The following is a 54,620-nucleotide window of genomic DNA, read 5'->3' on the forward strand; positions in this document are numbered from 1 at the left end:
GAACCAGTCGCGGCCGAACCACCAGGCCGGGGCGAGGTTGGCGGCGGCGTAGGCGAGGATGAGCGTCCCGACGAGCCGGGGGGCGGAGCGGTGCGGCGCGACCAGTTCCAGCCATACGAACCCGGTGAGCCACGCGGCGGCCGGCCAGTAGCCGAGGCACGCCGGGAGGGGGCGGCGGCCGTCGGGCGGGGTGCGGGTGGCGCGGCAGAGGGCGGCGTGCAGGGTCCGCAGCGGGGTGACGCGCCGCCATACGGGCCCGAGCAGGACGCTGGCGGGGGCGGGGGCGCGATCCGCGGCGGCGGGGCGTCCGCGGCGAACGGATCGGCAGGCGGCGCCGCGGGAGCCGGGGCCGGAGGGACCGGGGCGAAGGCTGGGGCGGGGGGTTCCGGCGCCCCGGACGCGGAGGGAGGGGGCTCGGGCGCGGCCGGCGGCGGGGCGGGCGCGGCCGGCGGCGGGGCGGGCGCCACCGCGGGCGGCGGGCCCGGCGCGTCCTGCGCCGGCTCGGGCACCGGCGCGACCGGCTGGTCGGCGCCCGGCCCCCCGCGTTCGGCGGCCATGTGGGCGCGGGCGGCCTTGATGATGTCCCACGCCGACAGCTCGTCGGTGGACGGCGGGCTGTGCATCGCCGGGGACGTCAGCTCCGCGGCGACCGCCTGCGGCACCGCGAACCCGCTCGCCGGCGGCGCGACCTGCGCCAGCCGGCACCACGTCAGCCCGAGGGTGTAGGTGGTGGACAGCAGCGCGGCGAGCGCGTCGGCGTCGTCGCTGCGCAGCGCGTCGGGGAGCCGCCCGTCGCGCGGCCACAGCGTCCGCAGCGGGTTGGCCGGGTCGGCCAGGACCGCCTGCAGGGTGCGGGCGCTGTCGGGATCGAGCCAGCGCTGCAGGGCCGGCAGCGCGCCGGGCGCGGCCTGCAGGTCGGCGGCCAGCACCGCGATCCCGGCGCGGCGGACCTCGTCGTGGCCGCGGCCGGGCGCCGACGGGCGCGGCCCGGTCAGCCCGGCGACGATCTGCTGCAGGTCGTACAGGGCCAGGCGCAGGTACTCGCCGGGCGCGGTGTCGCGGACCATCGGGGTGGCGTACTCGGCGGGGCAGCGGCGCCGCCACTCCTGCAGGACGGCGTCGGGCCCGTACCGGACGGTGGCCATGTCCTGGTTGACCATCCGCAGCGACGCGGCCGTCACGGCGGCGAGGGCGTCGGCGCCGGGCCGGAACCGGGGGTCGGCCTGCAGTCCGGCGGCGACCTCGTACATGACACGGGCGATGTGGGCGGCACCGCCGCCGTCGCCCGCGCCGAGCCGGTGGACGTAGTAGCCGGCCAGGGTGGCGAAGTCGGGCGGCATCATCCAGTGCAGCCGGTCGGCGGAGGTGGTCAGGAACGGGATGAACGACTCGATCAGCGGGTGCTCGGTCAGCGCGACCGGGGACCCGGCGCACCACAGCAGCGCGCCCCACGCGGCCGCGACGGTGCTGGGCGTGCCCGGCTGGAACATGGGGTCGCGCTGGGCGAACTGCTGCGGGTCGACGGCCAGCGCGGTGGTGAGGGCCTGGGAGATGCGCGCCACCACGGCGGTGTCGGGGACGGGCCCGAGGAACCCCAGCGGCGCCACCCGCCCGGCCGCCAGGTCGGGGCCGGTGGGGAACAGCTGCGGCGGGACGGGCGGGGTCCCGGCGCCGCGCGGCGCGGGGACGGCGACGCGGCGGTCCTCGAACGCCGCGGGCGGCGGGCAGGGATGCCAGGCGCCGTCCAGTCCGCACCGGTACCAGCGGCCCCACGCGCCGTAGAGCCACCATTCGCCGGCGCCCCACAGCATCCGCGCGGCGACCTGCGCCGCGCGGGCGGCGGGCTGGGCGGTCTGCCACCATGGGGAGGCCACCAGCTCGCGCACGTTGCCCTCGACCGAGGCGAACAGGTCGCCGCTCGGGCCGCCTCCGGTTCCGCCGGGCCCCGCCCCGGCCGCCTGCCAGCTCATCCGGCGAATAGTAGTCGCCCGGTGCCCCGTTTCCGGCATCGCTCGGCCGAACCGGGCGGGTACCGGGCGGTATCTCCCCCTCGGCGCGTAAGGACTGTTATGACAGGATGATCATTAGCTCGCCGCGGGGGCGGGCGAACCGTGCGGCGGGGGTGGGGATGGGCGGCGCGGCGCGCACCACGGGGACGGGCCGGGCCGCCGGTGTCGGCCTGGCGGTGGTGTCCTCGGTGTGCTTCGGCACCTCCGGGCCCTTCGGCAAGGCCCTCATCGAGGCCGGGCTCGGCCCGCTGCAGGCGGTGTGGCTGCGGATCACCGTCGCCGCGCTGGTCCTGGCGGCGATCGCCGCGGTGCTGCGCGGCCGCGCGGCGCTGCGCGGGCTGCGGCCCCACGCCGGCCCCCTGGTCGCCTACGGGCTGACCGCCATCGCGGGCTGCCAGGCGCTGTTCTTCGTCGCCGCGTCCCGGCTGCCGGTGGGCGTGGCGAGCCTGCTGGAGTTCGGCGGGCCCGTCGTGGTGCTGGGGTGGCTGCGGCTGGTGCGCCGCGTCCCCGTGCACCGCTCCGCCGCCGCCGGCGTCGCGGTCGCCATGACCGGGCTGGCGCTGGTCGTGCGGGTGTGGACGGGCCTGTCGCTGGACCCGCTCGGCCTGGCCGCCGGGCTCGGCGCCGCCGCCTGCCAGGCCGGGTACTTCCTGATCGCCGACCGGCTCGCCGGGCGCGCCGACCCCCTGGTGATCACCTCCGCCGGCAGCGTCGTCGCCGCGGCCGCGCTCGCCCCCCTCGCCGCCCCCTGGGCGCTGCCGTGGGACGTGCTGCCCGCCCAGGTCCCCGTCGCCGGCCACACCGCGCCCGGCTGGACCCTCGTCGCCTGGATCGCGATCGTCAGCACCGTCATCGCCTACCTCACCGGCGTCGCGGGCCTGCAGCGGCTCTCGGCCCAGGTCGGCGGCGCGATCTGCTACACCGAGGCCGTCGCCGCCGCCCTCGTCGCCTGGGCCGTGCTCGGCGAGCGCCTCACCCCGCTGCAGATGACCGGCGGCGCGATCGTGCTGGCCGGCGCCTACATCGCCCAGCGCGCCGCCGTCGCCCGCCCCGGCGTCCCCCCGCCCCCGGCCGGCGGGACACGGCCGGTTCCGGACGCCGATCCCGGCGCCGTCCCCCTGACACCCTGACAGGGGAACGGGGGCGGGACGGTCAGGCGTTGCCGGCGCGGAAGCGGCGGGCCTCCAGCGTGACCGACACCGCCAGCAGCACCAGCGCGACCGCGGCGCCCTCGGCGACCGCGGCAGAACAGGGCGCCGAGTAAGGCGGAGGGCCGGTCAGGCGGAGGGCGCCGCGCCCGTCCCGTCCAGGTAGGGCCGCAGGGCCGACCTGACCCGCGCGGGCATCTCCCGCTTGGCCTTGGACGCCGGGTCGATGAACACGTGCCGCACCTCACCGTCGGCGATCAGCCGCTCGCCCACCCGGAACACCGGCCGCACGGTCATGCTCGTCGTCCCCAGATGCGCCACCGGCATCGACACGTCCAGCAGCTCGTCGAACCGCGCGCCCTCCCGGTAGCGGATCCGCGCCTCGGCCACCACCAGGTCGTAGCCGTCCTCCACCATCTCCCCGTACTCGCCGACCAGCGCCCGCCACAGCTCCGTCAGCGCGACGTCGTAGAAGAACAGGTAGTGGCCGTTGAACACCACGCCCTGCTGGTCGCACTCGCTGTACCGCACCCGCAGCCGATGCGTGAAAACCTCGCCCATACCCGGCATCCTGCCGCATGGCGGACGCCCGCCCCCCGCCCAGTTCATAAGCGCTGCTTCTGGGATCAAGAACATCTATCTCTTGGACTTCTGAAGGTGCGGCGACCACGATGGAAGGCGAGCCCAACCGGACACACGGAGACAGCCATGACGCGATACGAGAAGGCCATGCGGCCCGAGGACATCACGCGCCTGTTCGTCGAACGCTCCAACGCCGGCGACGCGGCCGGCGTCGCCGCCCTCTACGAACCCGACGCCGTGCTCGCCTACCCGCCCGGCTCCCAGACCGTCGGACGCGACGCCATCCGGGCGCTCTGGCAGAAGGTGCTGGAGGCCCGGCCCCGCTTCGAACCGGAGGAGCCCCTGCCGACCCTGATCAGCGGCGGCCTCGCGCTCACCTCCACCCCGCCCCGCGACGGCGCCGGCGCCCGCGCCCAGGTCGCCCGCCGCCAGCCCGACGGCAGCTGGCTGCGCGTCCTGGACCAGCCCGAATTCGTCCCGCCGCCCGGGGACGCCCCCGCCTGACCTCACGGCCCGGCGCCCCCAGCGCCCAGCGCCCGGCACCCCGGCGGCCCCGGGGGGGGGCGGTGGCTGAAGGCTCGGCAAAGGTTGCCCCTGCCGCCGGGCTGGACGGCCGGGCCGGGCGGGGCCCGGCCGTTAGCGTGCGGGCATGCCGCAGACGCCCGGCGACACCTCCGCCTACGCGCCCGCCGACGTCCCGCCCGACGCCGCCGATCCCGCGGCGCGGCCCGCCGCGGCGCCCGGGCTCCGGATGCCGCCGTGGCTGCCGAAGGCGTTCGCGCTGGCCGGCGTCGTCGTCCTGGCGTTCATGGCGGGACTGTGGCTGCTGGAGCGGCTGCGCGGCCTGCTGCTGCTCCTGCTGATCTCGCTGTTCCTGGCGTTCGCGATCGAACCGGCCGTCAACTGGCTGGCCCGGCACGGATGGCGGCGCGGCGCCGCGACCGCGCTGATGTTCGTGGCCGTCGCGGTCCTGGCCGCCGGGTTCCTCGGCGGCATCGGGTCGCTGCTGGCCACCCAGGCCACCAACCTCATCGGCGGGTTCCCCGGGTACGTCCGCCAGGTCATCGGATGGGTCAACGCCACCTTCGGGACGCGCCTGTCGCAGGACACCGTGTTCCAGCGGCTCCCCACCGTCACCGGAGCGCTGTCGCGGAACCTGTCCTCCCTCGCGCAGAACGCGTGGGGGATCGGCGCCACCGCGTTCGGCGTCGTGTTCAAGGGCCTCGGCGTCCTGCTGTTCACCTTCTACCTGTCGGCCGAAGGGCCCCGGTTCCGCCGGACGGTCTGCTCCCTGCTGCCCCCGCGGCGCCAGCGGGAGGTACTGCGCGCCTGGGAGATCGCCGTCGACAAGACCGGCGGCTACATCTACTCCCGCGGCCTGCTCGCCCTCATCTCCGGCATCGCCCACTACGCCGCCCTCGCCGGGTTCGGCGTCCCCTACGCGGCGATCCTGGCGGTCTGGGTCGGCGTGGTGTCGCAGTTCATCCCCGCCATCGGCACCTACCTCGCCGGCGCCGTCCCCCTCCTGATCGCGCTGACGGTGTCGCCGGCGACCGCGCTGTGGATCCTGCTGTTCATCCTCGCCTACCAGCAGCTGGAGAACTACCTGCTGCAGCCCCGCATCACCGCCCGCACCCTGGACATGCACCCCGCGGTCGCGTTCGGGCTCATCCTCGCCGGCGCCGCCGTCGCCGGGCCCGTCGGCGTGCTGCTCGGCGTCCCGCTGGGCGCCAGCCTGCAGGCGTTCGCCGGCGCCTACATCCACCGCTACGACGTGCAGGAGCACCCGCTCACCGTGCCCGACCCCGAAGGCGCACGCTGGTGGCGATGGCTGCGCCGCGGCTGACCCCGCCACCGACCGTGCGACCGACCGTGCGGCCCGGCCCGCGCGGGCGGCGGCGACGTCGTCGAGCATTGCCGTGGACGGCGCCGCCCCGCCGGGCTAGCGTGCCGGGAGGAGCATGATCAACAATCGGCTCGGGGGCCGGAGGGAGCCGTCATGAACCGTCCCCGCACGCGCCGCCGCCGCTGGACCGCCGGCCTCACCGCCGCGATCCTCGCCGCGGCCGCGCTGAACACGCCCGCCGCGCCCGCCGCCGGCGCGGCGCACGGCCGCGACCCCGCGCTGCTGCGCCTGCTGGACTCGATGACCCTGGAGGAGAAGGCCGCCCAGCTGTTCGTCCTGCAGATCCACGGCACCAGCGCCGACACCTCCGACCCCGCCGCCGTCGCCGCCAACCGCAAGCTGTACGGGGCCGACAACGCCGCGCAGGTCGTCGCCCGCTACCAGCCCGGCGGGTTCATCTACTACGGCGACAACGTGCGCGACCCGCGCCAGCTCGCCGCGTTCTCCAACGGCATCCAGCGCGCCGCGCTGGCCCGGCCGCACCGCGTCCCCGCGACGATCGCCATCGACCAGGAGGGCGGCATCGTCGCCCGCGTCCAGCCGCCCGCCACCCAGTCGCCCGGCGCGATGGCGCTGGCCGCCGGGCGCCGCACCGGCGACGCCCGCGCCCTGGCCCGCATCACCGGACGGGAACTGCGCGCCATCGGCGTCAACCAGGACTACGCGCCCGACGCCGACGTCAACATCGACCCCGCCAACCCCGTCATCGGCGTCCGGTCCTTCGGCTCCGACCCCGCGCTGGTCTCCTCCATGGTCACCGCGCAGCTGGGCGGGTACCGGTCCGGGGGAGTGACCGCCACCGTCAAGCACTTCCCCGGGCACGGCGACACCAGCACCGACAGCCACACCGGCGTCCCGCAGATCGACCACACCCGCGCCGAATGGGAGCGGCTGGACCTGCCGCCGTTCCGCGCCGCGATCGCCCACGGCGCCGAGGCGATCATGACCGCGCACATCGTCGTCCCGTCGCTGGACCCCTCCGGCGACCCCGCCACCCTGTCGCGGCCCATCCTCACCGGCATCCTGCGCGAGCGGCTGCGCTACCGCGGCGTCATCGTCACCGACGCGCTCGACATGCAGGGCGTCCGCGACAAGTACGGCGACGAGAACATCCCCGTCCTCGCCCTCAAGGCCGGCGCGGACGTGCTGCTCAAACCGCCCGCGGACGCCGACGGCGACGGCGTGTTCCCCCGCCAGCTCGCCGCCGTCGTCGACGCCGTCCGGACCGGGGAGCTGACCGAGAAGCGCATCGACGACTCCGTCTACCGGATCCTGGAGCTCAAGCACAGGCGCGGCCTGTTCCGCGACCCCTACGCCGACGAGTCCCGGGTCGCGCAGACCGTCGGGACGCCCGCGCACCTGGCCGCCGCGCAGCGCGCCGCCGACCGCACCACCACCCTGGTCCGCAACGACGCCGGCGTCCTGCCGCTGCGGCCCGGCCCCCGCGACGCCCTGGTCACCGGATGGGGCGTGTCCACCACCGCCTCCATCGGCACCGAGATCGCCCGCCGCGGCGCCACCGCCACCATCCGGCAGACCGGCATCAACCCCGGGCAGGCGGACATCGACGCGGCCGTCGCCGCCGCCCGCGACCAGGACCTCGTCGTCGCCGTCACCAACCGCGCCTGGGACATCTCCAGCGAACCCGGACACAACGGGCCCGGTCAGATGAACCTCGTCAACGCCCTCATCGCCACCGGGAAACCCGTCGTCGTCATCGCCGTCCGCGACCCCTACGACATCGCCTGGCTCCCCGGCGCCGCCACCTACCTCGCCACCTACTCCTACACCGCCGAGGCGCTGCGCGCGGCCGGCGCGGTCCTGTTCGGGGAACAGGACCCGCGCGGCCGGCTGCCCGTCACCATCCCCGCCCGCGACGAGCCCGGCACCGTCCTCTACCCGTTCGGGCACGGCCTCGGCTACTGACGGCCTCGGCCACTGACGGGCGCGCGTCCCGGCCCGGTCCGGGGTGCGGCAGCCGCTGCCACGCCCCGGACCGGGCCGGTCCGTTCCCCGCGCTCAGGCGCGCGTCACGCCTGCCGGGCGCCGATCGACTTCATCAGCGCCGGCCAGATGAACTTCGACTCCCGCACCCACGCGGGCCAGTTGTGGCGGCCGTCGCCGTAGATGTGGGCGGTGTAGGGGATCTTCAGCTCGTCCAGCCGCTTCTGGAAGTCCTTGTTGTTCGCGCCCACCGCGATCTCGCTCAGCAGGCCGATGTCCCACGGCGCCACGTCCGGGTCGCCCGGCCCCGGCCGCCCCGTCGTCCCGGCGGAGAAGAACACCCCGGTGCCGCGCAGCTTGGACGCCAGCGAGTACGGGTCGTGGGCCTGCCAGTTGGCGTCGTCGGCCCACGGGACGCCCCAGATCGCGAACGGGTCCTGCCCGTTGCTGGCATTGGTGAACATCAGCATCGCCGGCATCCCGATCGAGCGCATCGACAGGATCCCGCTCAGCGACGCCGCGTACTTGAACAGCCCCGGGTGCCGGGCCGCGTACGCCATCGCGCCCGCCCCGCCGGAGGAGTTCCCGATCGCCGCGCGCAGCGCGCCCGCGTGGTAGTTGCGCTCCATCAGCTGGCGCACCTCGGCGGTGTGGAAGGTCTCCCACTTGGGCGACCCGCCCTTGCCGTAGTTGTACCAGTCGGTGTACGAGCCGTTGTCGCCCTCGGGCATGACGACGATGACGTTGTACTTGGCCGCCCACGCCTCGATGTCGCTGTTCTTCGTCCAGGAGGTGTAGTCGTCCTGGCCGCCGTGGAAGGCGTAAAGGACCGGCCACGTCGCCGTCGAGGCCCGCGTCCAGTTCGCCGGCAGCAGGATGCGGGCCTTCACCGACCTGCCCAGCGCGGGCGAGGAGATGGTGATGTCGACCTCGCGGGCGCCGACCTTCTGCTCCGCGGTGATGCGCGCCCCGTCGTCGGCCTTGACCGGCCCCGCCAGCGCCTGCGCGGGCGCCGCGCCCGCCGTGCCGAGCCCGGCGGCCAGGACGACGCCGACCGCGCTCGCGGCCAGTGAACGCCGGCGCGGGATCCGGTGGGGACGGCGGCTGAGGGTAGGTGTCATCTGCTCACCTCGGGGTCAGGCCCGACCCCCGTGGCCGCGCGACTCCGGTGAGTGTCCTCGCCCCCGGCGCAAACGATCTACATGGGGGAGTTACAAGAAACCCGCGCGGCGCTGTGGAGAAGTGAGTCATCCGGCGGCGCCGACCAGCAGCGCGGCCAGTTCGCGGGGCCGGGAGAACATCGGCCAGTGCCCGGTCGGCAGCTCCCGGTAGGTCCAGCCGGGCCCGATCATCGCCGCGAAGACCGGATGCCCGGCCGCGCCCATCTCCCGCACCGCGGCCAGCGGGATCGTCGTCGCGATCAGCGTGCGGGGCGTCTCCGGCAGCGGATCGGGCCTGGTCAGCGCCTGTGTCGCCGTTCCGAACGGCTGCGGGGTGCCGCGCTCGCGCATCGCGGCCAGATGCGCGGCGGACAGCCCGGCCAGGTTCACCGGGTCGGCGTCCGGGTCGAACGGCGGCACCGGGATCACCCGGCCGCCGCCCCGCGCGGCGACGGCCTCCTCCAGTTCCGCGCGCTCGCGCGGTTCGTGGAAGTCGATGGCGGCCATCCCGGACGGCATCGGCCCGCTGTCGACGTACACGACGCGGGCGACCCGGCCGGGCATCCGGTCGGCCGCACCCGTGACGGCCATGTTCGCGCCGCTGTGGGCGACCAGGACGACCCCGTCCAGGCCGCCGTCCTCGACGACCCGCACGATGTCGGCGATCTGCGCCTCGACGTCGACGGGAGCGCCGCCGGGCGCGGCCTCGCCGGCCCGCTCGGCCTGCCCCGCCGGAGTGAGCGCGCGGACGCCGCGGCCCGCCGCCCGCACCGCCTGCGCCACCTCGTCCCACGCCCAGGCGCCGAGCCAGTACCCCGGCACCAGCACGAACGTCGCCTCGCCGGTCTTCATCTCGGCGCCTGCCTTCATCTCAGCCATCTCAGCCGTCCTCCCTCGGTGGGCGTGCCGCCACGCTACGGTGAATACCGGACAGGAACCGCCCGGATTAAGTGAGTGACGCGTGCCACAGCCGACCCACCCCACGACCCGCGTCCTGGCGATGCTGGAGCTGCTGCAGGCCAACCACCGCATGGGCGGCGCCGAACTGGCCCGGCGGCTCGGCGTGGACCCGCGCACCGTCCGCCGCTACGCCGCCCGGCTGGAGGACCTCGGCGTCCCCGTCGTCGCCGAACGCGGCCGGCACGGCGGCTACCGGCTCATGCCCGGCTACCGGCTCCCGCCGCTCATGCTCACCGACGACGAGGCCACCGCCGTCGTGCTGGGATTGCTGGCCGGACGCCGGATGGGCCTGCCCGGCCAGGCCACCGAGGCCGCCCTGGCCAAGGTGCAGCGCGTCCTGCCGGCCGCCCTGCGCGACCGCGTGCAGGCGCTGCGCGACACCCTCGGGTTCACCGCCCCCGACCGCTCCGCCGGCGCGGACGCGGGCCGCGGCGGCGCGGCCGAGCCCGACACCGGCGCCGTCCTCACCCTGGCCGCCGCCGCGCGGGAGCGGCGCCGCGTCCGGCTGCGGTACCGGTCCCGGCGCGAGGAGGAGACCGAGCGGGACCTGGACCCCCACGGGCTGGTGTTCCACTCCGGCCGCTGGTACGTCACCGGCCACGACCACCGCAGCGGCGAGACCCGCACCTTCCGCGTCGACCGGATCGCCTCCGCCGAGACCGGCGCCGCGACCTTCGACGTGCCGGACGGCGTCGACCCCGTCGGGGACGTCACCCGGTCACTGGCGCGCGTCCCCTACGCCCACGAGGTCGAGGTCGTGCTGCGCGCCACCCTCGCCGAGGCCCGACGCCGCGTCCCCGCCTCCGTCGCGACGCTGGCCGAGGACGGCGAGGGCGGCGTGGTGATGACCGCGCGCGCCGAGCGGCTGGACGGCATGGCGCGGATGCTGGCCGGGCTCGGGTTCCCGTTCGCGATCCGCCGGCCCGACGAGCTGCGCGGCCACGTCCGCGACCTGGCCCGGTCGCTGGAGGAGCAGGCCGCCCGCTGACGGCCGGCGCGCCATAATGCCGGGCCGGCCGGCGGGTCAGGAGGCCGCGCGGGCGTCCCACTCGTGGCGCAGCATCGCGTAGACGACCTCGTCGCTCCACTCGCCCTTGACGATCTCGTTCTGCACCAGGTGCGCCTCGCGGCGCATCCCGAGCCGCTCCAGCACCCGCGCGGACGCGGCGTTGCGGCCGTCCAGCCGCCCGCACACCCGGTGCAGGTCCAGGCCCTCGAACCCCAGCCGCAGCACGACCTCGGCGGCCTCGGTGGCGAACCCGCGGCCGTGGAAGGCCGGGTTGAAGATGTAGCCGATCTCGCCCTGCCGGTGCTCGCGGCTGCGCCACTGCAGGTTGACCTCGCCGATCAGGTCGCCGGTCTCGCGCCACACCACCGCCAGGACCAGCCAGTCGCCCTCCCTCTCCACGGTGGAGGCGCCCATCTTCTGCTTCAGGAACGACCGCGACTCCTCCAGCGAGCGCGGCTCCCAGTACAGGAAGCGCGCCACCTCCGGCAGGGACTGGTAGGCGTACAGGCCCTCGAGGTCGTCCTCATGGAACGGCCGCAGGGTGAGCCGCTCGGTCTCGATCGGGTATGCGGGACGGAGCATGCGGAGATCCTATTCACCGCGCCGGGCCCTGTGCGACCCGTGAATCCCCGGCAACCCGCCGCTCGCGCCCGCCCTAGGACCGGCCGCCCGGCAGGTGCCCGCGGGTCGCGCCCGGCCCGGACGCGGCCGAAGGACCGGCGCCACCGGCGTCCCCGTCCCCGCGCCTGTCCCCGTCCTCGTCCTCCAGGCCCGCCTCGCGGCGCTGCTGGTCGTCGAAGGCGCGGGTGTCGCGGAACTCCACGTACGGCTCCTCGTCCGGGGGAGTGCCGGCGGCGATGGCGCGGCCGCGCTCCAGCTCGGAGTTCAGCTCCGACCCCAGCAGGATCGCCAGGTTCGTGATCCACAGCCACACCAGGAAGATGATGATCGCCGCCAGGCTGCCGTAGGTCTTGTTGTAGGAGGAGAAGTTCGCCACGTACACGGCGAACAGCCCGGACGCCGCCAGCCACAGCCCGATCGCCAAGAGCCCGCCCGGCACCAGGCCCCGCAGGCCGCGCCTGGCGTTGGGCGACGCCCAGTACAGCAGCATGAACAGGAACGCCACCACCACCAGCAGCACCGGCCACTTGGCGATGTTCCAGACCGTCACGGCCTGCGAGCCGGCCCCGATCACGTCGCCGACCTTGCGGGCCAGCGGCCCGGTCACCACCACCGCGATCACCGACGCCGACAGCAGCACCAGCGTGACCAGCGTGACGCCGATCCGGATCGGGACGGTCTTCCAGATCGGGCGGCCCTCGGGGATGTCGTAGACGACGTTGGAGGCGGTCATGAACGCCCCCACGTACCCCGACGCCGACCACACCGCGGCCAGCAGGCCGATGGCGGCGACGACCCCGGCGCCGCCGGCGCCGCCCTGCAGCTGCCGCACCGAGCTGACCAGCAGGTCGCGGACCGCGCCCGGCGCCAGGTCGCCGATGTTGGCGATCAGGTCGTCGGTGGTCGACTGGCCGGCCAGCCCGACCAGCGACACCACCACCAGCAGCGCCGGGAAGATCGACAGTACGGAGTAGTAGGTGAGCGCGGCGGCCCACGCGGTGAGGTTGTCGCGCTTGACCTCCCCCGCCGTGCGTTTCAGCGCCGCCGTCCAGGAGGCGGCCGGGGGGTCGGCGATGGCTCTGGGGGCGGGCATGGCGTCCTCTCGGCGGATCGGTGCCGCTCAGCGGCCCTTGTGGCGGCGCACCTGGACGGCGTGCCTCTGACCGGGGCGGACCCGGAACCGCACGGGCCCCATCCGCCTGGTGGACGTCCGGCGGCGGCGCACCCACACCGCGGCCGTCGCGACGGCGCCCGCGGCGACGATCACCGCGCCGCCCTGCCGCGCCCTGGCCATGGCCTGTTCCGAGCCCGCGGCCCGCCACGCCGACGCGGCCGCGTCCCGGGCCCGGTCCTTGGCATGCTCGGCCTTCTCCCGGGCCAGCGCCTTCACATCGGCCTTGGCGGCCAGCTGCTCGACCGTCTCGCCGAGTTCGTGGCGCGCCCGGTCGACCTCCTGGCGCAGCTCCTCGGTGGCGGCGTCGGTGCCGTGCCTGCCCTGCGTGGTCATCGGTGCGTCGCCCTCTCCTTCAGCTCCGCCACGGCCTGGCGGGCCTCGTCCATGGCCTGCTCCGGCTTGGCGGGTGTGGCGCGCCTGGCCTGCGACCGGCCCATCAGCGCCAGCACCCCGGAGACCAGCATCAGGAACCCGCCGATGATGAGCGCCGCCGCCCACACCGGCAGGGCCAGCGCGATCGCGGCGATCGCCGCGGCCAGCAGCGCCGCCACCCCGTACAGCGCCACCAGCGCCGCGCCGCCCAACATGCCGGCGCCGGTGCCGGCGTGCCGGCCCTTGCTCTTCAGCTCCGCGACGGCCAGCCGCAGCTCGGCGCGCATCAGCTCCGACACCTGCTGCGCGGCCTGCCGCACCAGCTCGCCCGTCCCCGCCTCGCCGCGCCCGTTGCGGTGGAACTCCGGGGCGCGGGCCTGGTCCTGCCTGTGCGCGCCCATGCTCTCGGCCGTCGTCTCGCCGTCATGCGTCGGCCGCACGATGCTCATAGCCTTCAGGCCCCCTCCGCGTTTGGTCTCGAAGCCTGGAGGTGGCGTTCCCCGTCGTCAGCGGCTAAACGTGTGCGCGTCCCGACGAAGGGTGAACGGACGCGGCCCGCCGCGCCGCCGCGTCCCGTCGCGTCCCGTCGCGGGCGGCGGCGGCGCGCGGCGGCGGGTCAGCCGCGTCCCACGTGGGACGGCATCGCGGTGGCCAGCACCGTCATCGACTGGACGTTGGCCTCCAGCGGCAGGCCCGCCATGTACAGGACGGCGTCGACGACGTGCCGGACGTCCATCACCGGCTCGGCCCGCACCGAACCGTCCGCCTGCAGGGTGCCCGCGGCGAACCCGCCGGTCATGTCGGTGGCGGCGTTGCCGATGTCGATCTGCCCGCACGCGATCCGGTAGGCGCGGCCCTCCAGCGACAGGGACTTGGTGAGCCCGGTCACGGCGTGCTTGCTGGCGGCGTAGGCGACCGTGCGGGGGCGCGGGGCGTGCGCCGACAGTGACCCGTTGTTGATGATGCGGCCGCCCTGCGGGTCCTGGTCCCGCATCATCAGGAACGCCTGCTGCGCGCACAGGAACGCGCCGGTGAGGTTGGTGTCGACGACGGCGCGCCACTCCTCGTGCGGGTACTCCTCCACGGGCGCGGACGCGCCGAACGTTCCGGCGTTGTTGACCAGCAGGTCCAGCCGTCCCCACCGGGAGGCGACGGCGCCGAACAGGTCCCGCACCGACCCGGGGTCGGTGACGTCGGCGGGGACGGAGAGGGCCTCCCCGCCGCCGGCGGACCGGGCGGTCTCCCGCAGGCGCTCCGCGCGCCGGCCGGCGAGCGCGACCCGCCACCCGGCGTCCAGGAGCGCCGCCGCGACCGCCGCGCCGATGCCCGATCCGGCGCCGGTCACCAGCGCCACGCGCCCGCCCATGAGCAGCCTCCCTCTCTCGGCCCGCCCATTATCCCGCCGCGGGGCAGCGGCGGGGCGGTTAGGCGGTGGTGAGCCAGTCGACCCGGTGCGCCTCGGTCGGGTCGGGGGTCTCCCAGCGGCGCACCAGCCGGTCGACGACCGCGTCCGGGACGGGAGCGCGCCGCGCCCGGTTCCGGTCGCGGATCACGGCGGGGGGCGCCTCCAGCGCGACGACCTCGACCCGTCCCCGGTAGCGGGCCGCCAGGCCGGTGCACGCGTCCCGCTGCCGCCGGGACACGTTGGTGGCGTTCCACACGAACGACCGCCCGGCGCGCAGATGCCCGCGGGCCTCCTCGTGCGCCGCGGCGGCCACCGCGCGCTGGTCGCCGGCCGGGGACACCCCCATCTCGGCGCGGATCCGGTCCAGGCTCACGACCGGCACGCCGGGGCGGTTGGCGGCGGTCCAGTGGTCCTTGCCGGCGCCCGGCAGGCCCGACAGGACGGTGACCGTGCAGCGGGTGTCGTCGTAGGCGGCGTAGCCGGGGTCGCGGCCGGGCGTGCGGAAGTACCAGAACCGGGCGTGGTCGGACGGGAACGCGCGCGGCGCGTCCAGGCAGCCCTGCTCGGCGCAGTACTCCCCGTACAGGGCGACGTTGTCGAGCAGTTCCTCGGTGTCGGGGCAGATCCGGCCGAGGATGTCGGCCGACGCCAGCAGCACCAGGTCGTCGTTGCGGGCCAGCAGGCTGGCGCGGAACGCGATCTGCTGCAGGTCGGGGCGCTCCAGCGCCCAGAACGGCACCTGGTGGTGGCGGATCAGCGCCGCCACATGCTCGCGCCACGCCACGGGCGCGCCCAGCTCCCACAGGATCCGCCGCGCCATCAGGTCGCCGCGCCGCGAATGGCCGCGCGCGGTGATGCGGCCGTCGTCGCCGACGGCGGTGCAGTGCGGCTTGGCGACGTCGTGCAGCAGCACGGCCGCGAACAGCCGCACCCGCTCCCCGGGCGGGCGGGCCCGCCACCGCGGCAGCGCCGCCAGCGCCTCGCACGCCATCCGGGTGTGGACCTCGACGTCGCCCTCGCCGTGGAACACCGCGTCCTGCGGGACGCCCGCCAGGTCGCGGACCCAGCCGAACGCGTCCCGGATCTCCCGCCACGGGACGTCCCAGTGCGGCGGCGCCGGGCACAGCTCATCGAACACCCGCATACAGCACCTCCGGGTCGGCGAGGCCGTTGGCGACGATCGGCCGGTCCTGCCAGTGGGTGCCCGCGTCCAGGGATCGCGGTCAGGAAGCTCGGCCGGACCCACTTGTAGCGGGCGACGGTGCGCCCGTCCTCCTCCACCTTGATGTAGAGGCCCTCCATCTCCTCGCAGGAGTCGGTCTCCTCGGCGACGCGGCCCGGGTCGGCGCCGCCCGCCTCCGCCGCCGCGCGCAGCGCGTCCCGCCAGCGGGGCGTGCGGCAGGTGGACGGGCCCGCGAGCGCCGTCAGCGCCGCCGCGTCGGGCACCGTGCCCTCGTGCAGGACGGGCACCGGCACCACCGGCGCGCCGTCCAGCAGCTCACGGCGCCGCGCCGTCGACAGGAACGTCCCGTCCGACAGGTCGAGCACGTCGAACTCGCAGAAGTAGTGGGGGAGCGCGTCGTAGAAGACGGTGTGCTTGGCGTACAGCCACTCCCCGTACAGCACGTACCGGTCGCCGAGCCGTTCCCGCAGGACGTGCTGGACCGACGCCGCCCACGCCTTGAACGGCCCGAACTGCCGCTCGCGCGGCCCGCTGGCCAGGTAGTGGCCGCGGCTCTGCAGGCGCAGCCGCCCGTCCGGGGCGAAGCTGATCCCGGCGTTGGCGCCGTCGAGCTTCTCCTCCACCACCAGGTGCCGCCCGGCAATCGCCGCGAACGGCGCCGCGGCGAGGTCGTGGTCGCCCGGCTGGAGCCGGGACCCCTCGATGTGCGGGGTCCGGGGGTACTTGCGCAGCATCCGACCGTTGTAGGCGAACACCGCCGATCTCGCCAACCGGTTTTCGGCCCGCGGCTCTGAGGCGGGTGGCTCCGCGGCGGGTGGCGACCCGGTCGGCAGCGGCGCCGGGCCGCAGATGGGCGAACGCGACCGCGAGCGTCTGTGACGGGACGCCCGGTGGCGGATGTCGCGTGACGCGCGGCTCCACCGTGGCGCCGGGACGTTCCACCGCCCCTCGAACCGTGCCCGTTCCCGCCCGCACCGGACGCCGCGGGTGGCCGGGACCCGGGGGTCAGCCGACGGCGATGCGCGCGAGCGCGCCCGACTCCAGCGCCGTCCACAGCGCGCCGTCGGCGCCGAGCGCGATGCCGTGCGGCTCGCAGCCGGGAGTCGGCAGCGGATGCTCGTGGACGCGGCCGTCGGGGGTGATGCGGCCGACGTGGGCGGTGCCCCACTCGGTGAACCACAGGTCCTCGCCGGGGCCGGCGGCGATGGCGTGGGGGCGCGCCGCCGGGTCGGGCAGCGGGAACTCGGTGACCTTCCCGTCGGTGGTGATCTGCCCGATGTGGCCGGTGCCGATCCCGGTGAACCACAGCGCCCCGTCCGGTCCGGCGGCGATGCCGACGGGCGCCGTCCCCTCGGTGGGCAGCGGGTGGACGGCGACGTCGCCGTCCGGGGCGATCCTGCCGATGGCGTTGCCCTGGTTGAGGGTGAACCACAGCGCCCCGTCCGGCCCCGCCGTGATCATCGACGGCATCGTGCCCTCGCCGGGCACCGCGAAGTCGGTGACGTCGCCGCCGGTGGTGACGCGGCCGATGCGGCCGGTGTGCATCTGGGTGAACCACAGGGCGCCGTCGGGCCCGGCCGCGATCCCGCACGGGCCGCAGCCGGCGGGCGCGGCGAACCGGGCGATCTCGCCGCCGGTGGTGATCCGGCCGATCGCGTGGTCGCGGAACGCGGTGAACCACAGCGCGCCGTCCGGGCCCGCCGTGATGATCATCGGCCCGGCGGGGGCGGGGCCGTGCAGGGTCAGCTCGCCGTCCGGCGTCATCCGGCCGATGCGGTCCTCGTGGACGACGGTGAACCACAGCGCCCCGTCCGGACCGGCCGCGATGCCGTACGGGCCCGCCTCCGGGCCGGTGACCGCGTACTCCCTGATCGTGGCGTGCGAACCCTGCGACATGATCGTCCCCCCTCGTCCTCAACTGCTGTTACCGCACCGCGGCGAGGTTAACGCAACCCGCGTTGCGTTACGCTCGGTGCCGTGAGCTCCGACCCGCGCCGGGGACGCCCGCCCATGACCGCGCCCGGGCCCGGCACCGTCCGCCCCGGCGGCCGCACCGCCCGGGTGCGCGACGCCGTCCGGGCGGCCACCCTCGCCGAGCTGTCCGAGCACGGACACCACGGCCTCACCGTCGAGAACGTCGCCGCCCGCTCCGGCGTGCACAAGACCACCGTCTACCGGCGCTGGGGCGGCGCTGACGGCCTCATCGCCGACGCCCTCGACCGCGCCGCCGCGGAACCGTGGCCCGTCCCCGACACCGGGACCCTGGCCGGCGACCTGCGCGACCTCGCCCGGCTCGTCCTGGCCGGCCTCACCGACCCCGCTCAGGAGCCTCTCACCCGCGCGTTCGTGCTGGCCGCCGCGCATAGCGCCGCCGCCGCCCGCGCCCTGCACGCCTTCTACGCGCGCCGCCACGAGCAGTCCGCCGTCATCGTCGAACGCGCCGCCGCCCGCGGCGAGGTCCCCGCCGGGACCGACCCGGCCGAGGTCGTCCGCACCGCCGTCGCGCCCCTCTACCACCGCGCGTTCATCACCGGCGAACCGGTCGACGCGGCCGCCGCCGACCGCGCCGCCGCGGCCGCCTGCGCGGCGGCCCGCGCCGGCGCCCTCGTCGCCCCGGGACCCGAGCCCCCGCCGCGGGGGCGGCCCCGCCCCGCCCACTGAACCCCCGGTTCCCCGGCGGCTCAGGCGAGGCCGGCGTCGTGGGCCAGGAGGGCGATCTGGGTGCGGTTGTCCAGGTCGAGCTTGGTCAGGACGCTGGACACGTGCGCCTTCACCGTTGCCACGCTCATGAACAGCTCCGCCGCGATGTCGGCGTTGGACCGCCCCCGCGCGATCGCCAGGACCACCTCGCTCTCGCGCGGGCTGAGCCGGGCGAGCGCCGCGCGGGCCCGCTGGTGCGCGCCCGCCTCGGTCGCGGCCCGGTCCATGAGCCGGCGCGTGATCCGCGGCGACAGCATCGGCTCCCCGGCCGCGACCCGCCGGACGGCGTGGACGATCCGGTCCGGCGGTGTGTCCTTCAGCAGGAACCCGCTGGCGCCCGCGCGCAGCGCGTGCAGGACGTCCTCGTCGGAGTCGAACGTCGTCAGCACGATCACCTCGGGCGGGTTCGCCCTCGCGCGCAGCCGGCGCGTCGCGGTGATGCCGTCCACCCGCGGCATCCGCAGGTCCATCAGCACGACGTCGGGCGCGTGCGCGTCGGCCGCGGCGGGCACCTCGTCGCCGTCGGCGGCCTCGCCCGCCACCGTGATCCCGCCCGTCCCGTCCAGCATCATCGACAGCCCGGCGCGGACGAGCGCGTCGTCGTCCACGATCAGCACGCGCAGGGGAGGGATCACGCCGGCCATGGTAGCCAGGCCCGCAGCCGGAACTCCCCGCCGGCGACCTCGTGGTCCAGCCGGCCGCCCGCCAGCCGGACCCGCTCGGTCAGCCCGACCAGCCCCGTCCCGCTGCCCGGCGGCGGAGCCTGCCCGCCCTCGGCCGCCAGCGGGTTGCGGACGTCGATGACCAGCCCCGCGCCGGGACGCCCCTCCAGCGCCACCCGGACGGGACGGCCCGCGGCGTGCTTGCGGGCGTTGGTCAGCGCCTCCTGCACCACCCGGTATGCGGTCCGCCCCGCCGCCGGCGGGAGCTCCGCCGCGCCGTCCACCTCCTCGCGCAGGTCGACCCGCCCGCCCGCGTCGCGGGACTCCGCCACCAGCCGGGGCACGTCGGCCAGGACGGGCTGCGGCCGGTCCCCGCCGTCCCCGCCATCCTCGCCGCCGTCGTCGGCGCGCAGCAGCAGGATCACCTCGCGGAGCTCCTCCAGCGCCTGGTGCACCCCGGCCCGGACCACCCCGGCGGCCTGCGCCAGCTTCTCCGGCGGGGCGTCCGGGCGGTACTCCAGCGCCCCCGCGTAGGTGGCCAGCAGCGACAGGCGGTGCGCCAGCACGTCGTGCATCTCCCGCGCGATCCGGGCCCGCTCGGCCATCCGCGCCTCGGCGACCCGGCGGCCCTGCTCGGCCTCCGCGCGGCGCGCCCGCTCGCGCAGCGACATCAGCAGCGCGCGGCGCGCCCGGGCGAGCGCACCCCAGCCGATCACCGCGCCGTACCCGAGCGCGACCAGCAGCAGCCACCAGCCGAAGGAGATCCCGCCGCTCGGCTGCCGCAGCCCCTGCACGACGTGCGCCGCGATCCCCGCCGCGCCGACCCCCGCCGCGACCGGGAACGGGCGCCGCTGCGCGACCTGCAGCGCCCCCATGCTCGCCACCGGCGTCGCCGCCGGGGACAGCGCCGCCAGCGCGCTCAGCGCCAGCGCCGCCGGGACCGGGCGCCACAGCAGCGCAGGCGACAGCAGCCAGCCCGCCGCCCCCACCGCGACGTCCAGCGCCAGGACGCCCCCGCCCGCCCCGGTACGGCCCCACACCGTCAGCGCGACCAGCGCCCCCGACACCGCGAGCATGATCGCAGCGCCGGTGCGCATGCGCAGCGGACCCGCGTCCACCTGGCCGAACGTCGCCTCGTCCACCGGGCAAAGGCTAGCGGCGGCCCCCCGGGGCCGACACCGACCAAAGTCGGTGACCGCCCCGCCCCCGGACGGACCCGCCCCCGCCCCGCGCCCGATGCGGCGCACCCGCCGCCGCCGCGACGCTGACCGGACGTGAACCGAACGAAGGAGACCGACATGTCTGGCGACACCCCCACCCGGCAGGCCCCCACCCGGCAGGCCCCCGCTCCCGGGACGCGCGCCCGGCGGGCGCTGGCGGTCGGCGCCGCCGCCGTCGCGGCCCTCGCGCTGTGGGCGCTGACCGGCCCGGTCCTCGGGCTCGACCCGGCCGCCGGGACCGGCGGGCGGACCGAGCCGGTCGGGGCGGGCATGGTCGCCGCCGCGGCCCTCGCCGCCGGGCTGGCCGGCTGGGCCCTGCTCGCCCTGCTGGAACGCGCCGCCCGCCGCCCCCGGCGCACCTGGACGGCCATCGCGGCCGTGTTCCTGGCCCTGTCGCTGGCCGGGCCGCTCGGCAGCGCCGCCGATGCCGCGTCCCTGGGCGTCCTGGCCGCGATGCACCTGCTGGTGGGCGCCGTGCTGATCCCCGGCCTCGGCCGCTCCGCCCGGACCCGCTGACCCGCCGCCCGAGCGCCCGGCGCCCCGGCGTCCGGCCGAGCCGATCAGGATTCGAGAAGCGCCCGCGGCGGCGCCCGGCTACCGTGGCGAGCGCGGGGGACGGGCGCCCCGGCGGGCGCCGCGGCCGGCGCCGCCGATCCGGCAGGGCGATCAGGTAGACAGTGACCGTTGCCGCGGCCGAGGGCCGCGACCGCGCGGGGTGAAGGAGAACGATGAGCAGGGCCACGAACAGCGACACGGGGGCGCCGCACGCCGCCGACAGCCACGACCTGATCCGGGTGCACGGCGCGCGCGAGAACAACCTCAAGGACGTCAGCATCGAGATCCCCAAACGGCGGCTCACGGTGTTCACCGGCGTCTCCGGCTCGGGCAAGAGCTCGCTGGTGTTCAACACGATCGCCGCCGAGTCCCAGCGGATGATCAACGAGACGTACAGCACGTTCGTGCAGGGGTTCATGCCGACGCTGGCGCGGCCCGAGGTCGACGTCCTTGAAGGGCTGACGACCGCGATCATCGTCGACCAGCAGCGGATGGGCGCCGACCCCCGCTCCACGGTCGGCACCGCCACCGACGCCAACGCGATGCTGCGGATCCTGTTCAGCCGGCTCGGGCGGCCGCACATCGGCTCGGCGCAGGCGTTCTCCTTCAACGTCGCCTCGATCAGCGGCGCCGGCGCCGTCTCCTTCGAGCGCGGCGGCAAGACCGTGAAGGAGCGGCGCAGCTTCAACATCACCGGCGGCATGTGCCCCCGCTGCGAGGGCACCGGGTCGGTCACCGACTTCGACCTGACCGCCCTCTACGACGACGGGCTGTCGCTGAACGAGGGCGCCCTCACCATCCCCGGCTACAGCATGGACGGCTGGTACGGCCGCATCTACCGCGGCTGCGGCCTGTTCGACCCCGACAAGCCCATCCGCAAGTTCACCGACGACGAACTGCACGACCTGCTCTACAAGGAGCCCACCAAGATCAAGGTCGAGGGCATCAACCTGACCTACGAGGGCCTCATCCCCAAGATCCAGAAGTCGTTCCTGTCCAAGGACCGGGCGGCGATGCAGCCGCACATCCGCGCGTTCGTCGACCGGGCCGTGACGTTCACCACCTGCCCCGACTGCGGCGGCACCCGGCTCAGCGAGGCCGCCCGCTCGTCCAAGATCGACGGGATCAGCATCGCCGACGCCTGCGCGATGCAGATCAGCGACCTCGCCGAATGGGTCCGCGGCCTGGACGAGCCGTCCGTCGCGCCGCTGCTGGCCACGCTGCGGCACACCCTCGACTCCTTCACCGAGATCGGGCTCGGCTACCTCAGCCTCGACCGGCCGTCCGGCACGCTGTCGGGCGGCGAGGCGCAGCGCACCAAGATGATCCGCCACCTCGGCTCCTCGCTCACCGACGTCACCTACGTCTTCGACGAGCCGACCATCGGGCTGCACCCCCACGACATCCAGCGCATGAACAACCTGCTGCTGCAACTGCGCGACAAGGGCAACACCGTCCTGGTCGTCGAGCACAAGCCCGAGGCCATCGCGATCGCCGACCACGTCGTCGACCTCGGCCCCCGCGCCGGCACCGCCGGCGGCGAGGTCGTGTTCGAGGGCACCGTCGAGGGGCTGCGCTCCTCCGGCACCCTCACCGGGCAGCACCTGGACGACCGCGCCGCCCTCAAGCCGTCGGTGCGCGAGCCGTCCGGGAAACTGGAGGTCCGCGGCGCCGACACCCACAACCTGCGGGACGTCGACGTCGACATCCCCCTCGGCGTCCTCGTCGTCGTCACCGGCGTCGCCGGCTCCGGCAAGAGCTCGCTGATCCACGGGTCGGTATCGGGACGCGACGGCGTCGTCGCCGTCGACCAGACCCCGATCCGCGGCTCGCGCCGCAGCAACCCCGCCACCTACACCGGGCTCCTGGACCCCATCCGCAAGGCGTTCGCCAAGGCCAACGGCGTGAAACCCGCCCTGTTCAGCGCCAACTCCGAGGGCGCCTGCCCCGTCTGCAAGGGCGCCGGCGTCATCTACACCGACCTGGCCATGATGGCCGGCGTCGCCACCGCCTGCGAGGAATGCGAGGGCCGCCGGTTCCAGGCCGCCGTGCTGGAGCACCGCCTCGGCGGCCGCGACATCAGCGAGGTCCTCGCGATGCCCGTCACCGAGGCCGAGGAGTTCTTCGGCGCCGGCGAGGCCCGCATCCCCGCCGCCCACAAGATCCTGCGGCGGATGGCCGACGTCGGGCTCGGCTACCTCACCCTCGGGCAGCCCCTCACCACCCTGTCCGGCGGCGAGCGCCAGCGGCTCAAGCTCGCCACCCACATGGGCGACAAGGGCGGCGTCTACGTCCTGGACGAGCCCACCACCGGCTTGCACCTCGCCGACGTCGAGCAGCTGCTCGGCCTCCTGGACCGCCTCGTCGACTCCGGCAAGTCCGTCATCGTCATCGAGCACCACCAGGCCGTCATGGCGCACGCCGACTGGATCATCGACCTCGGCCCCGGCGCCGGCCACGACGGCGGCCGGATCGTCTTCCAGGGGACGCCCGCGCAGCTGACCGCCGACCGCTCCACCCTCACCGGCGAGCACCTGGCGTCCTACATCGGCGCCTGACACGCCCGCGGGACGGGCCGTCGCGCCCGCCGCGGACGTGCCCGGTCAGAGCCGTATGGCAGGATTCCACAGGTGAGCAGCAGTCCCGACGCGGCGCAGCGCCTGCGCGACCTCGCGCGGCTGCGCCGCGTCCGCGACCGCATCGACCGCGACTACGCGCAGCCGCTGGACGTCGAGGCCCTGGCCCGCGGCGCGCACATGTCGGCCGGGCACCTCAGCCGCCAGTTCCGGCTCGCCTACGGCGAATCGCCCTACGGCTACCTGATGACGCGGCGCATCGAGCGCGCGATGGCGCTGCTGCGCCGCGGCGACCTCAGCGTCACCGAGGTGTGCTTCGCCGTCGGCTGCTCGTCCCTGGGCACCTTCAGCACCCGCTTCACCGAACTGGTCGGCGAGCCGCCCAGCGTCTACCGGCGCCGGGCCGCGGACGCCACGGCCGGCATGCCGTCGTGCGTCGCCAAGCAGGTCACCCGGCCGGTCAGGAAACGAGAAGCACCGGACCGGGCGCCGCAGCTAGCGTGACCGGCATGGGCATCACCATCCACGCCAGTTTCCTGCCGCACACCGACCCCGACGCCTCCCTGGCCTTCTACCGCGACGTCCTCGGCTTCGAGGTCCGCACCGACGCCGGATACGAGGGGATGCGCTGGATCACGGTCGCCCCCGCCGGGCAGCCCGGCGCCTCCATCGTCCTGGAACCGCCCGCCGCAGACCCCGGCGTCACCGACGACGAGCGCCGCACCATCACCGAGATGATGGCCAAGGGCACCTACGCCGGCGTCGTGCTGGCCACCACCGACCTCGACGACACCTTCGAGCGGCTGCGCGCCGCGGACGCCGAGATCGTCCAGGAGCCGGCCGACCAGCCCTACGGCGTCCGCGACTGCGCCGTCCGAGACCCCGCGGGCAACCTGCTCCGCATCCAGGAGCAGCACTGAACGACCCTCCCGGGCCGCCGAGCGCGGGCATGGTCCGGGGTGGAGCCGCGGCGGGCCGCCGCGGCTCCACCCCCGGTCAGTCCACGGGCATCACCGTGAAGGCGAACCCGGCGCTCGTCGTGCGGCGCAGCGGGACCTCGCACTTGATCCGGCGCAGGACCTCGCTCCTGCTGAGGCCCAGCCCCCGCGCGATGAGCCGGTCCGGGCGCACCGGCACCGGGTCCTCCAGGACGACCTCCACCCGGACCGGCCACGGCCCGTCCGGGCGCGGCGGCGGGGCGTCCAGCCGCCAGGCGCCCCGCCAGTCCAGGGCGAAGCGGTTGCGCCGGGCCAGCAGCGGATCCAGCAGCCTGGACGCCACCAGCTCCGGATCGTTCTCGCGGTAGCCGCGCAGGTCGGCCGGGTCGAACGACCTGACCGGCACCCGCTCGTGCACGGTGAGCTTGATCGTCCGATCGCACGACGAGCAGCGGACCAGCAGCCACACGTCCAGCAGCTTGCCGTTGGCGTTGACGCGGAACCTGCCCTCGCCGACGGCGGCCGACTCCGGCCCGCAGGCCGCGCACCGCAGCGACAGCAGGGGCAGCCCGGTCCGGCGCACGACCCAGGGCAGCACGATATGAGGTTGTGAAGACATGAGCTCTCAAGACCTGACACGAGGCCGATTGCGCGCGGCCTCGAACGCTGAGCGGCCGGGCGCGCGAGCGCGGCCCGGCGGAGCCGGCGCGAACGCCGGCTACAGGTGAGCGGAAGAAGGTGTCAGGTCTGAAGAGCAGGCGGGGTCACGCGGTCTCGTCCTCTGTCCTCGCGGCGATGGGCCGCAGGCAACCTACGGGACCGCGCAGCGAACCCTCAAACGGTTTTCCCGCCGGGGCGGGCGCGGCGTCAGCCCCGGCCGAGGACGCAGAACTCGTTGCCCTCCGGATCGGCCAGGACCGTCCACGGCACATCGCCCTGACCGAGGTCGAGGTCGGTGGCGCCCATGGTCCGCAGCCGGGCCACCTCCGCCTCCTTGTCCTCGACGGGGAAGGGCAGCAGGTCCAGATGCACGCGGTTCCACCAGGACCGCTCGGCGGGCGCGCGGATCAACTCCAGGTACGGCCCGACGCCCTCGGCGGAACGCATCGTCGCGTGGTCGTCGGTCGTCTCGTGCACGGTCCAGTCCATCGCCTCGCCCCAGAACCCCGCCATGGCCCGGGGCTCCGCGCAGTCGACCACCACCGCGGCGATCGGCCCGGTGTCCCGGTAGACCTCCCGGGGCTCCAGCACGCAGAACACGTTGCCCTCCGGGTCGGCCAGGACCGTCCACGGGACGTCCCTCTGGCCCACGTCCGCGGGCGTCGCGCCCAGGTCCTTCAGGCGGTCCACCAGTTCGGCCTGGTGGGCCGCGGAGGTCGTGGCCAGATCGAGGTGGACGCGGTTCCTCACCGTTCCGGGGTCCGGGACGGTGACGAGATCGATGCAGACGGCGGTGGGATCCGGCCAGTCGAATCCGACGGGCTCGAGGTTGGTCACCCCGGGCCCCTCACTGGAGGTGCCCCACCCGAGCGCCTCCGCCCAGAACCGGCCGAGTGCCGAGTCGTCCCGGGCCTTGAAGTTCACCTGAACAAGTCGCAACGCCATGGCGCCCCACCATATGCGCAGGCGGGCGAGTGCCCAGAACCGGCCGCGACCCCGCCCGACCCCGCCCGACCCCGCCCGACCCCGGCCACGACAGGCGCGGCGGCCGGGCGTCCACCACCGCTCCCAGTGAAAGGACCTGGTCGCGTGGGATGCGCGGCGCGGTTCTGAAGCCGGTGCCCATGGTGCAGGCGAGCGGGATGAACGCGGCGATCAGGACCTCGTCATGGGGGACGCCCAGTGCGGCGGCGGGTTCGCGTTCGAGGGCGCGGCCGGTCAGGTCGGATCACCGGTTCCGGTGCGGGTTCTGGTGCGGTGTGAAGCGAGGATGCGGGTGAGGTCGGTGACGGGGGAGGAGGCGAGTTTGTGGTTGGTGTCGTCGTAGCCGCGGGTGGTGCGGGGGTCGGCGTGTCCGGCCAGGTCCTGGACCTTGGCGAGGGGGACGTCGTTGCCGAGCAGGGTGGTGATGACCGTGCGGCGGCCGCTGTGCGGGCTGAGCCGGGACGCGGCGGGCAGCCCGGCGAGCGTGGCCTGGCGGCGCAGAATGTTGGTGACGTCGCGCTGGGTGAGGCGCTTGCCGCCGGCCTTGGCCCGGTCGTAGGGGTGTGGGGTGGTGACCAGCAGCGGTCCGGGCGGGCAGACGCCGTCCGGGCGCCGCTCGGCGCGGACGGTCAGGTAGGCGTCCAGGACGCGGCAGAGTTCGCCGTCCAGGCGGACGTAGTCGCGTCCGTCGGGTCCCTTGCCCTTGGCGGTGTAGCGCAGCACGCGGTATCCGGCTTCGGTGTCCAGGTCGCTCAGGTCGGCGCCGGTGAGCGCCGAGACGCGTAGCGCGGTGTAGAACAGCAGCGCGGTCACGGCCGCGTCGCGCCAGGCCGCCTCGGTTCCCTTCGCGACGGCGCGGCTTTCCGCGGTGTCGAGGAGTCGCGCGGTCTCGGCGACGCCGAGGGTGGGCGCCTTGCGGGCGGACGCGGCGATCTGCGCGCTGGTCGGGCGCTTGACCAGCAGGGTCGGGTTGCCGTCGGCGACGTCGTTGGACTGCAGGTAGGCGTACCAGGACGACACCGCCGCCAGCCGCCGCGCCTGGGTCGCGGCGCTGGGCGGGCGTGCCCGGCCGCCGACGGTGACGGTCATGGACGCCGTCCAGTCGTCGATGTCGGCGCGGCGCGCCGCCCGCGGGTCCAGCCCGGTGCGGGCGCAGTGGTCCAGCCAGCCGCCCAGGTCGCGGTAGTAGCCGCGGCGGGTCGCGTCGCTGCGCTGGCCGCGCAGCCATGCGGCGGTCAGCAGCCGCAGGCCGTAGCGGTCGCCGGGATCGTCGAGCGGCAGCGCGGGCAGTAGCGCGACGGCCTCCTCGACCGGGTCCTGCGCCGGTTCCCGGCCCGGCGTCACGGACGTCGGCGGAGCCGGCGCCGGCACCAGCTCGGTGGCTCCCACCGGGGTCTCCGGGGCCGGCCGCGGGTCGGCGCCCATGCCGCCCGCCACCGCGGTGCTCGGCTCACCCGCGCGGTCGTGTGTGGCATCGATCGCGGGCCGGTCGCCGCTGTTGATCATGCACACCAGGATAACCGTCATTATCCCGGAGCCTCAACGTCTTCACTCTTACGCGTTTCGCACGACGCGTTAATCATTAATCGCGTCGTGTAGTGAAAAAATGGCTATGGTGGGCCGGGTGAGCAGCGAGACGAGCAGCAAGAACGGCACCAGTGGCGACTCCGGGGACACCGCAGGCCGCGCGGTGGTCACGCCACCGGCCGACGGGGGCGGTACCTCACCCGCGCCCGCACGGGCATCACTCGGCGTGCCCCCGGGCGCCGCCGGATGTTCGGCCGGCGGCGTATCCCCGGCCGAGCAGGGCGGCCTGCCGCCCGGCAAGGCCGAGCCCCCGGCCGCTCCCGGCGTTGACGCCAACGCCGAGGTCGACGGAGAAGCGGGCGAGCATGCCGCGGCCGAGACCTCAGCGACGGCATCGGCGGGGGAGTGCGCCCTGGCCGGCTGCACCGAACCGCTCCCGGTCCGCGGCCGCGGACGGCCCGCCAAGTACTGCAGCAAGGCCCACGCCGACCAGGCCAGCCGGGACCGACGCGCGGCCGACGCCGCCGCGGTCGACGAACCGCTCCACCAGGCCGAAGCGCTCGCTCAGCGGGTACCGGAGTCCGTCAGCGCCCTGCAGGAGCAGCTGACCGCGCTGCAGGACTTCCTCGCCAAGGCCCAGGACGGAGCGCTCAGCCGGGTCCGGCAGGCCGAGGCGGAGGCGACGGCGGCCGGCCAGGCCGAGGCCGACGCCGACGCGCGCGCCCACGCCGCCGACCAGGCACGCAAGGAAGCGGTCGCCGCCGCCGAACAGGCCCGTGCCGCCCGGCGGGCCGCCGAGCAAGCCGCGGCCCGGGACCGCGCCGCCTTGGAGCAGGTCCGCGCCGACACCGCCGAGGCCGTCGCCGCGCATCAGAGCGCCCGCGACGCCGCTCGCGATGCCCAGGCCGCCGCCGAGGCGGCCCGCGACGCCAAGGCCGCCGAACTGCGCGATACACGCAGCGTCCACGAGCGAGAGCGCGCGCAGTGGGAAGCCGCCTCCCGCGCCCAGGCCGACAGGCTGCAGGCCCTCCGGACCGACCTGGCGCGCACCACCGCGGCACTGGCGTCCGCACGGGAAGCGCTGGCCAACGCCCACGGCGACACCCGCGCCCAGCAGACCAGAGCCGAAGCCGCCGAGCAGGCGCGCGACGAGGCGATCCGGCACGGACACGAGGCGGCCGCCCGCGCCCAGGCCCTGGAACGTCGGCAGGAAACCCTGGAGGCCGCCGCCGAGCAGGCCGCTCAGCAGCTGGCCGCCGCACAGAACGCGCTCGCCTCCCGCCAGGCCCTCTGCGACCGGCTCGAGACCGACCTTGCGGCCGCGCGCGCCGACGCCGCGGCGCAACGGGAGCGCGCCGCCCGCGCTGAGGCCGCCTCCGCAGGTCAGGACCGCCGCAGCCGCGCGGACGACCACGGCCTTGGGGAACATCGGCACGGCGGTCATCGGTGAGAACGATCATGGTGTGGCTGTAGCCGCTGGGAGGACGTTGACGCGGTTCTCGTACTCGCGGCGGGGCCTTGCGCTGTGCCGGGACCAGGGGTGCCCTGGGCTCTGCCGTCTGGAGGCCGGCAGCGTTCGAGGAGCTGGCGGTGGATCGCGGGCGCGGCGCTGACGCGCAGGGTGTGGCCCTGGCCACGCCGTACGGTCACGCCGTGATCGAGGTCGTGGAGGGGACGCCCACGACCGCCCGTAGTCCCTCGTCGCCACGGCGCGCTGTGTGGTGCCCTCAAGGAGGCGCAGCAGGATGCCCTGACCTAGATCGTCTTGTGGAAAGCTTGGGTGTTCGCTGACGGAAAGCGAGGACAGGAGCGTCCGGTGGGGGGTGCGTTGCGGGTTTCGCGGCCGAATGCGCGGTTTCAGCAGTGGGAGGCGCTGCTGCGGAACCGGAACAAGCGGCAGCGGGCGGGGGAGTTTCTGGTGCAGGGCGTCCGGCCGATCAGTCTGGCGGTGGAGCGCGGCTGGGCGGTGCGGGCGCTGATCTACGATGCCGAGCGGCCGCTGTCGCGGTGGGCGGCCGGGATGCTGGAGCGGGCCGGGGCCGAGCGGGTGGCGATGGCGCCCGAACTGCTGCGGGAGCTGAGCGGTAAGGACCAGGAGGTTCCCGAGCTGGTGGCGGTGGTCGCGCTGCCGACGATGACCTGTCGCGGATCGCGGTGGTGCCGTCGTTCCTGGGGGTGGTGTTCGACCGGCCGGCCGGGCCCGGCAACATCGGCACGATGGTGCGTTCGCTGGACGCGTTCGGCGGGGCGGGGTTGATCGTCACCGGGCACGCCGCCGACCCCTACGATCCGAAGGCGGTGCGTGCCTCCACCGGGTCGCTGCTGGCGGTGCCGGTGGTCCGTGTCCGTTCCCACCGCGAGGTGCTGGACTGGGTGCGGCGTGAGCGGACGGCCGGGCGCCCGCTCATGGTGGTCGGCACGGACGAGAAGGGTGCCGCCGACATCGCCGAGGTGGATCTGACCGGCCCGGTGCTGCTGGTGATCGGCAACGAGACCGCCGGGCTGAGCGCGGGCTGGCGGGAGGGCTGCGACATGATGGCGCGGATCCCGATCGGGGGTGCGGCCAGCTCACTCAACGCCGCCAGCGCCGCGACGGTCGCGCTGTATGAGGCCGTCCGCCAGCGCGCCCGCAGGTCCTAGGGGACGCCAGTGGCCTACCGTCCATCGCGAGACCGGCGCTTCAAAGACCCCGTTGACCCGCCCCGACCGGGCGGGCAGAGAATGGCGTCGAGGTCTTCGGAAGCGTAGACCACCTCGTCAACGACCCCCGGTGCACCCGGGGCCGTGCTGAGGGGAGCCGATGTCTCGCAGCGTGGTGCTGCTCTCCAGCGCGATCGTCGGTCCCGCGGAGTTCCTGGAGGTCGTCCGCGCGCTGGGCGGGGAGCCGGGTGCCGAGCCCGGCGGCGCGCCGAGCGGGGAACTGGAGCGCGACGAAGGCCGGATATGGGTGCATCCGTACGAACCGGACACGCTTCCCTACGGCCCGCCGCTTCTGGACGCCTACGCGCGGAAGTTGGGCGCGCCGCCGCGCTCCCGGGTGGTGGTCGAGTTCACCAGCGCCGCCGGGAGCGAGTGGCTCGTGGCCGAGTACGTCCTCGCCGTCGCGGATCGGTGGCCCGTGGTGGTGGACGACCTCGGTGAGCAGATCGTCGGGATGGAGGAGTTCCAGGACCGCCTGAGCGACCGGTACGGCGGCTTCTTCGTCCCGGACGCCTCGTATGACGCCGCGCCGGCGGCGGCACGGCGCCGGCGCGTCACGGACGTCACCCTGATCCTCCCCGCTGCGGTCGACCCCGGCGCCCTCAAGCGGCTGGCCCGGTCGCTCGGCGCGCGGATGGATCCCGACGAGCACACCGACGCGCTGCTGCAACGCGGCGCGGGCCGCGTCTGGCTGCGGCTGGACGAGCCGGGTGCGGCGCCGGTCGAGCCGGGCAAGGGGGACTTGCACCGCCGGGTCCTCGGCGACGCGCCCTACAACTCGGTGTCACTGGAGGTCCTCGACACCGGGGAGTCGCAGCCCCTCGCCGCGGAGCTCATCCAAGCGGCCGCGGCGCGCTGGCCCGTCCTCATACGCGGCGCGTCAGGCCGGGTGATGACCGCACAGGACGTCCAGGACCGGGTAGCCGCCGGCACGCACCCCGTTCTCGACCGCTAGAGGCTCCGTGTCCCTCGGCCGTCGCTGAACAACACCGAAGGTGCGGTGTCCGCCGTCTCGATGTCGGTGGATGCGGTCACCAGTGGGGCGGGGTAGTGGAGACAGGGCGGGGTGCAAAGGGCGGAGCCGGCGGCCGCCAGCCTTCGCCAGTTCCCGCACGCGCGGATCGCCGCGCGCCCGCTCGCTGAGCTGCCGCCACCGCAGCGCGTGGGCGACCAGGCCGAGCATCGGCGGCCGGGCGGCTTGACCTGAGAGCGGCATGCCCCGCATGATACATCCAGCCCGATTGATGCATCAAACCAGCTTGATGTATTTCGGCCGTTCTCCGCGCCCGGTTCGTCGGGCTGGCGGGGGAGAGCGGCCCGGGCGTATCGAGACGAGGGAGATCCGGTCATGGTCGAGGGGAAGGAACGTCCCGGCGGCGCGGGGACGCGGGAGGCCGCGCAGCCGGACCGGTGGTGGCTGGTGGTCGCCGCTGCGCTGGCGGTGTTCATGGCCTCCGTGGACATGAGCATCGTCAACGTCGCGCTGCCGGCGATCGAGCACGACCTCCAGGTCGCCCCCAGCCTGACCGAGTGGGTGGTGCTGGCCTATCTGCTGCCGCTGGCCGGTCTGGCGCTGCCGAGCGGACGCTGGCTGGACGGTGTCGGGCGGCGCCCGGCGCTGCTGTTCTCACTCACCGGGTTCGCGACGGCCAGCGCCGCGGCGGGCCTGGCGCCCGGCCTGGCCTGGCTGATCGGCGCGCGGCTGGCGCAGGGGGCCTTCGGCGCGCTGCTGTTCTCGCTGGTTCCGGCGCTGGCCACCGCGGCCGTCGGGCCGCGGGCGCGCGGCCGCGCGATGGCGGTGATCACCACCCTCGGCCCACTCGGGCTGATCAGCGGGCCGGGGCTGGGCGGCGTTCTCGTCGACGCGGCGGGCTGGTCGTGGATCTTCTTCGTCAACGTCCCGGTGAGCCTGCTCGTCATGGCGGTCGCCGTGCGCGCGCTGCCGCCCGGCCCCGCGCTGCGCGTCCCCGACCGCCGCTGGTTCACCGAGGCGGGGCTGCTGAGCGCGGCGGTCGCCGCGCTGCTGCTCGCGCTGTCGCTGACCGCCGAGGGGGGACCGGCCTGGATGCTGCTCGCGCTGCCGGCGGCGCCGCTGCTGGCGCTCTGGCTGCGCATGCCCGCAGGCGGCGCCGTGCGCGGCCTTCTCTCGGCCCCGGGGCAGGTGGGGCCGCATGTCGCCCTTGCCGCGGCCGCGACGGCCATCGGCACCGTGTTCTTCATCGCCCCCTTCTTCCTGCAACGCCAGCTCGGGGAGTCGGTGTCGGCCGCCGGCGCCACCCTGCTGCTCTTCCCCGCCGGCATGGCGGCGATGGGACCGGTCGGTGGCGTGCTGGGCGACTGGTGGGGCCCGCGCAGGACCGCCATCGCGGGTGCGGTGGTGTTCACCCTGGGCCTGGCCCTGCTGCTGCCCCTGGACCACTCCTGGGATCCCGCGGACCTGGGCTGGCGGCTGCTGGTGGCCGGCTGCGGAAACGGCCTGTTCAACGCCCCCAACATGGCGATGGCGATGGCACGCGCGCCGCAGCGGCTGCTGGCGACCACCGGATCCTCCACCAGTCTGGCCCGCACGCTGGGCTTCGCCCTGGGCCCCGCCCTGGCCACGCTGGTGTGGTCGGCCTCCTCCTACGGGCCCGCGGGAATGCGGGCGGCCCTCGCCGTGGCGACCCTGCTCAGCGCCGCGGCGGTCATCGCCCTGGTACGGACGCCGCCGCTCCCTGCCGCCGGCACGGCCGCCGGGCACCGCGCCGGGCACCGCGCCGGCGGCGACGCGACCACCTGACCGCCGGATGCCCTTCCCCAGCCCCCTGTCGCCGCGTTCCGAGGAGGATGCCGATGGCCCCGCGAGTTCCCGGTCCCCAGCCGCCCGACACGCCCGCGCCCGGGCCGGACGGCCCCGCCCGCCTGGCGCGCCGGCTGGGGACCGGGGACGCGGTGTTCATCGGGTTGGGCTCGATGATCGGGGCCGGGGTGTTCACCGTGTTCGGCCCCGCCGCCCGCGCGGCCGGCACCGGCCTGCTGCTCGGGCTCGCGGTGGCCGCGGTGATCGCCTACTGCAACGCGGTGGCCTCCGCGCAGCTGGCGGCCGCCCATCCGGCCTCGGGCGGCGCCTACATCTACGGCCGCGAACGGCTGGGCCACTGGTGGGGATTCACGGCCGGGTGGGGGTTCGTCATCGGCAAGACCGCCTCGTGCGCGGCGATGGCGCTCACCTTCGCCGCCTACGCCGTCCCCGGCCCATGGTGGGCGCGACGCCTCGCGGCGATCGCCGCGGTGACGGGCCTGGCCGCGCTCAACTACCGCGGCGTGACCCGGACCGCGCTGGCCGCCCGCGTCCTGGTCATCGCCAGTCTCACCGTGCTGGCCGCCGTGGTGCTCGCGATCGCCGCCGGCGGTGGCGCCGGCGCGCCCGGCCTTCACGGCCGGGCCGTGCTGGGCCACGGCGGCGCCTACGGCGTCCTGCAGGCCGCCGGGCTGCTGTTCTTCGCCTTCGCCGGGTTCGCGCGCATCGCCACCCTGGGCGAGGAGGTCCGCGACCCCCGGCGCACCATCCCCCGCGCCATCCCTCTCGCGCTGCTGATGACCGTGGCCGTCTACGCCGCGGTCGGCGTGGCGGTGCTGGCCGCGCTGGGCCCGGACCGGCTCGCCACCGCGGCCGCGCCGTTGTCCACCGCCGTCCAGGCCGCCGGCGTCGGCGCCCTGGCCCCCGCGGTGCGCGCCGGGGCCGCGCTCGCGGCGCTCGGCGCACTGCTGGCCCTGCTCGCCGGCATCGGCCGCACCGTCCTGGCGATGGCCCGCCACCGCGACCTGCCCGGCCCGCTCGCCGCCGTCCATCCCCGCCACCGGGTACCCCACCACGCCGAGATCGCGGTCGCCGTCGCCGTCAGCGCGCTGGTCGCCGTCGCCGACCTGCGCAGCGTGATCGGGTTCTCATCCTGCGGCGTGCTGATCTACTACACCATCGCCAACGCGGCCGCCTTCACCCAGCCCGCCGCCGACCGCCGCTGGCCGCGGCCGCTGAACGTGTTCGGCGCCGTCGGCTGCCTCACGCTGGCCGCCACCCTGCCCTGGCACTCGGTCCTGGCCGCGGCCGGCGTGCTCGCCGTCGGCCTGACCGGCCGCGCACTCGTACTGGCACGGCGACCACGGGACTAGCGGTCGCGGCCGGTGCCGCAGCGCCGGCCGACGCCTGGACTCGACCCGGCCGCCACCACCCGCGGCCGGCTACGGCGGCGCCCTCGGGGGATGCGGCGGCGTTCCCGATGGCGGGCGGCGGTTCCGACGGCGTCGACGGCGTCGAGTGCGTGGTGCGGTGCCCGGAGCGGTCGGTAATCTCAATGTTGAGATTTCGGGAGGGGCCGTGGCGGATGCGGTAGACGAGATCCTGGCGCAGTGGGCGCGGGAGCGCCCCGACGTGGACGTGTCCGCCATGGGCGTCATCGGGCGGATCTCGCGGGCGCAGCTGCTCCTGGGGCGTGAGCTGAAGCGGTTCTTCGCCGAGCAGGGGCTGGAGAGCTGGGAGTTCGACGTGCTGGCGACGCTGCGCCGGCACGGCGCGCCCTACGAGCTGACGGCGGGGGCGCTGCTGCGGGCCGCGATGGTGACGTCGGGGGCGATCACCAACCGGATCGACCGGATGGAGGCCAAGGGGCTCGTCGAGCGGGTCCGCGACGCCGCGGACCGCCGGTCGGTGCGGATCCGGCTCGCGCCGCGCGGCCTGGAGCTCGTGGACGAGCTGGTCGCCCTGCACGCCGCCAACGAGGACCGGCTGCTGGCCGCGTTGGACCCGGCCGAGCGGGAGCGGCTGGCGGCGGCGCTGCGCGCCCTGCTGGAGTCGCTGGGCGACACCTCCCTCGGCTAGCGGGACGGCCGGCGGGGGAAGTCCCGGACGGCGCGGGCGGCGCGCGCGGCGATGGCGGCCAGGTGCGGGGCGAGTTCGGGCGGGTCGAGCAGCGTGTAGTCGACGGGCAGCAGGGCGACGCGGTGGGCGAGGAACCGCAGCGAGTCCGAGTGGGTGTGCAGCAGGCAGGCGTCCTCGCCGGCCGGTTCCAGGACGCCCTGCCAGGCGGTGACGTGCTCGGCGGCCTCGGCGATGGGGGCGTGCAGCAGCAGCCGCGCCCGGATCGTCCCGGATCCGCCGGCGAGGGCGTCCATCGTCCAGGACACGGCGTCGGCGCCGCCGGGCAGTTCGCGGACCGGGCCCCGCACGCCGGTGCGATGCGGGGCGCTGACGCGGTCGGCGCGGAAGGTGCGCCAGGCGCCGCGATCCTCGTCGTGGGCGACCAGGTACCAGCGGCGCCCGGCGGTGACGAGGCGGTGCGGCTGCGCCAGCCGCCGGGTCCGGTCGCCGCCGGCGGCGGTGTAGGTGAAGCGGACGTGCTCGCGGGTGACGCAGGCGGCGGCGAGCAGGGCCAGAATCTCGGGGTCGGCGGCGGGCGGCGCGCCGTCCTGCGGGGGCAGGGACACCGCGGCCTCGGTGAGCGCGGCGACGCGGTGCCGCAGCCGGTGGGGGAGGACCCGCTCGAGTTTGGCGAGGGCGCGCAGCGAGGTGTCCTCGATGCCGGTGACGGCGCCGGCGGCCGCGGTGCGCAGGCCGATCGCGATGGCGGTGGCCTCGTCGTCGTCCAGCAGCAGCGGCGGCATCGCGGCGCCGGCGGTGAGGCGGTAGCCGCCGGCGCCGCCGCGGGTGGCGTGCACGGGGTAGCCGAGTTCGCGGAGCCGGTCGACGTCGCGGCGGATGGTGCGGGCGGTGACGCCGAGCCGCTCGGCGAGTTCGGCGCCGGGCCATTCGCGGGGCGCCTGCAGCAGGGACAGCAGTTTCAGCAGCCGCCCGGACGGGTCGCGCATGTTCCCCATCATGCCGTCCACTTAGGACGTTCGGTGACCTAATGCCGGTCTAGCGTCGGTACCGAGGCCGGACGTCCCGCGCCTCGCGAAGGAGGAGCCATGCTGCGCGGATTCGCCACCATCAGCCTGTGGGCCGACGACCTGGAGGCGGCCAGGGACTGGTACGCCGAACTGCTGGGCGTCCCGCCGTACTTCAGCGTCCCCGGGCCCGACGGCCGCGCCGGGTACTACGAGTTCCGCGTCGGGGACTACGAGCACGAGCTGGGCCTCATCGACGCCCGCTTCCGGCCGGACGGCGGGCCGGGCGGCGGCGCGGACGGCGGGCCGGGCGGCGCGGTCATGTACTGGCACGTCGACGATCTGGAGGCGGCGGTGGAGCGGCTGCTGGCGATGGGCGCCCGCGAGCACGAGAAGGTCACCGAGCGGGGCGAGGGGACGGGGTTCGCGACCGCGTCGGTGGTCGACCCGTTCGGCAACATCCTGGGCGTGATGACCAACCCGCACTACCTGGAGATCCTGGCCAAGGCCGGCCCGCGCTGAGCGGCCCGGCGCGTCCACCTCGGGCGAGCGGCGGGGCGCGGGCGTGTGAGATGCGTCTCTCCGGCTCCGGGGGTGTCACGTCCGCGGCGGCCGGAGGCCTCTTACGTGCATGGGAACTTTCGTGGTCCGGCCGCGCGACACGACCTGCCACGCCCTGCTGTACGCCGCGCACGACGCCTTCCGCCGGGACCTGGACCGGCTCGCGGCGGCGGTGGCGGCCGGCAAGGGCGGGGCCGCGCATGTGCGCGCCGGGTGGGACAACCTCAAGGACCAGCTCCGCCTGCACCACGACCTGGAGGACCGGCTGCTGTGGCCGCGGGTGGAGCGCGCGGTGGCCGGGCGCCCGGCGGAGGCGGCCGTGCCGGCGCAGATGCGCGCCGAGCACGCCCGGATCGGGCCCCTGGCCGCCCGCGTCGACGCCGTGCTGACCGATCCGGCGCCGGTGGACGGGCGCGCGGTGGCGGCGGTGGCGGCCTTCCGGGAGGCGCTGGAGGCGCATCTGCGGCACGAGGAGGCGACCGCGCTGCCGCTGGCGGAGTCGCTGCTGGAGCCCGCGGAGTGGCGGGCGCTGGCCGCCGAGGCCGAGGGCCGCTGCGCCGCGGGCGCGCCGCTGTTCGTCCCGTGGGTGGTGGACGGGATCGCGCCGGTGGCGCGCAGCCGGTTCCTGACGGCGCTGCCCGGCCCGGTCCGCGACCGCAACCGGGTGGCGTGGGAGCCCCGCTACCGCAAGCGCCGCCTGTGGAGCACCTGACCGGGCTGGGGCGCGGTCACCAGGGGACGGCGCGGACGCGGACGTGGTCGTCGGCGGGGTCGTAGTACGACAGCAGCAGCGCCCCCCGGGTGCTGAGGCCGGGATGGCCGATGAGGGCGCGGCACTGGTCGAGGCCGGTCCCGCCCGAGCAGCCGACGGTGCCCTCCCCGGCCGGACGCCAGGGGCCCTCGGGCGCGGCGGCGCGCCAGAGCCGGTACCGGCCGCCCAGCCCGGTCTGCTCGATCATGACCAGGCCCCTGCCGAGGCGGGCGTAGTCGGCGACGTGGACGGCGTAGGGCGCGGCGCCGGGAACGACGCCCGCCGCCTGGAACGCGTCGCGGGTCCACCCGGCGGCCGTCCGGTACTCGTAGGCGGCGGGGTCGCGCCAGGCGGCGGGGTCGGCGCGGACGCGGGCCAGGGCGACGCGGCCGCCGGCGCAGGCACCGAACCCGTGGGCGTCGCAGACGGCCGCGAACAGGTACAGGTGCCCGGCGGCGAAGACGGGGGAGCCGAGGTTCTGCTGGAACGGCAGCCCGCCGGGCGCGGTGAAGGGCCTCGCGCGGCCGGTGAGGGCGTTGCGCGCCGGCCGGTACTCCACCATCCCGAAGCCCTGGGTGCTGATGGACGCCGCGGTCACGCACACGTCGGTGTAGGTGATCAGGACCGTGTCCGCGCCGGGCGGGAGGGCGGCGCCGGACACCCAGGAGGCGCTGTAGGCGGTGCCGGGCACGTGGCAGGGCCGCCCGCCGGGCAGGACGAGGCCGGGCGGCGGCCCGAGCAGCCCCTGCGGGGGCCGCGCCGCGCCCGTGTCCGTGTCCGCGCCCGTGTCCGCGGCGGGTGCCGGTCCGTGCGCGGTTCCGGAGGGGGCGGGGAGTTCGGTGAGGGCGGTGGGGACGCGGCCGGGGACGGCGGGCGCGGTCGCGGCGGTGGCGCCGAGCCACAGACCGGGACGGGTGCCCGTCCACACCGAGTCGCAGAACAGCCACAGGCTGCGGCCCGGTCGTCCGGGCAGCGGGGCGCTGTAGCCGCAGTCGCGGTCGATGGCGTTGCCGGGCGCGGCGGTCTCGTAGCGCGACAGGACGCGGGCGGGCGGCGCGGCCCCCGGCTGCGGCGGGCGGGCGGGGGCCCCGCCGGACGCGGTCGCAAGGACGGCGGCGAGCGCCGCGGCCGCCAGGGCGAGGGCGGTGCCGGCACGGGGAGGACGGCGGTTCAGCGGGACCTCCTCCCGGGAGGGGTGCGGCGGCGGGATCTCACAGCGTGGCCCGCCGCCCCGTCCGCGATCAACTCCGGCCCCGGGCGGGCGCCCCTCAGAACCGGGTGGTGACGGCGGATTCCAGTCGCCACGAGGACGCGGGACGCAAAGGCCATGTTTGCCCGGACCTGCTCGGGTACGCCCGGTACGGGCCGGTACGCCGACCCGACTGCGCGGACGTCCGGCGACGGCGCAGGAGGAAGGGGCCGATGACCGGGCAGGTCCCGGCGGCCCCCGACCGCGGCGCGCACGAGCGCACCCTGCGCGGCGGCCGACGGCCGGCCCCCACGATTCCCCCGATTGGAAGGACAGATGATGAAGACCCCCTCGGTTCCGGGCAACGGGCCCGGACAGGTGAGCGAGACCGCGGCCAAGGCCGGCCGGTCCGCCGGCAAGACGGCCGGCGAGGCCACCGGGAAGACGGCCGGCAAGACGGCCGGAGGCGCGGCGGGCACCGCGAAGGAGACCGCCGGGGCCGCCGGCGCCACCGCGCGGGCCGCGGGCAAGACCGGCGGCCAGGTCGCCGGCCAGGTCGCGGCGCTGCCCGGCCGGGCCACGGCCCTGGCCAAGCTGGTGACGCTGCGGCGCTTCCTGCGCGCCGCGCCGGTCGCCGCGGCCGCCGTCGCCGGCGTCGTCGTCGGACGCGTCACCGCCAGGAAACGCTGACCCGGCACCGCCCGCGCGTCGACCGAACGCCCCCGGCCCCGGCCGGGGGCGTTCCGGCTTTCCCGCCCGGACCGCGCACGAAGCCCCCCATGAAACCCCTCTTGAAGCCCCCGTGAAGCCCACCGCGGCATGACCCGCACCCGGCCGGACACTGACCGTCCCGTGACCGAAACGAGGTCGTCAGTTTAGAGAGATCTCTGTGGGTACACCCGGGTCGTGCCAAAAGCAACCCCTGACGAGGAGATGAGATGACTGGGCCAATCGCCCAGCAGACTTCGGGCAGCAACTACGTCCAACGCGGCGGATCCGGCAGCGGGCTCGCCGACGTCGTCGACCTGATCCTGGAGAAGGGTCTGGTCATCGACCTGTACGCCCGCGTGTCGCTGGTCGGGATCGAGATCCTCACGATCGACGTGCGGATCGTCGTCGCCAGCGTCGACACCTACCTGCGGTTCGCCGAGGCCGTGAACCGCCTCGACATCGCCCACGACGGGACCTCGCAGGGCCTCCCCGAGTTCGTGGGGGGCATGCAGGAGTCGGGCGCCAAGAAGAAGACGCGCGGCGCGCTGGAGGGCGCGCAGGAGCGGCTGAAGGAGACCTTCGGCGGCGGCGACTCCGACGAGGAGGAGGACAAGCAGCCCGCGCGGCGCCGCTCGTCCAGGAAGAAGGAGGACGAGGAAGAATGACCACGCCGCAACCCCCCGGCGACCGGGTCCCGCAGTACGTGTACGGAGTGACCCGCGCGGACGCGGAACTGCCGGCGGAGATGACCGGGCTGGACGACCGGCCGGTGTCGCTGGTGCAGAACGGCGGCACGTGCGCGGCGATCGTCAGCGACCTGCCCGCCGACCGCGCCCTCGGCGAACGCGCCGACCTGGTGGCCCACCAGCGGGTCCTCAACGCGCTGGTCGAGGCCGGCACCGTGGTGCTGCCGTTCCGGTTCGGCGCGGCGCTGGCCGACCGGGAGGCCGTGGAGAAGGAACTGCTCGCCGGCAACTCCGACCGCCTGGGCCAGGTCCTGGACCAGCTGGAGGGCCGCGTCGAGCTGCGCCTCAAGGCCACCTACGTCCAGGACGAGGTCCTCGGCGAGATCATGTCGGCCGAACCGGAGATCGCCGAGCTGTCGCGCCGGCTGCGCGAGGTCCCGCCGGACGCCGCCGACGCCGTCTACTACGACCGGATCCGGCTCGGCGAGCTGATCGCGCAGGCGATGGAGCGGCGCCGCGACCAGGACGGGCAGGTCCTGCTGGACGGCGCGGCCCCGGCCGCGGAGGCGTTCGCGCGCAAGACGCCCGCCCGGGAGGAGGACGTCCTGGACGCCTCCTTCCTCGTCCGCGCCGACCGCCGCGCGAGCTTCGAGGAGGCCGTGGACAAGCTCGGGCAGGAGCACGGCGACCGCATCCGGCTCCGGCTGATCGGGCCGCTCCCGCCCTACGACTTCGTCCCGGAGGCCTGAGTCAGATGGGACTGTTCAGCGGCCTGGTGACGCTGCCGCTCGCACCCGTCAAGGGCGTGGTCTGGCTGGCCGAGACCCTCACCGAGCAGGCCGAGGCGCAGCTGTACGACCCGGGGCGCATCGCCGCGGAGATGCAGCAGATCGCCGACGAGGCCGCCGCCGGTGAGATCACCGACGAGGAGGCCGCGGCCCGCGAGGAGGAGCTCATCCAACGGCTGAACGAGGGCCGCGCCCGCGGCTACCGGCCGGACGGGTAAGGGAGGCAGCCGATGATGTCCGCGTCCGAGGCCGCCAAACGCGCGGCCGAGCACGTCACCGCGATGACCGGCCGCAGCGCCGAGAGCGTGGTGGGGATCGAGCGCGCCGGCGAGGGCGGCTGGCGCGTGGCGGTGGAGGTCGTGGAGACCCGCCGGATCCCCGACTCCGCCGACATCCTCGCCTGCTACGACACCGAGGTGGACGCCGACGGCGACCTGGTCGCCTACCGCCGCGCCCGCCGCTATCCCCGCGGACGAGTGGAGAGGGACTGAGACGCAGTGAGCGAGATCTCCTGGACCGGGCAGCGTTCCCCGGCACGGTCGATGGCCGGTGAGCGGTCCTCGGCCAACCTGGCGGACCTGCTGGAGCGCATCCTCGACAAGGGGATCGTGATCGTCGGGGACATCCGGGTGAACCTGCTCGACATCGAACTGCTGACCATCAAACTGCGGCTGCTGGTGGCATCGGTGGACCGGGCGAAGGAGATGGGCATCGACTGGTGGGAGCACGACCCGTCGCTGTCGTCCAAGGCCCGGCAGGACGAGACCGCCCGGGCGCAGGACGCCGACCGCGAACTGCTGGAGGAGAACCGGCGGCTCCGCGAACGCCTCGCCGCCCTGGAGGCCGGCCCGCCGGACGCCGGCACTAACGCCGGCACCGGCGGCGCCGGCCGCCCCGAACAGCGGAAGGAGCGCAGATCATGACCGGCACGCCGATCGCCGGCGGCCCCGCCGACACCACCGCCGTCTACCTGTACGGGGTGGCGCGTCACCTGGACCCCGCCGCGCTCGGCGACGCCGCCGGCGTCGCCGGCGCGCCCGTGCGCGGCGTCACCGCCGGCGAGCTGACCGCCCTGGTCAGCACCGTCGCCCTCGCCGAGTACGGCGAGGCCGCGCTGCGCGCCAACCTCGAGGACCTGGAGTGGCTGGAGGCCACCGCCCGCGCCCACCACGACGTGGTGGACCGCGCCGCGCACGCCGCGCCCACCGCCCCGGTCCGGATCGCCACGATCTACCGCGACGACGCGCGCGTCGCCGAGGTGCTCGCGGCGCAGGGCGAGCGGTTCACCGAGATCCTCGACCTGATCTCCGGCCGCTCGGAGTGGGGCGTGAAGGCCTACGCCGACCCCGAGGCCATGCGCGGCGACGACATCCCCGACGACATCCCCGCCGACCCACCCGACGGCGGGGGCGCAGATCCCGGTGGGGGGCTCGCGCCCAGAGCCGAGCCCCTCACCGGCCCCCAGCCCACCGGCCCCGCGCCCGCCCCGTCCTCCGGCGGCGGCGTCGGCACGGCGTACCTGCGGCGCAGGCAGCAGGAACGCCGCCGCCGCGCCGAGGCGGGACGCCGGGTCGGCGAGCAGGCCGACACCGTCCACGCCGAACTCGCCGACCACGCGGTGGCCTCCCGGCACCACCCGCCGCAGGACCCGCGGCTGTCGGGCCGGGCGGGCACGCAGATCCTCAACGCCGCCTACCTGCTGGACGAGGAGCAGGTGGCCGGATTCCTGGCGGTGACCCGCGCGGCCGGTGAGCGGCTGCCGGGCATCGAGCTGGAGGTGACGGGGCCGTGGCCGCCCTACTCCTTCATCGACACCGCCGCCGCCACGCCCGCGCGCGAGCCGGGGGACATGTGACGGCCGTCCTCGACCACGGCGGCGACGCCCCCCTGGAGCGCATCGCGCTGGTGGACCTGCTCGACCGGCTCCTGGCCGGCGGCGTCGTCATCGCCGGAGACCTGGTGATCTCCATCGCCGGAGTCGACCTGGTGCAGGTGTCGCTGCGGGCGCTGATCACCACCGTCCGCGACGAGCTGCTGCCCGAGGAGGACCGCCCATGAACCGCCACCACCACGACCACGACCCCGGCGAGCACGGTCCCCGCGCCCGCGGGGACGACCGCCGCGAGCGCGGCCGGGAACCGGTCACGGGGGAGGTGTCGGTCCGCGACCCCGCCGCCGGGGACCCGTTCACCGACGACATCCTCGCCGGCCGCACCGGCGGCTCCGCCGCGAGCCCGGTGCGGGCGGCGCCCGCCCGGGAACGCGACCTGCGCGAACGCTCCTCCCGCACGATGCAGCGGCTCCGCTCCGACCCCGAGACCGTCGAGCGGGACCTGGTCAAGCTCGTGCTGACCCTCGTCGAGCTGATCCGGCAGCTGATGGAACGCCAGGCCCTGCGCCGCGCCGAAGGCGGCGACCTCACCGACCAGCAGGTCGAAGATCTCGGGCTGGCGCTGATGCGGCTGGAAGAGGCGATGACCCGGCTCAAGGACCACTTCGACCTCGACGACCACGACCTCAACCTCGACCTCGGCCCCCTCGGCCCCCTCCTGCCCGAGGACTGACGCCCCGGCCCGCCGGGCCTCACGCCGCATCCACCACCAGCCGCCCCTCACCCGCCTACATCTCCCGATGTACGCGCCCCCGCCACGCCCCCCACCCCAGCACGACCGCCACCACCACGTACGGCACCGCCGCCAAACCCATCAGCATCCCCGCCCCCCACCACCGCGACCCCAGCGCCCACCCCGCGTACACCAGCACCGCCACCGTCTCCGACCCGAACCCCGCCACCGACGTCACCGTCGCCCGCGCCCCATCACCGATCCGGTCCTGCAACCGGGCGTCCGCGGCCGCCAACGCCCACCGGAACACCCCGAACGCCACCGCCACCAGCACCAGCCCACCCGGCCGCCCGCTGAACGACCCCACCGCCAGGCACACCGCACCCACCACCAGCACCGGCGGCAGCCACCCGGTACGCCGCCCCGCCAGCCAGCCGCCCACCGCGTCGCCCACCGTCACCACCATCACCAGCAACGGCACCGACGCCTCCGCCACCCCCGACGACCGCACCAGCAGCGGCACGTACTCGTCCAGCGACGTCACACCCTCCAGCACCACCACCAGGACCAGCGCCCACCGCACCGCCGGCTCCCGCCGCACCTGCGCCCACCCCTCGCGCACCACCGACCCCAGCGACGGCTCGACCTCCGCCTCCGCCGCACCCCGCGACTCCGGCAGGAACCACCCCGCCACCGCACACGCCGCGCACACCGCCACGCTCGCCGCACCCAGCGCCCGGTAACCGCCCGCCGCCAGCACCGGCGACGCCACCGCCGACGCCGCCACCACCGCCAGCAGCGACACCGCCTCCGACCGGCCGATCAACCGCGCGTACGACCCCGCCGCCCCGGCGCGCTCCAACTCCTCGTACACCAGCGCCTGCATCGTCCCCGACCGCAGCGCCGACCCCGCGCCCCACAGCACGAAACCCGCGGCGAACACCGGATAAGAAGGAAAGAACGCCCACAGACCGAAACCCGTCCCCGCCAGCAGGGGAGAGGCCACCAGCAGCAACCGGCGCGAGAACACGTCCGCCCACAGACCGGACGGCAACTCCAGCGCGAACGTCGTGACCGACCAGATCACGAACAGCGACGAGATCGCAGCGGGAGACAACCCGGTCTCGGCGAACAGCACCGCATAGACCGGGTACAAAAGAACGAAATCCTCGAGGAACGCGTAGACGTACAGCCTCCGCGCGAGCCCCGCCTCAGGTGAAGATCAATGTCGTCGGCGCATACCCGCACCCTAACCGCTCCCCATCCCGGCCCGCACCCCGAAACCGGCGGGGGAGGGGAGGGGCTCAAACGGACGGATCACGTCCGAACAACGCCAGCAGCCGCGCCAGGTCACCGGCGCCGTCCGCGACACCGACCTCCGCACCCACCATCCCCGCCTCACGCACGCGCCGCGCCATCCGCTCCGCCGTCGCCAGCGCGGAACGCACCAGGTCCGCGTCCGGCGCCACCACCTGGCCCGTGGCCCGCGCCAGATCCCACGTGTGGACCAGCAGCTCCAGCGGATACCCCTCGAGCCACTCCCGCATCGTCGCGGGCCCGAACGCCAGCGGAACCGTCCGGTCCAGCGCCTCGGGCGTCAGCGCCGCCGCCATCCGAGCCCGCACCGCACGCCAGGACGCCACCGGGTCCGCGCCCGCGACCTCCCGCCAATCCGGATCGTCCTGGGGGAGCGGCCGCCCGGCCGCCCGCAGCTCGATCACCAGCAGCCCCGCGGTGACATGCCCCGCCACATCGACCGCCGCCCACCCCTCGCACGGCGAGGGGGAAAGCCACCGGTCCGCCGGCACCGCCGCGAGCACGGCCTCGAACCCGTCCAGCGCCCGGACGAAACCCTCGGGAACCACGCCGACACCACCACCCCGGATCGAGGACGCCGCGGCACCGCCTCGCACGATGCCATGATCAACCCGACCACGAGGGACCGCCCTTGTAAAGAGCGAGCGTCGCACCATCGCCTCAATGGGTTGAGCCGCGCGGCGGTCAGACGCTCGGAACCGGCGCGCCGCCCGCAGCGCGCAAGAGGGGCCCAGCCGGATCGTCGGCCGGGCCCTCTTGGGCGATCTTCGCTCTACTTAACATAATGTACATTATCGACCAAGCCTCAGACCTGCTGATAGTGGGGCGATGCAGGCGTCGCCCGCACCTCTCGGCGTCAGGTGCGGCGCGTTCGGCCGCGAATGCGCCGAGCCGCGCCCGCGGTCTGGAGCCGGCCGCCCGGGCGGTGGTGCCGGGTGACGCCGGTGTCCGAGGCCGGGAGCAAGATCATTCGCGCTCCGCCACCTTCCTGGTCGGTGATCACCGGTGTCCGCCGGTCGTGCGGTCCGGTTTCGGGTCGGCGGCGGGGGCGAGGGCGGGGTCGAGGGCGATCCAGTAGCGGTCCTCTCCACGGATGCGGCCGTCGGGAACGCCGCCGTTCGCCATGATCACCCGGCGCGACGGATCGTTGTCGGCCGCGCACGTCAGCAGGACGCGCTCCAGGCCCAGCAGGCGGCACTCCACCAGCCCGGCGGCCAGCATCCGCGTCGCGTGGCCCCGCCGCCGCCACGGCATCACGACGTGGTAGCCGACATGGCCCCCGACCTCGGCGAGCTCCGGCGTGAGGCGGTGCCGGACGATCAGCGTCCCCAGATAGTCCTCGCCCGAGACGTACCAGAACGTCGTGCACGGCACGCCCCACCGCCGCCGCACGCCCCGGCGCCCCGCCACGAAGGCGTCGAAGTCGCGGTACGCCTGGTCCAGCCAGTCCATCGGGTCGCCGGTCGCCAGATGGTCGGCCCGCTCCCCGGCCAGGAACGACGCGCGCACCGCCGTCGTCGGCGCGGTGAGACGCGGTGCAGGGAGGAGATCGCTCATGCGCCCCAGTCTGCCCGCGATCCGATTGGAACCGGGTCCTCCTCCGCTCCGGCCGTGCGCCGCTCTTCCGCGATAAACCGGACAGAAGCCGAATTCTGTTCGGTATCGAATCTGTGTTCGGTCCGTCAACCGCCTGTGGTGAGTTCGGTGAACCGGAGGGCGTTGCGGACGGCGGCGCCGCCGGGATCGTTGTTGAAGTAGACGTAGGCGTCGGCGCTGCCGGCCAGCTCGTCCGCCCAGCTCCGCAAGGTCTCGTCGTCGTAGTCGGGCCACGGTTCGGCCGGTCCTTCGTGGAAGCGCAGGTAGAGCCATCCGGTGGTCCGCCAGAGGGGCGTCTGGGAACGGCCGAGGCGGTCGGTCCAGCACAGGGCGGCGCCGTGCCGTTCGAGGACGCCGCGGGTCTCGTCCGTCCACCATGAGGGGTGGCGGGGCTCGACGGCGACGCGGACGTCGCCGGGGAATCGGCGCAGGCACGCGTCGAGGCGGCCGGGCTCGGCGCGCAGCGTCGGCGGGAGCTGCAGCAGGACGGGGCCGAGCTTGCCGCCGAGCCCGGCGGCGGCGTCCATGAGGCGCGCGACGGGTTCGGCGGGCTCGTTGAGGCGTTTCATGTGGGTCAGGTAGCGGCTGGCCTTCACCGCCATGACGAATCCGGGCGGGGTGTTGGCGCGCCAGGATTCGAACGTCTCGCGGCCGGGCAGCCGGTAGAAGGCGTTGTTGTTCTCGACCGTCGCGAAGACGTCCCCGTAGCGTTGCAGCCAGCGCCGCTGCGGGAGCCCGGGCGGGTAGAGGACGCCGCGCCAGTCGGCGTACTGCCACCCCGACGTGCCGATGAGCATCCGCCCCTCCCCCTGGTCCGGTGGTGCCTGCCGTGGTCCTACCCCTGACGGCGGTGCTCTGTCGGTGGCGGGCGGTAGCGTCCGGCGGGTGCGTCCTTCCGATGTTCAGCGTCTGACGGTGGCCGAGTGCGTGGATCGCTACGGGGAGATGGTGCGTGCGAAGACGTCGACGGGCGCGCTGGCGCCGGCGTCCGCCGAGGTGTACGCGCGGGATGTGGTGACGTTCGCGGCGCTGGCGGGCGCGGAGCGGGTGCTGGACGATCTGACGGGTGAGGACGTCGATGAGGTGCTGCTTCGGTTCGCCAGGAAGCCGGATGAGCGGCGGCGGGTGCGGGTCGTGGAGCCGGGGGGCGCGCCGTCGCAGAGTGCGGCGTCGCAGGCGCGGTTCCGGCGTTCGGTGTCGGCGTTCTTCCGGTATGCGGTGGTGGCGGGGTGGGTGCAGCTGAATCCGATGGACGCGGTGACGGTGCGGCCGAAGCAGCGGGGCGGGCTGCGGGCGGAGCGGCGGTCGCTGACGGTCGAGCAGGCGGAGGGGCTGCTGGGCGCGGCGCGTGACCTGGCGGAGGAGCCGGCGGCGGCGCCGCGGCGGCGGGATCAGCGGACGGAGTTGCGGGACGGGCTGATCGTGCTGCTGCTGGCGGCGGTGGGTCCGCGGGTGTCGGAGCTGACGGCGGCGAACGCGGAGGACTTCTTCGTCAACGGTGGGACGCGGTACTGGCGGATCTTCGGTAAGGGCGGGCGGACGCGGGACGTGCCGCTCCCCCGTCCGGTGGCGGAGGTGCTGGACGCGTATCTCGCGGAGGGCCGGACGCTGCTTGACCGGGGGCGGGAGCCGAAGGCGCTGCTGCTGTCGTGGCGGGGGCGGCGGCTGGCGCGGGGCGATGTGCAGGGGGTGATCGACCGGGTGCTGGAGCGGGTGGAGCCGGTGCGGCGGCGGAGCGTGACGCCGCACGGGCTGCGGCATACGACGGCGACGCATCTGCTGGCGGCGGCGACGGACATGGACGCGGTGCGGCGGGTGCTGGGGCACGCGGATCTGTCGACGCTGGGCCGGTACCGGGACGAGCTGCCGGGTGAGCTGGAGGCGGCGATGCGGGTGCATCCGCTGCTGGGGCAGGTGGAGGGCCGGCGCGGTTGAGGGCCGCTCCCCCGCTCCCCCGGTGGCGGGACGGTCAGGCGGCGGTCAGGCGGCGGTGAGGGTGCGGGCGAGGGTGTAGGCCTCGGTGAGGTCGGTGCCGCGGTAGTCGAGGGCGGCGATGTCGGCGAGGTGGTGGTCGGCGTTGACGGCGACGGTGTTGGTGAGGTGGCGGAACAGGGGCGCGTCGGACATGGAGTCGCCGTAGGCGGTGCATTGGGCGGGGGTGAGCCGGTGGCCGGCGCGGAGTTCCTCGGTGACGCGGACCTTGTCGTCGGGGGTGAGGATGCCGGCGGGGTCGAGGGTGCCGGTGAAGGGCATCGGGGGGAACCGTGAGGCGATGACGTCGTCGAAGCCGAGGGCCAGGAGGTGGCGGGCGAAGAAGTCGGGCGACATGGTGATGACGGCGGAGTGTTCGCCGCGTGCGCGGATGTCGGCGCAGACGTCGGCGATGCCGGTGAGCCAGGTGGCGGCGGTGTAGGCCGTGGCGACGATGTCGGGGGTGAGGTCGCGCCAGAGGCGGTGGATCTCGATGGAGAAGCCGCGTGTGTCGAGGGTGCCGGCGCTGAAGCGCGCCTCGAGTTGGTGGAGTTCGGGGAGGGTGCCGAGGTGGCGGGCGATTTCGAGGTTGGCGGTGGTGCCGGCGAGGAGTGTGCCGTCCATGTCGAAGATGTGCAGGTGTCCCACAGGGTGTGCAGTGTGCCGGAGGCGGGGGCGGCGGCGCGAACGGTTTTCGGTGGTCGTGCGGGGGTCGGGGTCGTGCCGGCGGGGGCGCGGGCGGGCCGGTAGGGCATGCGCTTCCGGTGTGGGCGGCCCCTGGCGAAAGTCGGGGGTGGTGGTGGTCGTTCGCGGGATCCGCCGGGTGTGATCGTTTTCTAGCGTCGTGTGCATGGACGGGATCTTGGGCGTGCTGGACACGGCGGTGACGTCGCCGTGGTTCTACCTGGTGTTGTTCGCGGTCGCGGTGATCGACGGGTTCTTCCCGGTGGTGCCGAGCGAGAGCCTGGTGATCACGGCGGGGGTGTACGCGGCGTCGGGGCGCTTGGAGCCGGTGGCGGTGGTGGTGCTGGCGGCGGTGGGCGCGTTCACGGGTGATCACGTGTCGTTCCTGGTGGGGCGCCGGGCGGGTGGGCGGCTGGTGCGGGGGTCGCGTGCGGGGACGCGGCGTCATGCGGTGTTCGGGTGGGCGCGGCGGACGCTGGAGGAGCGGGGCGGGCTGGTCCTGGTGGTGGCGCGGTACGTGCCGGGTGGCCGGACGGCGGTGACGGTGACGATGGGCGCGGTGGGTTACCGGCTGCGGTCGTTCTCGGTGTTCGCGGCGGTGGCGGCGGTGTCGTGGGCGCTGTACGGGGTGCTGCTGGGTCATGTCGGCGGGGTGGCGTTCGAGGACGATCCGTTGAAGGGCGTGGCGGTGGGGTTGGCGTTGTCGGTGACGGTGCTGGTGGAGGGGGTGCGTTTCGTGCGGCGGCGCCGTCGTGCGGGGGGCGGGGAGCCGGTGGCGGGGCGGGAGAGGGAGCCGGTGGGGCCGTTGTCCGGCGGGTGATGGCGGGAAAGTGACAGGGTTCGTGTGATGGTGGCCGTAGGGTGAACTTCGGCGGTCCGTCCGGTGTCTCAAGGGTGTCGGGCAGGGGCCGTCCGCGAGCGTGAGGGAGAGCATGGGAGCGCCGGATTTCAGCGCCGATCTGTACCGGGAGATCACCGGGTTCGCGCAGGGCACGCCGTCCTGGGTGCATGAGGTGGCGGACGTGGGGACCGATGGGGGGCTGCTGCTGTTCGCCGTGTTGTTCGTGGCGGGCTGGTGGCGTGCCCGGGGTCTGGACGCGCGGGCGATGGGGCTGGCGCTGCTGGCGCCGTTCGCGGTGGTGTCGGCGTATCTGGTGAGCGAGGTGTCGAAGAGCTTCATCGAGGAGGAGCGGCCGTGCCGGGCGGTGGCGGGGGCGGTGCACATCGCGGCGTGTCCGCCGCAGGGCGACTGGTCGTTCCCGAGTAATCACGCGACGATCGCGGCGGCGTCGGCGGCGGCGATCGTGGTGGCGTGGCGGGCGATGGCGCCGCTGGTGCTGCCGCTGGCGGCGCTGATGGCGTTCTCGCGGGTGTTCGTGGGTGTGCATTATCCGCATGATGTGGCGGCGGGGTTCTTGGTGGGGGTCGTGGTGGCTCCGCTGGTGGCGCTGGTGTTGGTGCGGGTGATGGTGCCGCTGATCGAGGGTTTGCGGGGCGTGGCGGCGGGTGCGGTGCTGCTGGGTGCGGGTCCGGTGGCGGTGGCCGGTGCGCGGGTGGGCGGTGCGCCGATGGGCGGGTCGGGGGTGCCGGTGCCGCATGCGGGTGTGGGGTCGGCTCCGTTGGACGAGGCGTCGGTGACGATGCCGGACGTGATGGGCGGTGTGACGCGTCGTCAGGGTCCGTTCCGCTAGGCGGAGGCGGTCGTGCCGGGCCGTTCCCTGTGGTGCTGTGGCGCCGCCGGGGACGGCCTGTTTCGTTGTGGGGGCCGGGTCAGAGTGGGGTGTCGATGAGGTCGGCTTCGTAGGCGATGACGGCGGCCTGGACGCGGTTGCGGACGTCCAGGCGGGTGAGGATGGCGCTGACGTAGGCCTTGACGGTGCCTTCGACGAGGTGGAGGCGGGTGGCGATCTCGGCGTTGGACAGTCCGGCGCCGAGGAGGGCGAGGACGTCGCGTTCGCGTGGGGTGAGGGTGGCGGTGCGGCGGCGGGCGCGGGTGCCGTCGGCGAGGCGGTCGCCGCCGATCTCGGTGATGACGCGGTGGGCGACTTTCGGGGAGAGGTAGGCGGCGCCGCCGGCGACGGCGTGGACTCCGGCGATGAGTTCGCGGGGGTCGCCGGATTTGAGGAGGAAGCCGCTGGCGCCGTCGGACAGGGCGCGGGCGATGTAGTCGTCCTCGCCGAAGGTGGTGAGCATGATGACGGCGGTGGCGGGGGCGGTGCGGCGCAGTTCGGCGGCGGTGGCGAGGCCGTCGAGGCGGGGCATGCGGATGTCGAGGAGTGCGACGTCGGGGCGGTGGCGGAGGGTGAGGTCGATGGCCTCGTGCCCGTCGGAGGCTTCGGCGACGACGTCGATGCCGGGGTCGGCGGTGAGGATGGCGCGGACGCCCGCGCGGATCATCGTCTCGTCGTCGGCGAGCAGTGCCCGGATCACTGGTTCTCCTGGTCGTCGCGGTGTCGTTCGCTGAGCTGGTGGGTGTCGTAGCTGTTCTTGGCGGTGAGGCGGCCGCCGGTGAAGCAGAGCCGGTAGATGCGGCTGAAGCCGAGGAGGTTGGCGTCGGGGCGGTAGTAGCGGCAGTGGGCGCCGGGGGGTTCGGGGACGGCGGCGCGGACGGTGCCGGTGTCCAGGGTCTGCATGGGCGGCAGGGTCTGCTCGACGCGGTGCTGGGGGGTGCCGACGGTGAGGGCGGCGTAGTCGGCGGGTGGGAGGACGGAGTTGAGGGTGGCGTTGATGTAGTAGCCGGCCATGAGTGCGCCGAGGAGTGCCATGAGGGCGGCGGGGACGGCGATGGCGGTGATGAGGCCGCGGCGGACCTGGAGTCGTTCGCGGGCGAGGTGGCGGGCGGATTCGGAGGGCCACTCCCCCGCCGGGGCGCCGGGGAGGCCGATGGCGGTGCGCGGGGTGCCTGCGGCGTTCGGGCCGGTGGCGGGGAGGGTGGCGGTGACGTGGAAGCCGCCGTCGGGGGTGGGGGCGGCGTCGAGGGTGCCGCCGTGGAGGCGGACGCGTTCGGTGAGGCCGCTGAGGCCGCGTCCGCCGGCGGGCAGGAGGGGCGGGTGGCCGGGTGGCGGGTCGTTGGTGATCGTCACCGTGGTGGCGCCGTCGTCGTGGGCGAGGGTGACGTCGATGGGGGCGCCGGGGGCGTGTTTGGCGGCGTTGGTGATGGCTTCCTGGACGACGCGGTGGGCGGTGAGGGCGGTCATCGGGGGCAGGTCGGGGAGGGTGCCGGGGCCGGTGAGGTGGACGGGGACGCCGGAGGCGCGGGCGCGGTCGACGAGGTCGGGGATGCTTTCGCGGGCGGGCCGGACGAGTGCGGCCGGGTCCTGCCCGGCGGCGGTGCTCGTGCCGGTGCCGGTGCTGCTGCCGGGGTCTTCGCGGAGGACGCCGATGATCTCGCGGAGGCGGTCGGTGGCGTCGGCGGCGCCGGTGCGCAGTTCGGCGGCGGTGCCGCGGTGGTGGTCGGCGAGGCCGGGGGCGACTTGGAGGGCGCCGGCGCGGACGGCGATGAGGGCGAGTTCGTGGCCGAGGGAGTCGTGCATGTCCTGGGCGATGCGGGCGCGTTCGCGGAGGCGTTCGCGTTCGGCGATGATGCGCTGCTGGTGTTCGAGGCGTTCGGCGCGTTCCCAGCCGGCGCGTAGGAGTTCCTGGTGCTGGCGCCAGTAGCGGCCGATGAGCCAGGGCAGGACGCCGAGGAGGACGAGCCAGACGGTGGAGGGGAACCAGGTGGCGACGTCGAGGCCGCGGGCGGCCGACAGGAGGGTGCCGCCGACGAACACGGCGGTGAAGCCCCAGAGGAGGGGTTGGGCGCGGACGGTGCGCAGGCCCGTCAGGTAGGACAGGGCGGGCATGGCGAACACGAAGTTGCCGTGGATGAGGTTGAGGGTGATGGCGGTGAGCAGGGCGGCGGTGGGCCAGGCGCGGGATGCGGCGACGGCGGCGGCGAGGACGGCCAGGCCGGCGCCTTCCAGCCACCATGCGGGGCGGCCGGGCTGGAGCGGGCTGATCATGTCGGCGGCGACGGGGAACGCCAGGACCGCGTAGAGCAGGACGTCCTTGACGAGTGCGGTGCGGGTGGGGCGGCGGATGGCGGTGCGCAGCGCGGAGGGGCGGGCCCGTGCGGCGGTTCCGGCCGGGCCGGTGGCGCCGTCGTCGCCTGAGGTGGCGGCGGTGGCGTGCGGGTGGGCTCCGGGGGCCGCGGGCTTGGTCACGGCACCACGCTACTGGCCGGCGAAATGGGGTGTTACTGCCGAAAGTCAGGGTGCGGTGGGTGGTGAAGATCGCGGGGCGGGTGCGGGCTGAACTACGGTTGGGCCCGTGACAGCGCCCCCGATGCCGGCCCCGGCACGCCGCCCGCGCGATCTGGCGGGCGGTCCGGCGGGCGGCGCCGCCTTTGGCGGCGGTGCTGGTCGCGGTCGTGCGGATGAGCGTGGCGGCGGTCAGGCCCGTGGACGGTCCGCTGTGGCCGGGCGGGCCGGCGCCGATCGCGGTGGCGCGGTGGAGAGCATGGAGGAGATCGCGTGATCCGGGTGATGCTGGCCGACGACCAGACGCTGGTGCGGGCGGGGTTCCGGTCGATCCTGGAGGGTGAGGACGACATCGAGATCGTCGCCGAGGCCGGGGACGGGGAGCGGGCGGTGGCGCGGGCGGGCGAGCTGCTCCCCGACGTGGTGCTGATGGACGTCCGGATGCCGGTGCTGGACGGGCTGGAGGCGACCCGCCGGATCACCGCCGATCCGCGGCTGGCCGGCGTCCGGGTGGTGATCTTGACGACGTTCGATCTGGACGACTACGTGTACGGGGCGATCAAGGCGGGGGCGAGCGGGTTCCTGGTGAAGGACACCGAGCCGCCGGAGCTGATCCACGGGGTGCGGGTGGTGGCGCGGGGGGACGCGCTGTTGGCGCCGACGGTGACGCGGCGGCTGATCGCCGAGTTCGCGTCCCGGATCACCGCTCCCCCGCCGGCGGTGGAGCTGAACGCGCTGACCGACCGGGAGCGGGAGGTGCTGGAGCTGGTCGCGGCGGGATTGTCGAACGATGAGATCGCCGGGCGGCTGGTGCTGTCGCCGGCGACGGCGAAGACGCACGTCAGCCGTATCCTGGCCAAGCTGGGGGCGCGGGACCGGGCGCAGCTGGTGGTGCTGGCCTACGAGACGGGTGTGATCCGTCCGGGGTGGCTCGGCTGAGCCCGGCGTGCCGGGTGGGCGCAACCGGGTGGGCCGGGCCGGTGTTGAACGGATGTGACGGTTACGGACGAAGCTCTCCCCCGCGCCGGGGCCGCCCGTGCGGAGCCCGCCCGCGACGCGGCGGGCGCGCGGGTGGCGGCGGCGCTGGCGCGGGACCTGGACGCCGGGTTCGCCGACCTGTACGAGGCGTACCGGGGCGCGGTGTTCTCGACCGCGCTGCGGCTGTGCGGGCGGTGGGCCGAGGCCGAGGACCTGTCGGCGGAGGCTTTTCTGCGCGCCTACCGGGCGCTGGCGGGGTACGAGGCGGCGCGGATCGAGGAGCTGCGGCCGCGGGCGTGGCTGCTGGCGATCCTGGCGAACGTGTGGCGCAACAGCCTGCGGTCGGCGGCGCGGCGTCCGGCGGCGGCGCCGATGGAGGAGGCGCCCGAGGCGCCCGATCCGGGTGAGGGCGTGGAGGACGCCGCCGCCCGCCGGGAGACCGGCCGCGAGCTGGCGGAGCTGCTGGCCGAGCTGCCGGAGGCGCAGCGGGCCGCGGTGGTGCTGCGGCATGTGACCGATCTGCCCGTCGCCGAGGTGGCGGCGGTCCTGGACCTGCCGGAGGGCACGGTGAAATCGCACGTCTCCCGTGGGCTGGCGCGGCTGCGCGGGCTGCGCGCCGCGCGGCAGGAGGAACGGCGGGAAGGGGGTCCGCGATGACCGGTGTCGACGCCGCCGGGCGGCCGGACGGCGAGCCGGGCGGGGCGCTGGCGCGGGAGCTGGCGGGGCTGG

General features: G+C 75.2%; 59 protein-coding genes and 1 pseudogene (1 of these 60 running past the window's edge). 34 read left to right on the forward strand and 26 right to left on the reverse strand.

The window, feature by feature from the left end:
- On the reverse strand, positions 1 to 1,970 hold a 1,970-nt coding region (locus tag SM611_RS31985; protein ID WP_371954054.1), incomplete at its 3' end, for a hypothetical protein.
- Positions 1,971 to 2,077: 107 nt separating this feature from the next.
- Between SM611_RS31985 and SM611_RS31990 the strand changes: the two genes are divergently transcribed.
- Complete coding sequence (locus SM611_RS31990; protein ID WP_371954055.1) at positions 2,078 to 3,139, forward strand: EamA family transporter; 1,062 nt, start codon at positions 2,078 to 2,080, stop codon at positions 3,137 to 3,139.
- Positions 3,140 to 3,286: 147 nt separating this feature from the next.
- Here the strand turns inward: SM611_RS31990 and SM611_RS31995 are convergent, their stop codons facing one another.
- Complete coding sequence (locus SM611_RS31995) at positions 3,287 to 3,718, reverse strand: acyl-CoA thioesterase (RefSeq protein ID WP_371954056.1); 432 nt, start codon at positions 3,716 to 3,718, stop codon at positions 3,287 to 3,289.
- A gap of 147 nt (positions 3,719 to 3,865) precedes the next feature.
- Here SM611_RS31995 and SM611_RS32000 point away from each other — a divergent pair, with 147 nt between their 5' ends.
- From SM611_RS32000 to SM611_RS32010, 3 genes are all read left to right on the forward strand, one after another.
- A complete protein-coding gene (locus tag SM611_RS32000) occupies positions 3,866 to 4,243 on the forward strand; it encodes a YybH family protein (RefSeq protein WP_371954057.1) in 378 nt (125 codons plus the stop codon).
- Positions 4,244 to 4,388: 145 nt separating this feature from the next.
- On the forward strand, positions 4,389 to 5,585 hold the full coding sequence (locus tag SM611_RS32005; RefSeq protein ID WP_371954058.1) for an AI-2E family transporter: 1,197 nt from the start codon (positions 4,389 to 4,391) through the stop codon (positions 5,583 to 5,585).
- A 153-nt stretch (positions 5,586 to 5,738) separates the two neighbouring features.
- Positions 5,739 to 7,571, forward strand: a complete 1,833-nt coding sequence (locus SM611_RS32010; RefSeq protein ID WP_371954059.1) for a glycoside hydrolase family 3 protein — start codon at positions 5,739 to 5,741, stop codon at positions 7,569 to 7,571.
- 104 nt (positions 7,572 to 7,675) lie between these two features.
- Here the strand turns inward: SM611_RS32010 and SM611_RS32015 are convergent, their stop codons facing one another.
- Together SM611_RS32015 and SM611_RS32020 are read right to left on the reverse strand one after the other, a co-directional pair.
- A complete protein-coding gene (locus tag SM611_RS32015) occupies positions 7,676 to 8,710 on the reverse strand; it encodes an alpha/beta hydrolase (RefSeq protein WP_371954060.1) in 1,035 nt (344 codons plus the stop codon).
- Between the two features lie 126 nt (positions 8,711 to 8,836).
- Positions 8,837 to 9,628, reverse strand: coding sequence for an alpha/beta fold hydrolase (locus tag SM611_RS32020; RefSeq protein ID WP_371954061.1), 792 nt, complete (start codon positions 9,626 to 9,628; stop codon positions 8,837 to 8,839).
- Positions 9,629 to 9,710: 82 nt separating this feature from the next.
- On the opposite strand from SM611_RS32020, the gene SM611_RS32025 reads away from it, so the two are divergent.
- Positions 9,711 to 10,697 (forward strand): helix-turn-helix transcriptional regulator, encoded by a 987-nt coding sequence (locus tag SM611_RS32025; RefSeq protein WP_371954062.1) that lies wholly within the window; start codon positions 9,711 to 9,713, stop codon positions 10,695 to 10,697.
- A 36-nt stretch (positions 10,698 to 10,733) separates the two neighbouring features.
- Here SM611_RS32025 and SM611_RS32030 read toward each other — a convergent pair whose 3' ends face one another.
- The 8 genes and pseudogenes from SM611_RS32030 to SM611_RS32065 all read right to left on the reverse strand — a co-directional run bounded on the left by SM611_RS32030 (position 10,734) and on the right by SM611_RS32065 (position 17,369).
- Positions 10,734 to 11,300: a GNAT family N-acetyltransferase gene (locus SM611_RS32030; RefSeq protein WP_371954063.1), complete on the reverse strand. Its 567-nt coding sequence runs from the start codon at positions 11,298 to 11,300 to the stop codon at positions 10,734 to 10,736.
- 73 nt (positions 11,301 to 11,373) lie between these two features.
- Positions 11,374 to 12,432 carry a YihY/virulence factor BrkB family protein gene (locus SM611_RS32035; protein WP_371954064.1) on the reverse strand — a complete coding sequence of 353 codons (1,059 nt, stop codon included), beginning with the start codon at positions 12,430 to 12,432 and terminating at the stop codon, positions 11,374 to 11,376.
- 27 nt (positions 12,433 to 12,459) lie between these two features.
- Positions 12,460 to 12,846 (reverse strand): DUF3618 domain-containing protein, encoded by a 387-nt coding sequence (locus SM611_RS32040; protein ID WP_371954065.1) that lies wholly within the window; start codon positions 12,844 to 12,846, stop codon positions 12,460 to 12,462.
- Positions 12,843 to 13,334: a phage holin family protein gene (locus SM611_RS32045; protein WP_371954066.1), complete on the reverse strand. Its 492-nt coding sequence runs from the start codon at positions 13,332 to 13,334 to the stop codon at positions 12,843 to 12,845. Before SM611_RS32045 ends, SM611_RS32040 begins: the two co-directional genes overlap by 4 nt.
- A 167-nt stretch (positions 13,335 to 13,501) precedes the next feature.
- Positions 13,502 to 14,251, reverse strand: a complete 750-nt coding sequence (locus SM611_RS32050) for an SDR family oxidoreductase (RefSeq protein ID WP_371954067.1) — start codon at positions 14,249 to 14,251, stop codon at positions 13,502 to 13,504.
- A 58-nt stretch (positions 14,252 to 14,309) separates the two neighbouring features.
- Entirely contained in the window at positions 14,310 to 15,434 is a 1,125-nt protein-coding gene (locus SM611_RS32055) for an AAA family ATPase (protein WP_371954068.1), read from the reverse strand.
- Positions 15,418 to 16,207 (reverse strand): annotated as a pseudogene (locus SM611_RS32060) (RNA ligase family protein). The gene SM611_RS32055 and the pseudogene SM611_RS32060 overlap by 17 nt, the downstream one beginning before the upstream one ends.
- Positions 16,208 to 16,478: 271 nt before the next feature.
- A complete protein-coding gene (locus SM611_RS32065) occupies positions 16,479 to 17,369 on the reverse strand; it encodes a Vgb family protein (RefSeq protein WP_371954069.1) in 891 nt (296 codons plus the stop codon).
- 81 nt (positions 17,370 to 17,450) lie between these two features.
- On the opposite strand from SM611_RS32065, the gene SM611_RS32070 reads away from it, so the two are divergent.
- A complete protein-coding gene (locus SM611_RS32070; protein WP_371954070.1) occupies positions 17,451 to 18,134 on the forward strand; it encodes a TetR/AcrR family transcriptional regulator in 684 nt (227 codons plus the stop codon).
- Positions 18,135 to 18,154: 20 nt separating this feature from the next.
- Here SM611_RS32070 and SM611_RS32075 read toward each other — a convergent pair whose 3' ends face one another.
- Positions 18,155 to 18,817 carry a response regulator gene (locus SM611_RS32075; RefSeq protein WP_371954071.1) on the reverse strand — a complete coding sequence of 221 codons (663 nt, stop codon included), beginning with the start codon at positions 18,815 to 18,817 and terminating at the stop codon, positions 18,155 to 18,157.
- Positions 18,805 to 19,977: a sensor histidine kinase gene (locus SM611_RS32080; protein ID WP_371954072.1), complete on the reverse strand. Its 1,173-nt coding sequence runs from the start codon at positions 19,975 to 19,977 to the stop codon at positions 18,805 to 18,807. The genes SM611_RS32075 and SM611_RS32080 overlap by 13 nt, the downstream gene beginning before the upstream one ends.
- 156 nt (positions 19,978 to 20,133) lie before the next feature.
- Here SM611_RS32080 and SM611_RS32085 point away from each other — a divergent pair, with 156 nt between their 5' ends.
- The 4 genes from SM611_RS32085 to SM611_RS32100 all read left to right on the forward strand — a co-directional run bounded on the left by SM611_RS32085 (position 20,134) and on the right by SM611_RS32100 (position 24,106).
- Positions 20,134 to 20,571, forward strand: a complete 438-nt coding sequence (locus SM611_RS32085) for a DUF6069 family protein (RefSeq protein ID WP_371954073.1) — start codon at positions 20,134 to 20,136, stop codon at positions 20,569 to 20,571.
- A 212-nt stretch (positions 20,572 to 20,783) separates the two neighbouring features.
- On the forward strand, positions 20,784 to 23,168 hold the full coding sequence (locus tag SM611_RS32090) for an ATP-binding cassette domain-containing protein (RefSeq protein ID WP_371954074.1): 2,385 nt from the start codon (positions 20,784 to 20,786) through the stop codon (positions 23,166 to 23,168).
- Positions 23,169 to 23,231: 63 nt separating this feature from the next.
- Positions 23,232 to 23,690 carry a helix-turn-helix transcriptional regulator gene (locus SM611_RS32095; RefSeq protein ID WP_443112153.1) on the forward strand — a complete coding sequence of 153 codons (459 nt, stop codon included), beginning with the start codon at positions 23,232 to 23,234 and terminating at the stop codon, positions 23,688 to 23,690.
- A 5-nt stretch (positions 23,691 to 23,695) separates the two neighbouring features.
- Positions 23,696 to 24,106, forward strand: coding sequence for a VOC family protein (locus SM611_RS32100; RefSeq protein ID WP_371954076.1), 411 nt, complete (start codon positions 23,696 to 23,698; stop codon positions 24,104 to 24,106).
- 76 nt (positions 24,107 to 24,182) lie between these two features.
- Here the strand turns inward: SM611_RS32100 and SM611_RS32105 are convergent, their stop codons facing one another.
- From SM611_RS32105 to SM611_RS32115, 3 genes are all read right to left on the reverse strand, one after another.
- The gene (locus SM611_RS32105; protein WP_371954077.1) at positions 24,183 to 24,722 is read right to left on the reverse strand and encodes a DUF1062 domain-containing protein; all 540 of its coding nucleotides are present in this window, start codon (positions 24,720 to 24,722) and stop codon (positions 24,183 to 24,185) included.
- A gap of 269 nt (positions 24,723 to 24,991) precedes the next feature.
- Positions 24,992 to 25,729 carry a VOC family protein gene (locus tag SM611_RS32110; protein ID WP_371954078.1) on the reverse strand — a complete coding sequence of 246 codons (738 nt, stop codon included), beginning with the start codon at positions 25,727 to 25,729 and terminating at the stop codon, positions 24,992 to 24,994.
- 273 nt (positions 25,730 to 26,002) lie between these two features.
- Entirely contained in the window at positions 26,003 to 27,274 is a 1,272-nt protein-coding gene (locus tag SM611_RS32115) for a tyrosine-type recombinase/integrase (RefSeq protein WP_371954079.1), read from the reverse strand.
- A 118-nt stretch (positions 27,275 to 27,392) separates the two neighbouring features.
- On the opposite strand from SM611_RS32115, the gene SM611_RS32120 reads away from it, so the two are divergent.
- The 7 genes from SM611_RS32120 to SM611_RS32150 all read left to right on the forward strand — a co-directional run bounded on the left by SM611_RS32120 (position 27,393) and on the right by SM611_RS32150 (position 34,853).
- Complete coding sequence (locus SM611_RS32120; protein ID WP_371954080.1) at positions 27,393 to 28,745, forward strand: coiled-coil domain-containing protein; 1,353 nt, start codon at positions 27,393 to 27,395, stop codon at positions 28,743 to 28,745.
- 366 nt (positions 28,746 to 29,111) lie between these two features.
- The gene (locus tag SM611_RS32125; protein WP_371954081.1) at positions 29,112 to 29,552 is read left to right on the forward strand and encodes a hypothetical protein; all 441 of its coding nucleotides are present in this window, start codon (positions 29,112 to 29,114) and stop codon (positions 29,550 to 29,552) included.
- Positions 29,513 to 29,935 (forward strand): TrmH family RNA methyltransferase, encoded by a 423-nt coding sequence (locus SM611_RS32130; protein WP_371954082.1) that lies wholly within the window; start codon positions 29,513 to 29,515, stop codon positions 29,933 to 29,935. Before SM611_RS32125 ends, SM611_RS32130 begins: the two co-directional genes overlap by 40 nt.
- A 160-nt stretch (positions 29,936 to 30,095) precedes the next feature.
- Entirely contained in the window at positions 30,096 to 30,950 is an 855-nt protein-coding gene (locus SM611_RS32135) for a hypothetical protein (RefSeq protein ID WP_371954083.1), read from the forward strand.
- A gap of 393 nt (positions 30,951 to 31,343) precedes the next feature.
- Positions 31,344 to 32,774 carry an MFS transporter gene (locus SM611_RS32140; RefSeq protein WP_371954084.1) on the forward strand — a complete coding sequence of 477 codons (1,431 nt, stop codon included), beginning with the start codon at positions 31,344 to 31,346 and terminating at the stop codon, positions 32,772 to 32,774.
- A gap of 53 nt (positions 32,775 to 32,827) precedes the next feature.
- The gene (locus tag SM611_RS32145) at positions 32,828 to 34,147 is read left to right on the forward strand and encodes an APC family permease (protein ID WP_371954085.1); all 1,320 of its coding nucleotides are present in this window, start codon (positions 32,828 to 32,830) and stop codon (positions 34,145 to 34,147) included.
- Positions 34,148 to 34,352: 205 nt separating this feature from the next.
- Positions 34,353 to 34,853, forward strand: a complete 501-nt coding sequence (locus tag SM611_RS32150; RefSeq protein ID WP_371954086.1) for a MarR family winged helix-turn-helix transcriptional regulator — start codon at positions 34,353 to 34,355, stop codon at positions 34,851 to 34,853.
- Here SM611_RS32150 and SM611_RS32155 read toward each other — a convergent pair.
- Positions 34,850 to 35,839: a helix-turn-helix transcriptional regulator gene (locus SM611_RS32155; protein WP_371954087.1), complete on the reverse strand. Its 990-nt coding sequence runs from the start codon at positions 35,837 to 35,839 to the stop codon at positions 34,850 to 34,852. The two genes, SM611_RS32150 and SM611_RS32155, sit on opposite strands and share 4 nt — an antisense overlap.
- Positions 35,840 to 35,938: 99 nt before the next feature.
- Here SM611_RS32155 and SM611_RS32160 point away from each other — a divergent pair, with 99 nt between their 5' ends.
- Together SM611_RS32160 and SM611_RS32165 are read left to right on the forward strand one after the other, a co-directional pair.
- Positions 35,939 to 36,379 (forward strand): VOC family protein, encoded by a 441-nt coding sequence (locus tag SM611_RS32160; protein WP_371954088.1) that lies wholly within the window; start codon positions 35,939 to 35,941, stop codon positions 36,377 to 36,379.
- A 109-nt stretch (positions 36,380 to 36,488) separates the two neighbouring features.
- Positions 36,489 to 37,130: a hemerythrin domain-containing protein gene (locus SM611_RS32165; protein ID WP_371954089.1), complete on the forward strand. Its 642-nt coding sequence runs from the start codon at positions 36,489 to 36,491 to the stop codon at positions 37,128 to 37,130.
- 16 nt (positions 37,131 to 37,146) lie between these two features.
- Here SM611_RS32165 and SM611_RS32170 read toward each other — a convergent pair whose 3' ends face one another.
- Positions 37,147 to 38,097, reverse strand: coding sequence for a glycoside hydrolase family 183 protein (locus tag SM611_RS32170; RefSeq protein WP_371954090.1), 951 nt, complete (start codon positions 38,095 to 38,097; stop codon positions 37,147 to 37,149).
- A gap of 597 nt (positions 38,098 to 38,694) precedes the next feature.
- On the opposite strand from SM611_RS32170, the gene SM611_RS32175 reads away from it, so the two are divergent.
- The 9 genes from SM611_RS32175 (at position 38,695) to SM611_RS32215 (ending at position 43,107) form a co-directional block, all read left to right on the forward strand.
- Positions 38,695 to 39,048, forward strand: a complete 354-nt coding sequence (locus SM611_RS32175) for a hypothetical protein (protein WP_371954091.1) — start codon at positions 38,695 to 38,697, stop codon at positions 39,046 to 39,048.
- Between the two features lie 248 nt (positions 39,049 to 39,296).
- Positions 39,297 to 39,734: a gas vesicle protein GvpJ gene (gene gvpJ, locus SM611_RS32180; protein ID WP_371954092.1), complete on the forward strand. Its 438-nt coding sequence runs from the start codon at positions 39,297 to 39,299 to the stop codon at positions 39,732 to 39,734.
- On the forward strand, positions 39,731 to 40,504 hold the full coding sequence (locus SM611_RS32185) for a GvpL/GvpF family gas vesicle protein (protein ID WP_371954093.1): 774 nt from the start codon (positions 39,731 to 39,733) through the stop codon (positions 40,502 to 40,504). Before gvpJ ends, SM611_RS32185 begins: the two co-directional genes overlap by 4 nt.
- A gap of 5 nt (positions 40,505 to 40,509) precedes the next feature.
- Positions 40,510 to 40,761 carry a gas vesicle protein GvpG gene (locus SM611_RS32190; protein ID WP_371954094.1) on the forward strand — a complete coding sequence of 84 codons (252 nt, stop codon included), beginning with the start codon at positions 40,510 to 40,512 and terminating at the stop codon, positions 40,759 to 40,761.
- A gap of 12 nt (positions 40,762 to 40,773) precedes the next feature.
- Positions 40,774 to 41,034, forward strand: a complete 261-nt coding sequence (gvpO, locus tag SM611_RS32195; protein WP_371954095.1) for a gas vesicle protein GvpO — start codon at positions 40,774 to 40,776, stop codon at positions 41,032 to 41,034.
- A gap of 6 nt (positions 41,035 to 41,040) precedes the next feature.
- Positions 41,041 to 41,466, forward strand: coding sequence for a gas vesicle protein (locus SM611_RS32200; protein ID WP_371954096.1), 426 nt, complete (start codon positions 41,041 to 41,043; stop codon positions 41,464 to 41,466).
- Positions 41,463 to 42,398, forward strand: a complete 936-nt coding sequence (locus tag SM611_RS32205; protein WP_371954097.1) for a GvpL/GvpF family gas vesicle protein — start codon at positions 41,463 to 41,465, stop codon at positions 42,396 to 42,398. The genes SM611_RS32200 and SM611_RS32205 overlap by 4 nt, the downstream gene beginning before the upstream one ends.
- Complete coding sequence (locus tag SM611_RS32210) at positions 42,395 to 42,601, forward strand: gas vesicle protein (RefSeq protein WP_371954098.1); 207 nt, start codon at positions 42,395 to 42,397, stop codon at positions 42,599 to 42,601. The genes SM611_RS32205 and SM611_RS32210 overlap by 4 nt, the downstream gene beginning before the upstream one ends.
- Positions 42,598 to 43,107, forward strand: a complete 510-nt coding sequence (locus SM611_RS32215; protein WP_371954099.1) for a gas vesicle protein K — start codon at positions 42,598 to 42,600, stop codon at positions 43,105 to 43,107. Before SM611_RS32210 ends, SM611_RS32215 begins: the two co-directional genes overlap by 4 nt.
- 55 nt (positions 43,108 to 43,162) lie before the next feature.
- Here SM611_RS32215 and SM611_RS32220 read toward each other — a convergent pair whose 3' ends face one another.
- The 4 genes from SM611_RS32220 to SM611_RS32235 form a co-directional block, all read right to left on the reverse strand.
- Positions 43,163 to 44,263 (reverse strand): MFS transporter, encoded by a 1,101-nt coding sequence (locus SM611_RS32220; protein WP_371954100.1) that lies wholly within the window; start codon positions 44,261 to 44,263, stop codon positions 43,163 to 43,165.
- 148 nt (positions 44,264 to 44,411) lie between these two features.
- Positions 44,412 to 45,020, reverse strand: coding sequence for a TIGR03086 family metal-binding protein (locus SM611_RS32225; RefSeq protein WP_371954101.1), 609 nt, complete (start codon positions 45,018 to 45,020; stop codon positions 44,412 to 44,414).
- 403 nt (positions 45,021 to 45,423) lie between these two features.
- Entirely contained in the window at positions 45,424 to 45,981 is a 558-nt protein-coding gene (locus SM611_RS32230; RefSeq protein ID WP_371954102.1) for a GNAT family N-acetyltransferase, read from the reverse strand.
- 125 nt (positions 45,982 to 46,106) lie between these two features.
- On the reverse strand, positions 46,107 to 46,817 hold the full coding sequence (locus SM611_RS32235; RefSeq protein WP_371954103.1) for a DUF72 domain-containing protein: 711 nt from the start codon (positions 46,815 to 46,817) through the stop codon (positions 46,107 to 46,109).
- A gap of 118 nt (positions 46,818 to 46,935) precedes the next feature.
- Between SM611_RS32235 and SM611_RS32240 the strand changes: the two genes are divergently transcribed.
- A complete protein-coding gene (locus SM611_RS32240) occupies positions 46,936 to 47,955 on the forward strand; it encodes a tyrosine-type recombinase/integrase (protein ID WP_371954104.1) in 1,020 nt (339 codons plus the stop codon).
- A gap of 45 nt (positions 47,956 to 48,000) precedes the next feature.
- Here SM611_RS32240 and SM611_RS32245 read toward each other — a convergent pair whose 3' ends face one another.
- On the reverse strand, positions 48,001 to 48,639 hold the full coding sequence (locus tag SM611_RS32245; protein WP_371954105.1) for an HAD family hydrolase: 639 nt from the start codon (positions 48,637 to 48,639) through the stop codon (positions 48,001 to 48,003).
- Between the two features lie 202 nt (positions 48,640 to 48,841).
- Between SM611_RS32245 and SM611_RS32250 the strand changes: the two genes are divergently transcribed.
- Positions 48,842 to 49,495 carry a DedA family protein gene (locus SM611_RS32250; RefSeq protein ID WP_371954106.1) on the forward strand — a complete coding sequence of 218 codons (654 nt, stop codon included), beginning with the start codon at positions 48,842 to 48,844 and terminating at the stop codon, positions 49,493 to 49,495.
- Between the two features lie 112 nt (positions 49,496 to 49,607).
- Positions 49,608 to 50,366, forward strand: coding sequence for a phosphatase PAP2 family protein (locus tag SM611_RS32255; protein WP_371954107.1), 759 nt, complete (start codon positions 49,608 to 49,610; stop codon positions 50,364 to 50,366).
- A 79-nt stretch (positions 50,367 to 50,445) separates the two neighbouring features.
- Here SM611_RS32255 and SM611_RS32260 read toward each other — a convergent pair whose 3' ends face one another.
- A complete protein-coding gene (locus SM611_RS32260) occupies positions 50,446 to 51,105 on the reverse strand; it encodes a response regulator (protein WP_371954108.1) in 660 nt (219 codons plus the stop codon).
- Positions 51,102 to 52,877, reverse strand: coding sequence for a sensor histidine kinase (locus SM611_RS32265; protein ID WP_371954109.1), 1,776 nt, complete (start codon positions 52,875 to 52,877; stop codon positions 51,102 to 51,104). Before SM611_RS32265 ends, SM611_RS32260 begins: the two co-directional genes overlap by 4 nt.
- Positions 52,878 to 53,186: 309 nt before the next feature.
- Between SM611_RS32265 and SM611_RS32270 the strand changes: the two genes are divergently transcribed.
- The 3 genes in view from SM611_RS32270 to SM611_RS32280 are tightly spaced (at most 54 nt apart) and all read left to right on the forward strand, a layout consistent with a single transcriptional unit that may run on beyond the window.
- On the forward strand, positions 53,187 to 53,852 hold the full coding sequence (locus SM611_RS32270) for a response regulator (RefSeq protein ID WP_371954110.1): 666 nt from the start codon (positions 53,187 to 53,189) through the stop codon (positions 53,850 to 53,852).
- Positions 53,853 to 53,906: 54 nt separating this feature from the next.
- Positions 53,907 to 54,548, forward strand: coding sequence for an RNA polymerase sigma factor (locus tag SM611_RS32275; protein WP_371954111.1), 642 nt, complete (start codon positions 53,907 to 53,909; stop codon positions 54,546 to 54,548).
- Positions 54,545 to 54,620: the 5' end (the start) of a methylated-DNA--[protein]-cysteine S-methyltransferase gene (locus tag SM611_RS32280; protein WP_371954112.1), read on the forward strand. Its footprint extends 716 nt past the window's final position; only the first 76 of its 792 coding nucleotides appear in the window; the start codon lies at positions 54,545 to 54,547; its stop codon lies off the right edge, out of view. Before SM611_RS32275 ends, SM611_RS32280 begins: the two co-directional genes overlap by 4 nt.

Origin of the sequence: Actinomadura monticuli (assembly GCF_041463655.1) — a bacterium.
GTDB classification, from domain to species: Bacteria; Actinomycetota; Actinomycetes; order Streptosporangiales; family Streptosporangiaceae; genus Spirillospora; species Spirillospora monticuli.

Coding starts and splice junctions, on each gene's coding strand:
- SM611_RS31990 (WP_371954055.1), top strand. CDS start 2,078: ATGATCATTAGCTCGCCGCGGGGGCGGGCGAACCGTGCGGCGGGGGTG.
- SM611_RS31995 (WP_371954056.1), bottom strand. CDS start 3,718: ATGGGCGAGGTTTTCACGCATCGGCTGCGGGTGCGGTACAGCGAGTGC.
- SM611_RS32000 (WP_371954057.1), top strand. CDS start 3,866: ATGACGCGATACGAGAAGGCCATGCGGCCCGAGGACATCACGCGCCTG.
- SM611_RS32005 (WP_371954058.1), top strand. CDS start 4,389: ATGCCGCAGACGCCCGGCGACACCTCCGCCTACGCGCCCGCCGACGTC.
- SM611_RS32010 (WP_371954059.1), top strand. CDS start 5,739: ATGAACCGTCCCCGCACGCGCCGCCGCCGCTGGACCGCCGGCCTCACC.
- SM611_RS32015 (WP_371954060.1), bottom strand. CDS start 8,710: ATGACACCTACCCTCAGCCGCCGTCCCCACCGGATCCCGCGCCGGCGT.
- SM611_RS32020 (WP_371954061.1), bottom strand. CDS start 9,628: ATGGCTGAGATGAAGGCAGGCGCCGAGATGAAGACCGGCGAGGCGACG.
- SM611_RS32030 (WP_371954063.1), bottom strand. CDS start 11,300: ATGCTCCGTCCCGCATACCCGATCGAGACCGAGCGGCTCACCCTGCGG.
- SM611_RS32035 (WP_371954064.1), bottom strand. CDS start 12,432: ATGCCCGCCCCCAGAGCCATCGCCGACCCCCCGGCCGCCTCCTGGACG.
- SM611_RS32040 (WP_371954065.1), bottom strand. CDS start 12,846: ATGACCACGCAGGGCAGGCACGGCACCGACGCCGCCACCGAGGAGCTG.
- SM611_RS32045 (WP_371954066.1), bottom strand. CDS start 13,334: ATGAGCATCGTGCGGCCGACGCATGACGGCGAGACGACGGCCGAGAGC.
- SM611_RS32050 (WP_371954067.1), bottom strand. CDS start 14,251: ATGGGCGGGCGCGTGGCGCTGGTGACCGGCGCCGGATCGGGCATCGGC.
- SM611_RS32055 (WP_371954068.1), bottom strand. CDS start 15,434: ATGCGGGTGTTCGATGAGCTGTGCCCGGCGCCGCCGCACTGGGACGTC.
- SM611_RS32065 (WP_371954069.1), bottom strand. CDS start 17,369: ATGTCGCAGGGTTCGCACGCCACGATCAGGGAGTACGCGGTCACCGGC.
- SM611_RS32075 (WP_371954071.1), bottom strand. CDS start 18,817: ATGGCCGGCGTGATCCCTCCCCTGCGCGTGCTGATCGTGGACGACGAC.
- SM611_RS32085 (WP_371954073.1), top strand. CDS start 20,134: ATGTCTGGCGACACCCCCACCCGGCAGGCCCCCACCCGGCAGGCCCCC.
- SM611_RS32090 (WP_371954074.1), top strand. CDS start 20,784: ATGAGCAGGGCCACGAACAGCGACACGGGGGCGCCGCACGCCGCCGAC.
- SM611_RS32100 (WP_371954076.1), top strand. CDS start 23,696: ATGGGCATCACCATCCACGCCAGTTTCCTGCCGCACACCGACCCCGAC.
- SM611_RS32110 (WP_371954078.1), bottom strand. CDS start 25,729: ATGGCGTTGCGACTTGTTCAGGTGAACTTCAAGGCCCGGGACGACTCG.
- SM611_RS32115 (WP_371954079.1), bottom strand. CDS start 27,274: ATGATCAACAGCGGCGACCGGCCCGCGATCGATGCCACACACGACCGC.
- SM611_RS32130 (WP_371954082.1), top strand. CDS start 29,513: ATGGTGCGTTCGCTGGACGCGTTCGGCGGGGCGGGGTTGATCGTCACC.
- SM611_RS32135 (WP_371954083.1), top strand. CDS start 30,096: ATGTCTCGCAGCGTGGTGCTGCTCTCCAGCGCGATCGTCGGTCCCGCG.
- SM611_RS32140 (WP_371954084.1), top strand. CDS start 31,344: ATGGTCGAGGGGAAGGAACGTCCCGGCGGCGCGGGGACGCGGGAGGCC.
- SM611_RS32145 (WP_371954085.1), top strand. CDS start 32,828: ATGGCCCCGCGAGTTCCCGGTCCCCAGCCGCCCGACACGCCCGCGCCC.
- SM611_RS32155 (WP_371954087.1), bottom strand. CDS start 35,839: ATGCGCGACCCGTCCGGGCGGCTGCTGAAACTGCTGTCCCTGCTGCAG.
- SM611_RS32160 (WP_371954088.1), top strand. CDS start 35,939: ATGCTGCGCGGATTCGCCACCATCAGCCTGTGGGCCGACGACCTGGAG.
- SM611_RS32165 (WP_371954089.1), top strand. CDS start 36,489: ATGGGAACTTTCGTGGTCCGGCCGCGCGACACGACCTGCCACGCCCTG.
- SM611_RS32175 (WP_371954091.1), top strand. CDS start 38,695: ATGATGAAGACCCCCTCGGTTCCGGGCAACGGGCCCGGACAGGTGAGC.
- gvpJ (WP_371954092.1), top strand. CDS start 39,297: ATGACTGGGCCAATCGCCCAGCAGACTTCGGGCAGCAACTACGTCCAA.
- SM611_RS32185 (WP_371954093.1), top strand. CDS start 39,731: ATGACCACGCCGCAACCCCCCGGCGACCGGGTCCCGCAGTACGTGTAC.
- SM611_RS32190 (WP_371954094.1), top strand. CDS start 40,510: ATGGGACTGTTCAGCGGCCTGGTGACGCTGCCGCTCGCACCCGTCAAG.
- gvpO (WP_371954095.1), top strand. CDS start 40,774: ATGATGTCCGCGTCCGAGGCCGCCAAACGCGCGGCCGAGCACGTCACC.
- SM611_RS32205 (WP_371954097.1), top strand. CDS start 41,463: ATGACCGGCACGCCGATCGCCGGCGGCCCCGCCGACACCACCGCCGTC.
- SM611_RS32215 (WP_371954099.1), top strand. CDS start 42,598: ATGAACCGCCACCACCACGACCACGACCCCGGCGAGCACGGTCCCCGC.
- SM611_RS32230 (WP_371954102.1), bottom strand. CDS start 45,981: ATGAGCGATCTCCTCCCTGCACCGCGTCTCACCGCGCCGACGACGGCG.
- SM611_RS32235 (WP_371954103.1), bottom strand. CDS start 46,817: ATGCTCATCGGCACGTCGGGGTGGCAGTACGCCGACTGGCGCGGCGTC.
- SM611_RS32250 (WP_371954106.1), top strand. CDS start 48,842: ATGGACGGGATCTTGGGCGTGCTGGACACGGCGGTGACGTCGCCGTGG.
- SM611_RS32255 (WP_371954107.1), top strand. CDS start 49,608: ATGGGAGCGCCGGATTTCAGCGCCGATCTGTACCGGGAGATCACCGGG.